Origin of the sequence: Streptomyces silvae (genome assembly GCF_016745505.1) — a bacterium.
GTDB lineage: Bacteria > Actinomycetota > Actinomycetes > Streptomycetales > Streptomycetaceae > Streptomyces > Streptomyces silvae.
Map to the genome: position 1 here is coordinate 1 of NZ_JAERUC010000078.1, position 56,621 is coordinate 56,621.

Annotated in this window: 51 protein-coding genes (1 of these 51 running past the window's edge); 28 read left to right on the forward strand and 23 right to left on the reverse strand. The window is 72.0% G+C overall.

Annotated features, from left to right (window positions below):
- Nucleotides 1–50 precede the first annotated feature (50 nt).
- The 4 genes from JKV81_RS10025 to JKV81_RS10040 are packed head-to-tail and all read right to left on the reverse strand — an operon-like array spanning nt 51 to nt 4,154.
- Nucleotides 51–1,523 carry a sialate:H+ symport family MFS transporter gene (locus tag JKV81_RS10025; RefSeq protein ID WP_202075434.1) on the reverse strand — a complete coding sequence of 491 codons (1,473 nt, stop codon included), beginning with the start codon at nt 1,521–1,523 and terminating at the stop codon, nt 51–53.
- A gap of 53 nt (nt 1,524–1,576) precedes the next feature.
- Nucleotides 1,577–2,257 (reverse strand): N-acetylmannosamine-6-phosphate 2-epimerase, encoded by a 681-nt coding sequence (locus tag JKV81_RS10030; RefSeq protein ID WP_202075435.1) that lies wholly within the window; start codon nt 2,255–2,257, stop codon nt 1,577–1,579.
- Nucleotides 2,254–3,198: an ROK family protein gene (locus JKV81_RS10035; protein ID WP_202075436.1), complete on the reverse strand. Its 945-nt coding sequence runs from the start codon at nt 3,196–3,198 to the stop codon at nt 2,254–2,256. The genes JKV81_RS10030 and JKV81_RS10035 overlap by 4 nt, the downstream gene beginning before the upstream one ends.
- Nucleotides 3,195–4,154: a dihydrodipicolinate synthase family protein gene (locus JKV81_RS10040; protein WP_129266200.1), complete on the reverse strand. Its 960-nt coding sequence runs from the start codon at nt 4,152–4,154 to the stop codon at nt 3,195–3,197. The genes JKV81_RS10035 and JKV81_RS10040 overlap by 4 nt, the downstream gene beginning before the upstream one ends.
- Nucleotides 4,155–4,316: 162 nt before the next feature.
- On the opposite strand from JKV81_RS10040, the gene JKV81_RS10045 reads away from it, so the two are divergent.
- Nucleotides 4,317–5,024, forward strand: coding sequence for a FadR/GntR family transcriptional regulator (locus JKV81_RS10045; protein WP_129266201.1), 708 nt, complete (start codon nt 4,317–4,319; stop codon nt 5,022–5,024).
- Between the two features lie 25 nt (nt 5,025–5,049).
- On the opposite strand, the gene JKV81_RS10050 is transcribed toward JKV81_RS10045, so the two are convergent.
- The 5 genes from JKV81_RS10050 to JKV81_RS10070 form a co-directional block, all read right to left on the reverse strand.
- Nucleotides 5,050–6,243 (reverse strand): FAD-dependent monooxygenase, encoded by a 1,194-nt coding sequence (locus JKV81_RS10050; RefSeq protein WP_307820513.1) that lies wholly within the window; start codon nt 6,241–6,243, stop codon nt 5,050–5,052.
- Nucleotides 6,244–6,403: 160 nt separating this feature from the next.
- On the reverse strand, nt 6,404–7,852 hold the full coding sequence (locus JKV81_RS10055) for a sialidase family protein (RefSeq protein WP_202075437.1): 1,449 nt from the start codon (nt 7,850–7,852) through the stop codon (nt 6,404–6,406).
- Between the two features lie 71 nt (nt 7,853–7,923).
- Nucleotides 7,924–9,216: a GDSL-type esterase/lipase family protein gene (locus JKV81_RS10060; protein WP_202075438.1), complete on the reverse strand. Its 1,293-nt coding sequence runs from the start codon at nt 9,214–9,216 to the stop codon at nt 7,924–7,926.
- Between the two features lie 15 nt (nt 9,217–9,231).
- Nucleotides 9,232–10,236, reverse strand: coding sequence for an acetylxylan esterase (locus JKV81_RS10065; protein WP_129266205.1), 1,005 nt, complete (start codon nt 10,234–10,236; stop codon nt 9,232–9,234).
- A 159-nt stretch (nt 10,237–10,395) separates the two neighbouring features.
- The gene (locus tag JKV81_RS10070) at nt 10,396–11,127 is read right to left on the reverse strand and encodes a FadR/GntR family transcriptional regulator (RefSeq protein ID WP_129266206.1); all 732 of its coding nucleotides are present in this window, start codon (nt 11,125–11,127) and stop codon (nt 10,396–10,398) included.
- Between the two features lie 169 nt (nt 11,128–11,296).
- Here JKV81_RS10070 and JKV81_RS10075 point away from each other — a divergent pair, with 169 nt between their 5' ends.
- The 5 genes from JKV81_RS10075 to JKV81_RS10095 all read left to right on the forward strand — a co-directional run bounded on the left by JKV81_RS10075 (nt 11,297) and on the right by JKV81_RS10095 (nt 17,822).
- A complete protein-coding gene (locus JKV81_RS10075; RefSeq protein ID WP_202075439.1) occupies nt 11,297–12,892 on the forward strand; it encodes an ABC transporter substrate-binding protein in 1,596 nt (531 codons plus the stop codon).
- Between the two features lie 71 nt (nt 12,893–12,963).
- Nucleotides 12,964–13,914: an ABC transporter permease gene (locus JKV81_RS10080; protein ID WP_129266208.1), complete on the forward strand. Its 951-nt coding sequence runs from the start codon at nt 12,964–12,966 to the stop codon at nt 13,912–13,914.
- A 1-nt stretch (nt 13,915) separates the two neighbouring features.
- Entirely contained in the window at nt 13,916–15,889 is a 1,974-nt protein-coding gene (locus JKV81_RS10085) for a dipeptide/oligopeptide/nickel ABC transporter permease/ATP-binding protein (RefSeq protein WP_202075440.1), read from the forward strand.
- Nucleotides 15,886–16,893 carry an oligopeptide/dipeptide ABC transporter ATP-binding protein gene (locus JKV81_RS10090; RefSeq protein WP_202075441.1) on the forward strand — a complete coding sequence of 336 codons (1,008 nt, stop codon included), beginning with the start codon at nt 15,886–15,888 and terminating at the stop codon, nt 16,891–16,893. Before JKV81_RS10085 ends, JKV81_RS10090 begins: the two co-directional genes overlap by 4 nt.
- A complete protein-coding gene (locus tag JKV81_RS10095) occupies nt 16,890–17,822 on the forward strand; it encodes a dihydrodipicolinate synthase family protein (protein WP_129266211.1) in 933 nt (310 codons plus the stop codon). Before JKV81_RS10090 ends, JKV81_RS10095 begins: the two co-directional genes overlap by 4 nt.
- Before the next feature lie 79 nt (nt 17,823–17,901).
- Here JKV81_RS10095 and JKV81_RS36675 read toward each other — a convergent pair whose 3' ends face one another.
- Nucleotides 17,902–18,651, reverse strand: a complete 750-nt coding sequence (locus tag JKV81_RS36675; protein ID WP_129266212.1) for a chaplin — start codon at nt 18,649–18,651, stop codon at nt 17,902–17,904.
- A 275-nt stretch (nt 18,652–18,926) separates the two neighbouring features.
- On the opposite strand from JKV81_RS36675, the gene JKV81_RS10105 reads away from it, so the two are divergent.
- From JKV81_RS10105 to JKV81_RS10130, 6 genes are all read left to right on the forward strand, one after another.
- The gene (locus JKV81_RS10105; protein ID WP_099174987.1) at nt 18,927–19,331 is read left to right on the forward strand and encodes a rodlin; all 405 of its coding nucleotides are present in this window, start codon (nt 18,927–18,929) and stop codon (nt 19,329–19,331) included.
- A 222-nt stretch (nt 19,332–19,553) separates the two neighbouring features.
- The gene (locus tag JKV81_RS10110; RefSeq protein WP_129266213.1) at nt 19,554–19,787 is read left to right on the forward strand and encodes a chaplin; all 234 of its coding nucleotides are present in this window, start codon (nt 19,554–19,556) and stop codon (nt 19,785–19,787) included.
- Nucleotides 19,788–19,965: 178 nt separating this feature from the next.
- On the forward strand, nt 19,966–20,268 hold the full coding sequence (locus JKV81_RS10115; RefSeq protein ID WP_129266214.1) for a hypothetical protein: 303 nt from the start codon (nt 19,966–19,968) through the stop codon (nt 20,266–20,268).
- A gap of 183 nt (nt 20,269–20,451) precedes the next feature.
- Nucleotides 20,452–20,862 (forward strand): rodlin, encoded by a 411-nt coding sequence (locus JKV81_RS10120; protein ID WP_129266215.1) that lies wholly within the window; start codon nt 20,452–20,454, stop codon nt 20,860–20,862.
- Between the two features lie 248 nt (nt 20,863–21,110).
- Nucleotides 21,111–21,344: a hypothetical protein gene (locus JKV81_RS10125; RefSeq protein WP_372444112.1), complete on the forward strand. Its 234-nt coding sequence runs from the start codon at nt 21,111–21,113 to the stop codon at nt 21,342–21,344.
- 117 nt (nt 21,345–21,461) lie between these two features.
- Nucleotides 21,462–21,866, forward strand: a complete 405-nt coding sequence (locus JKV81_RS10130; protein WP_129266216.1) for a rodlin — start codon at nt 21,462–21,464, stop codon at nt 21,864–21,866.
- A 128-nt stretch (nt 21,867–21,994) separates the two neighbouring features.
- Here JKV81_RS10130 and JKV81_RS10135 read toward each other — a convergent pair whose 3' ends face one another.
- Nucleotides 21,995–22,495, reverse strand: a complete 501-nt coding sequence (locus JKV81_RS10135; protein WP_129266217.1) for a DUF5949 family protein — start codon at nt 22,493–22,495, stop codon at nt 21,995–21,997.
- 320 nt (nt 22,496–22,815) lie between these two features.
- Here JKV81_RS10135 and rsgA point away from each other — a divergent pair, with 320 nt between their 5' ends.
- Nucleotides 22,816–23,979 carry a ribosome small subunit-dependent GTPase A gene (gene rsgA / locus JKV81_RS10140; protein WP_202075442.1) on the forward strand — a complete coding sequence of 388 codons (1,164 nt, stop codon included), beginning with the start codon at nt 22,816–22,818 and terminating at the stop codon, nt 23,977–23,979.
- A 68-nt stretch (nt 23,980–24,047) separates the two neighbouring features.
- On the opposite strand, the gene JKV81_RS10145 is transcribed toward rsgA, so the two are convergent.
- The gene (locus JKV81_RS10145) at nt 24,048–24,530 is read right to left on the reverse strand and encodes a DUF456 domain-containing protein (protein WP_129266219.1); all 483 of its coding nucleotides are present in this window, start codon (nt 24,528–24,530) and stop codon (nt 24,048–24,050) included.
- A 78-nt stretch (nt 24,531–24,608) separates the two neighbouring features.
- Entirely contained in the window at nt 24,609–25,595 is a 987-nt protein-coding gene (locus tag JKV81_RS10150) for a helix-turn-helix domain-containing protein (RefSeq protein ID WP_099174993.1), read from the reverse strand.
- Nucleotides 25,596–25,904: 309 nt separating this feature from the next.
- On the opposite strand from JKV81_RS10150, the gene JKV81_RS10155 reads away from it, so the two are divergent.
- From JKV81_RS10155 to JKV81_RS10185, 7 genes are all read left to right on the forward strand, one after another.
- Entirely contained in the window at nt 25,905–27,278 is a 1,374-nt protein-coding gene (locus tag JKV81_RS10155) for a protein phosphatase 2C domain-containing protein (protein ID WP_129266220.1), read from the forward strand.
- 61 nt (nt 27,279–27,339) lie between these two features.
- Entirely contained in the window at nt 27,340–29,082 is a 1,743-nt protein-coding gene (locus JKV81_RS10160; protein ID WP_129266221.1) for a pyruvate dehydrogenase, read from the forward strand.
- A gap of 113 nt (nt 29,083–29,195) precedes the next feature.
- Nucleotides 29,196–29,969 (forward strand): helix-turn-helix domain-containing protein, encoded by a 774-nt coding sequence (locus tag JKV81_RS10165; RefSeq protein WP_202075443.1) that lies wholly within the window; start codon nt 29,196–29,198, stop codon nt 29,967–29,969.
- A 244-nt stretch (nt 29,970–30,213) separates the two neighbouring features.
- Entirely contained in the window at nt 30,214–31,251 is a 1,038-nt protein-coding gene (locus JKV81_RS10170) for an iron-siderophore ABC transporter substrate-binding protein (protein ID WP_129266223.1), read from the forward strand.
- Nucleotides 31,248–32,291, forward strand: a complete 1,044-nt coding sequence (locus JKV81_RS10175; RefSeq protein WP_129266224.1) for a FecCD family ABC transporter permease — start codon at nt 31,248–31,250, stop codon at nt 32,289–32,291. The genes JKV81_RS10170 and JKV81_RS10175 overlap by 4 nt, the downstream gene beginning before the upstream one ends.
- A complete protein-coding gene (locus tag JKV81_RS10180) occupies nt 32,288–33,340 on the forward strand; it encodes a FecCD family ABC transporter permease (protein ID WP_129266225.1) in 1,053 nt (350 codons plus the stop codon). Before JKV81_RS10175 ends, JKV81_RS10180 begins: the two co-directional genes overlap by 4 nt.
- The gene (locus JKV81_RS10185) at nt 33,337–34,185 is read left to right on the forward strand and encodes an ABC transporter ATP-binding protein (protein ID WP_202075444.1); all 849 of its coding nucleotides are present in this window, start codon (nt 33,337–33,339) and stop codon (nt 34,183–34,185) included. Before JKV81_RS10180 ends, JKV81_RS10185 begins: the two co-directional genes overlap by 4 nt.
- On the opposite strand, the gene JKV81_RS10190 is transcribed toward JKV81_RS10185, so the two are convergent.
- Together JKV81_RS10190 and JKV81_RS10195 are read right to left on the reverse strand one after the other, a co-directional pair.
- Nucleotides 34,171–34,560, reverse strand: coding sequence for a barstar family protein (locus JKV81_RS10190; protein ID WP_202075445.1), 390 nt, complete (start codon nt 34,558–34,560; stop codon nt 34,171–34,173). The genes JKV81_RS10185 and JKV81_RS10190 overlap by 15 nt on opposite strands.
- 95 nt (nt 34,561–34,655) lie before the next feature.
- Entirely contained in the window at nt 34,656–35,054 is a 399-nt protein-coding gene (locus JKV81_RS10195) for a guanyl-specific ribonuclease (RefSeq protein ID WP_129266227.1), read from the reverse strand.
- Nucleotides 35,055–35,306: 252 nt separating this feature from the next.
- Between JKV81_RS10195 and JKV81_RS10200 the strand changes: the two genes are divergently transcribed.
- On the forward strand, nt 35,307–35,717 hold the full coding sequence (locus JKV81_RS10200) for an ATP-binding protein (protein WP_164992729.1): 411 nt from the start codon (nt 35,307–35,309) through the stop codon (nt 35,715–35,717).
- A gap of 3 nt (nt 35,718–35,720) precedes the next feature.
- Here JKV81_RS10200 and JKV81_RS10205 read toward each other — a convergent pair whose 3' ends face one another.
- Both JKV81_RS10205 and JKV81_RS10210 read right to left on the reverse strand, forming a co-directional pair.
- The gene (locus tag JKV81_RS10205) at nt 35,721–36,800 is read right to left on the reverse strand and encodes a DUF2637 domain-containing protein (RefSeq protein ID WP_099175003.1); all 1,080 of its coding nucleotides are present in this window, start codon (nt 36,798–36,800) and stop codon (nt 35,721–35,723) included.
- 204 nt (nt 36,801–37,004) lie between these two features.
- Entirely contained in the window at nt 37,005–37,853 is an 849-nt protein-coding gene (locus JKV81_RS10210) for a (2Fe-2S)-binding protein (RefSeq protein WP_202075446.1), read from the reverse strand.
- A 142-nt stretch (nt 37,854–37,995) separates the two neighbouring features.
- Here JKV81_RS10210 and JKV81_RS10215 point away from each other — a divergent pair, with 142 nt between their 5' ends.
- Nucleotides 37,996–38,742, forward strand: a complete 747-nt coding sequence (locus JKV81_RS10215) for a GntR family transcriptional regulator (RefSeq protein WP_129266229.1) — start codon at nt 37,996–37,998, stop codon at nt 38,740–38,742.
- Nucleotides 38,743–38,763: 21 nt separating this feature from the next.
- On the opposite strand, the gene JKV81_RS10220 is transcribed toward JKV81_RS10215, so the two are convergent.
- Entirely contained in the window at nt 38,764–39,549 is a 786-nt protein-coding gene (locus JKV81_RS10220; protein ID WP_124275467.1) for a hypothetical protein, read from the reverse strand.
- 194 nt (nt 39,550–39,743) lie between these two features.
- Complete coding sequence (locus tag JKV81_RS10225) at nt 39,744–41,459, reverse strand: PucR family transcriptional regulator ligand-binding domain-containing protein (protein WP_129266230.1); 1,716 nt, start codon at nt 41,457–41,459, stop codon at nt 39,744–39,746.
- Between the two features lie 270 nt (nt 41,460–41,729).
- On the opposite strand from JKV81_RS10225, the gene JKV81_RS10230 reads away from it, so the two are divergent.
- The 6 genes from JKV81_RS10230 (at nt 41,730) to JKV81_RS10255 (ending at nt 52,359) form a co-directional block, all read left to right on the forward strand.
- A complete protein-coding gene (locus JKV81_RS10230) occupies nt 41,730–42,620 on the forward strand; it encodes an FAD binding domain-containing protein (protein ID WP_129266231.1) in 891 nt (296 codons plus the stop codon).
- Between the two features lie 2 nt (nt 42,621–42,622).
- Nucleotides 42,623–43,219 carry a (2Fe-2S)-binding protein gene (locus JKV81_RS10235; protein ID WP_129266232.1) on the forward strand — a complete coding sequence of 199 codons (597 nt, stop codon included), beginning with the start codon at nt 42,623–42,625 and terminating at the stop codon, nt 43,217–43,219.
- Between the two features lie 2 nt (nt 43,220–43,221).
- A complete protein-coding gene (locus JKV81_RS10240; protein WP_129266233.1) occupies nt 43,222–45,639 on the forward strand; it encodes a xanthine dehydrogenase family protein molybdopterin-binding subunit in 2,418 nt (805 codons plus the stop codon).
- Nucleotides 45,640–45,854: 215 nt separating this feature from the next.
- On the forward strand, nt 45,855–47,312 hold the full coding sequence (locus JKV81_RS10245; RefSeq protein WP_124275472.1) for an NCS2 family permease: 1,458 nt from the start codon (nt 45,855–45,857) through the stop codon (nt 47,310–47,312).
- 43 nt (nt 47,313–47,355) lie between these two features.
- Entirely contained in the window at nt 47,356–48,495 is a 1,140-nt protein-coding gene (locus JKV81_RS10250; RefSeq protein ID WP_129266234.1) for an XdhC family protein, read from the forward strand.
- Nucleotides 48,496–48,702: 207 nt separating this feature from the next.
- A complete protein-coding gene (locus tag JKV81_RS10255) occupies nt 48,703–52,359 on the forward strand; it encodes a S8 family serine peptidase (protein WP_236056162.1) in 3,657 nt (1,218 codons plus the stop codon).
- A 108-nt stretch (nt 52,360–52,467) separates the two neighbouring features.
- Here JKV81_RS10255 and JKV81_RS10260 read toward each other — a convergent pair whose 3' ends face one another.
- From JKV81_RS10260 to JKV81_RS10275, 4 genes are all read right to left on the reverse strand, one after another.
- Nucleotides 52,468–53,301 carry a DUF3626 domain-containing protein gene (locus JKV81_RS10260; RefSeq protein ID WP_202075449.1) on the reverse strand — a complete coding sequence of 278 codons (834 nt, stop codon included), beginning with the start codon at nt 53,299–53,301 and terminating at the stop codon, nt 52,468–52,470.
- A gap of 383 nt (nt 53,302–53,684) precedes the next feature.
- Complete coding sequence (locus tag JKV81_RS10265) at nt 53,685–54,110, reverse strand: DUF3291 domain-containing protein (protein WP_129266237.1); 426 nt, start codon at nt 54,108–54,110, stop codon at nt 53,685–53,687.
- A gap of 162 nt (nt 54,111–54,272) precedes the next feature.
- The gene (locus JKV81_RS10270; protein WP_202075451.1) at nt 54,273–55,820 is read right to left on the reverse strand and encodes a peptidoglycan-binding protein; all 1,548 of its coding nucleotides are present in this window, start codon (nt 55,818–55,820) and stop codon (nt 54,273–54,275) included.
- Between the two features lie 226 nt (nt 55,821–56,046).
- On the reverse strand, nt 56,047–56,621 hold the 3' portion of the coding sequence (locus JKV81_RS10275; protein WP_202075453.1) for a nitroreductase family protein. 157 nt of this gene lie beyond the right edge of the window; only the last 575 of its 732 coding nucleotides appear in the window; its start codon lies beyond the right edge, outside the window — the gene reads right to left on this strand; the stop codon is at nt 56,047–56,049.

A 56,621-nucleotide genomic window follows, 5' to 3' on the forward strand; every position in this document is an offset into this window, starting at 1 on the left:
GGCGCCCGCCCGGGATCCCGGGCGGGCGCCTTCGCGTGCGGGCGGACGTGCTATCCGACGCGGTCCGCCATCTGCTCACCGGCCCGGCCCTCCGGCACGGCCAGGTGGTCCGCCCGCGCGTCCGGGTCCGTCAGCCGGTTCAGCCTGGCCGGTACGTCGAAGCCGACCAGCAGCACCACGATCACCGTGCCCGCGAAGGTCAGCACCGCCAGGGCCTGCCCCAGATCCATCCCGGACGCCAGATGCGCCCCGAGCACCGGGGCCACCGCCCCGCCGAGCGCGCCCACGTTGTACGTGAAGCCGAGCGCGGCCCCGCGGCTCGCCGTCGGGAAATGGCCGCCGATGTACCGCGGGAGCAGCCCGGAGATGCCGAAGCTGGTGGCCTGCAGCAGGAACAGCAGACAGCCGAGCAGCAGCAGGTTGTCCTTCACCGCGAACACCGGGTAGACGAAGGCCAGCGAGGCCAGCAGCGTCAGCGCGTACGCCTTCTTCGCACCGATCCGGTCGCCGAGGAAGCCCGCACCCCAGCAGCCCACCATGGTGCCGAAGCCCGCGAAGTACAGGACGTCGGTCACCTGGCCCGTCGTGTAGCCCAGGTCGGTCTTCAGATAGGTGGGCAGCAGCGCCTGGATGGGCCAGGAGTACAGGAACGCGAAGAACAGCGTCACGATCATCGAGACGTACAGCAGCCAGCCGCGCTTACCACCCAGCTGCACGGCGAGCGCCACCAGGGCGAGGCCCGCGACCACCGACAGCACCGGCACCAGGCCCTCGCCGCCCGGGGTGAACACCAGGAAGAGGGCGAGCGTGGCGGCCACGATCAGGACGGTGTTCGTCACGGCCAGCCGCGACGTCCGGAACAGCGGCCTGAAGGGGTTCGGCTTCGCGCCCTGGTCCGCGACGTCCGCCGTCCACTCCTCGGCCTCCGGCAGGGCCCGGCGCATCCACAGCGCCACCGCGATCGGGATCAGGCCCAGGTAGAACATCCAGCGCCAGCCCAGCGAGGGGACCACCCAGTCGTAGACCTGCGCGGCGAGGACCGAACCGACGGAGAAGCCGGAGATCAGGAAGCCGCTGGCCCGGCTGCGCAGCCGGGCGGGCCAGCTCTCCATGACGTACGTGGCGCTGGCGCCGTACTCACCGGCCATGCCCATGCCGATGGCGAGCCGGGCCGCGAAGAGGCTGTGGTAGTTCCAGGCGAACCCGCAGGCGAAGGTGCCCAGCGAGTAGAGCAGGATGCTCAGCACCATGGAGAGCTTGCGGCCGTACCGGTCGCCGATGGCGCCCAGGACCGCGCCGCCCAGCCACCGGGTGATGAAGGCACCGGAGACCAGGCTGGCGGCCTGCACCGTGCTCAGCCCGAAGTCGTCACTGATCTCGGTGAGGACGAGCGTGATCAGGACGAAGTCGAACCCGTCGAGGACGTAACCGATCCAGGCGGCGAAGAAGGACTTCCACTGCGTACCGCTCACCTCGCGGTACCAGGGGAGCGTGGGGGGTGTTTTCTGCACGGTGCGCTCCATGGTGCGGGACGGCGTCGCGTCGGCGGGGCGCCGTCCCGCTGGGTGAGGGCTGCTCAGGGCCGGGCGAGGCCGGCGACGAAGCGGGCGGTCAGGGCGGTGGGTGCGGTGATGGCCGTGCCGACCACGACGCTGTGGGCGCCGCGGGCGAGAGCCTCGGCAGCCTCCTCGGGGGTATTGATACGGCCTTCGGCGACCACCGGTACAGAGATCGCGGCCGAGAGAGATGTCACAAGGCCGAGGTCGGGGCCCGTCTGCTTCGGGGTCCCCGGCACATATCCGGACAGGGTGGTCGAGACGAAGTCCGCCCCCAGCTCGGCGGCGGCGATCCCCTCGGCGAGCGTGGAGACGTCCGCCATGACGAGGGCGCCCGCCGCGTGCACGGCGGTGACCAGCTCGGCGAACGTGGAGCCGTCGGGGCGCGGCCGGTCGGTGGCGTCGGCGGCGACGACGGCCGCGCCGGCCTCGACGATCGCCAGGGCGTGCCGGACGGTCGGGGTGATGTAGACCCCGGTGTCGCCGTCCTTCCACAGGCCGATGACCGGGAGGTCCACCGCCCCGGTGATCGCGGCGACGACCTCCGGCTCGTTGGCGCGGATCGCGGAACCGCCGCCGGCCACGGCCGAGAGGGCGAGGCGTACGAGGGTGGCGGTCTCGCGCATCGGGTCGCCGGGAGGCGCCTGGCAGGAGACGATCAGCCGGCCCTTCAGGGTGTCGGCCAAGTCCTGTGCGGTCATCGGAGAGCTCCCGGGTGATGGAGGGGAAGAGTGCTGGTCAGGGCCGCGGCGCCCAGTACGGCGGCGTCGTGGCCGAAGAGCGGGGGCTCGGGGAGGAGCCCGCGCAGCGGTGGCATCAGCTCGGCGGTGAAGGCGGCGGCCAGGGCGTCGCCGTACAGCGCGCCGATCCGCGGGACCCCGCCGCCGACGACGACCCGGTCGGGGCCGAGCGCGTTGGCGAGGCCGCCGAGGACCCGTCCGGCCGCCGCCGCCCCGGTGGTGATGGCGTGTACGGCGGCCTCCTCGCCCTCGGCGGCGCGGGCGACCACCGTTTCGAGCCGGTCCACCGGGGTGCCGGTGAGCCGTCCGTGGTGGGCGGTGATGCCGGGCCCGGAGGCGATGACCTCCAGGTGCCCGGTGGCCCCGCAGGTGCAGGGCAGTCCGGCCGCCTCCGCGCTGGGCAGGTGGCCGAGGTGGCCCGCGATCCCGGATGCGCCGTGCAGCATCCGGCCGTCGACGGCGAGCGCGCCGCCCACGCCCGTGCCGACGGCCGCGAACAGCAGCGAACCCTGGCCGGCCGGCAGCGCGGCCAGCTCCGGCCCCGCCGTGGCCCGTACGTCGTTGTCGCAGGCCACCGGGAGACCCGTACGGTCCGCGAGTCCGGCGCCGAGCGCGGTGCCGGCCCAGCCGCTGATGGAGTCGGTGGCGCTGGTGACCATGCCGCTGCGGGGGTCGACGACCCCGGCGGCCGCGATGCCGAGCGCCGTGGCCAGGCCGCCCGGGTCCACCTCGGCCGCCGCCGCGGCGAGCGCGTCGAGCACCGCCCCGGCGCCGTCACGGGCCGGGGTGGGCCGGGTGTGCCGGGCCAGCACCGTGCCGTCGGCGGCGAAGAGCGCGGCCGCGATCTTCGTGCCGCCGAGGTCGAGGCCGATCACCACGGCCCCGGTCGCCTGCCCGCTCATCGGACCGGCGGCAGACCGGCGGCGCGCAGCCGCTCACCGATCAGCGCGACGGACTCGTCGGACAGCTGGATCTGCGGGAAGACGGTGGCGCCGTCGTCGATGACGCCGAGCAGCCGCAGCGCGTGCTTGAAGGAGCCCAGCGCAGAGGAGCTGCGGCCCATGTCCTGCTCGGGGCCGACGTCGACCATGGCGAAGAGCTCGACGAGACGCTCCTGCTCCCGGGCGGCGAGGTCCCAGTCGCCGGCGCGCGCGGCGTCGTACAGCCGGACGTAACCGGCCGGGTCCACGTTGCCGATGCCGGGCACGACACCGTCGGCCCCGGCCAGCAGCGCCGCGTCCACGGTGAGTTCGGAACCGGTCAGCACGCTGAAGTGCGGCACCGGGCCGTCGGCGCGGCCCTCGCGCCCGCCGAGCTCCACGATCAGCCGGCGCAGCCCGCCCTCGTCGCCGCTGCTGTCCTTGAGGCCGGCGAGGGTGCCGTCCTCGGCGAGCTCGCGCACCAGGGCGGCGGAGAGCTTGGAGTGCACGGCGACCGGGATGTCGTAGGCGAAGAGCGGCAGATCGACGGCGGCGCGCAGCGCGCGGAAGTGCGCGGCGATCTCCTTCGGGTGCGTACGGGTGTAGAAGGGCGCGGTCGCCACGAGGGCGTCCGCGCCGAGCTCCGCCGCGGTCCGGGCGTGCTGCACGACCCGGGCGGTCGTCGTGTCGATGACCCCGGCGAGGACCGGGACCCGGCCCGCGGCGGCGGTGACGACGGTCCTCAGCGCGGTGGCGCGCTGGTCGTCGGTCAGGTAGGCGACCTCGCTGGTGGAACCGAGGGCGAAGAGTCCGTGCACGCCGCCGTCGACGAGGTGGCCGACGAGCCGGGTCAGGGAGGCGGTGTCGACCTCCCCGAGGCCGTCGAGCGGGGTGCAGACCGGCGGTACGACGCCGTGCAGCGGTGCGGTCAAGGACATGGTGTGGGGCTCCAGCTCGTTCGGAACGCGCCCGCCGCCCGGAGGGGAGACGAGCCCGAGACATGAGACGTAAGATGTCCTATGTCTGGACTCACCTTAAACAGATGCACCGGCGGCCGGTCAAGAGGTACCGGAGGCCGGCGACACCGCAGGAGGACCGTTGTGGCCCGCCCCACCATGGCTCAGGACATCGAACGAAGGATCAAGGAACTGATCCTCGAACGCAGGCTCGGACCGGGCGATCCGCTGCCCACGGAGGCCGAGCTGATGGAGCTGTTCGCGGCCGGACGCGTCTCGGTGCGCGAGGCGCTCAAAGCACTCCAGGCCATGAACGTCGTCGAGATCCGCCGGGGCTTCGGGACCTTCGTCGGCTCCCTCTCCCTGTCCCCCTTCGCCGAGGGGCTGGCCTTCCGGGCCGCCGTCCGGCACGGGCAGGGGGAGCCGGGCCTGCTGGAGCTGATGAAGGTGCGCGAGGCGCTGGAGACAGGACTGGTCGGCGCCGTCACCGCCGGGGTGCCCGCGGAGGACCTGGCCGTGCTGCGGGCCCTCGTCGGGACCATGGAGACCGAGGCCGCGCAGGGCGGCCGGGTGGCCCGCGCCACCGACCGCGCCTTCCACCTCGCGCTCTACGCCTCCCTCGACAACCACCTGCTCAGCGAGGTGCTGGACGCGTTCTGGGCGGCCATGGACCGGGTGCGCGAGGACGTCGACGACGGCCACCAGGACCCCGCCGTCACCTGCGCCCAGCACCACGAGATCGTCGAGGCGGTCGCGGCGGCCGACGGCGCCCGTGCGGTACGCGCGATGCGCACCCACTTCGACGGCATCCGCCACCGCCTGGAACCGCAGCGGGCCGGGGCGGGCGCCTGACCTCCGGGCCCGGCCGGCCGGCCGCTCAGCCGCCGCCCTCGTCCCCGTACAGATAGCTGGTCGTCCCCGCCAGCGTGGCCCGGCACCACTCCTCCACCCCGGCCTGGTCCAACGCGTCCCAGTCCGGGGTGCGTTCGACCTGCGCCCGGCCGATCCGGCGGCCCAGCTCCACCAGCCGCGCCCCCTCCGGGGTGCGCTCGCGCGCGTACCGCCCGAGCGCCTCGGCGGGTGACGCGGACGCCCGCAGCGACCGCTCCAGGCAGAGCGCGTCCTGGAGCGCCTTCACCGCCCCGCTCGCGGTGTGCGGGCGGGTCACCCCGGCCGCGTCCCCCGCCAGCAGGAACGGCGGGTCCGCCGCGACCGGCGCGTGCAGGTCGGTGACGGGGTGGCAGGTCATCGCGGTGTGCTCGCCCCGGGCCACGATCTCGGCCCACTCCGCGGGGAAGTGCTGCTCGGCGATCCGCCGTACGTACGCCACGTCGGGGGCGCCGGGGCCGCACGGCCGCGCGTAGACCGCGTACGCGAGCAGGTGGTCCCGCTCCCCGTCCCCCTCGGTGTCCCCGCGCGGGATCAGATAGAAGATGCCGTGCCCGCCCCGGAACCCGAGGGTGACCCAGGACTCCCGCAGCAGTTCCAGCGGCCGCCGGTGACCGGTGAGCGCGCTCATCGGCAGGGTGCCCCGCCACACCGCGTACCCGGCGGGGGAGGGGCGCAGGTCCGGGGCGAGGAGGCCCCGGGTGAGCGACCGGTGCCCGTCCGCGCCCACGACGACGTCGTACTCCTCGGCGCCGCCCTCCGTACGGACGACGGCGCGCCCTCCCTCCGCCCGTCCGACGGACACGACCGGGTGCCCCCGGTGGTACCGCACCGCGGGCGAGGAGCCCGCACTCCGCCGCAACGCCTGCCACAGCAGGCCCCAGTTGCAGGCGGTGACCGGGCCGGACTGCCGGGCGAACTCGCGGGCCGACCGGCTCCCCGCCGCCCGGGTCACCCACACCCGCGTGGCCACCGGAACCGTCGGCATCGCCGCGTCCAGATAGCCGACGGCGGTCAACTCCCCGTGCAGGGACGGCGGGAGCACGATCCCCAGGCCCCTGCCGCGCAGCTCACCGGCACTGCGCTCGTACACGGTGACCTCGGCGCCCGCCCGGGCGCCCGCCACCGCCATCGCGCAGCCCGCGATGCTGCCCCCGACCACACCCATACGTAAGCGCGTCACCGCCACACCGCCACCGCCCGTCCAGTCGCCCGGGGTTCCCCGCCGGATGCTGCCACCACCATCCTGGCAGCCCGGCGGCCTGGCGGGCGGTGGTGACGCGACGGCGTGAGCCCCTGACCGTCACGGGGACGGGCAGGGGCCCACCCCCGGCGACGTACGGTTACGGTGTGACGGTCACCGTCCGGCTGCCCGAGGCCTGCTTGCCGTCGGCCCTGTAGGTCGCGGTGAGCTTGACGTCCCCGGAGGCACCCGCCGGGATCGTCACCGGGACCTTGATGTTGGCGCCCTCACCCGGCCTCGTCGCCGGGAACGCCACCTGCTTCGTCGTCCAGCCGCCCGGCACCGTCAGGTCCAGCGTCCCCGCGCTGCGGGTCACGTCCATCCGGTTGACGACCCGGACCGTGACCTCGGTGGTGGTCCCCGCCTTCAGCGTGGCCGGCGGGGTGATGGTGATGTCCGCACAGGTGCCGCCGAGCCACTTCAGGTCGAAGGAGGAGTACGTGATGGCGTCGACGCCCCCGCGCTCGTACAGCAGCCCGAGCCGGCCGTCGGGCAGCCGCGTCAGCGTCGAGTACGCGGCGCTCCCGGCGTTGACGACCTTCCGGATCGGCCAGGTCTTCCCGTTGTCGCAGGACATCTTCACGGTGAGGTTGCTCCGCGAGGACGTGCTCTCGGTGTTGCTGAACAGCAGCCACGAGGACTGCGGGTCGGAGGCGGCGGCGTCCGGGGCGTAGCGGATGACCGAGCCGTTGTTCGCCGGGTCGGGCAGATTGGTGTCCTGGGTGAACGGTGTGTAGGTGACGCCGCCGTCCGTGGAGTAGGCGATCGTACGGTAGGGCGCGGAACGGTTGTTGAGCATGATGCGGCCGTCGTTCAGCTCGACCGTCTTGTTCTCGTCACCGCCCGGCCCGACCGGGGTGCCCGTCTTCCAGGTCGCCCCGTGGTCGTCGCTGTAGGCGCTGACCGCGTAGTTGGCCCCGTTGTTGCGGATCGCGTACTGCTGGATCAGCCGCCCCTTGTACGTGCCGTTGCGCAGCTGGATGCCCTGGCCGGAGGCGGCGAACATCCCGGCCCAGGCCGGGTTCTTGATCTGGCCGGTGATCCGGCGGTGGGTCCAGGTCAGCCCGTCGTCGTCGGAGTAGCTGTAGTCGGCCTGGAGGACGTCCGGGTCGCTCTCGTCGTTGCCGGTGGCCGAGCCGAAGAAGCCCTGGTTCACGGAGGCCGCGTAGAAGACGAAGATGCGGCCGGTGGTGGTGTCCGTGAGCAGGCTCGGGTCGCCGAAGCCCTTGGGGGCGGCCTCCTTGCGGACGACCTGCTGGGTCTGCCAGGTGGCGCCGCCGTCGGTGCTGCGGCGCAGCACGACGCCGAGGTTGCCGGGCAGGTCCCCGAGCGTGGGACGGGCGTCGTAGGCGGCGAGCAGGGTGCCCTTGACGGAGGTGGTCAGCGCGGGGATGCGGTAGTACGGGGATCCGACGCCCGCGGTGGCGATGTCCTGCGAGGTCAGTTCACCGGCGGCCGCCGCGACGGTGGGGGCGCCCTGGGCGGTGCCGGCCGCTGTGGCCACCATGACGGCGGCGGACAGCAGGGCGAGGGTGACTCTGCGCTGCATGAACGGTCTCTCTTCTCGTGAGGGGGAGAGCTGCGGAGATGGAGCGGGGCGCACGGCGTGAGGCCGGCGCGTCAGGGGACGGAAAGGGTGCACACCCGGCTGCCGCTGTCGAAGATCTGCAGATCCCTGATCATCTTCAGGGCGATCCGGTGGTGCCCCCGCTCGTTGGGGTGGAGTCCGTCGCTGAGCAGGGAGAGGGGGACCTGGCCGCCGTTGCCGGTCAGCCAGTCGTCGTAGTGGTCGACGAAGACCACGTTCTGCTGCGCGGCCACCTCGCCCATGACCCGGGCGTAGTCCGGGAGGGCCACCCGGCCGGGCCAGGTGGCCGGGTCGACCGGGTTCGGTGACTGGAGGACCGGCACCGGTGACCCGGGCAGCGCGCGCACCGAGCCGACCAGCGAGACGAGGTTGGCCCGGTACTTCTCCAGGCCGAGCCCCGCGGTCGCGATGTCGTTGGTCCCGATCATGATCGAGACGACCTTCGGCGAGAAGGCGGTGACCCGCTCGGCGAAGGAGGCGGTGAGCTCGGCGCTCGTGGCGCCGCTCACCCCCGAATCGATCACGAAGTCCCGGTTCTTGGGCTTGCCCAGCTCCCAGCGGACGCGTTCGGTCCAGTGCTCGGGGTAGCTGCGCCAGCCGTGGGTGTGCAGGGCGCCGTGGGTGATGCTGTCGCCGGTGAACAGCCAGGTGGCGGGGGTGTCGCTGTTGAGGATCGTGGAGATCCGGCCGTGGTCGGCCACCTCGGGGCGCGGACACTGCGCGACCAGCTCGCCCGCGTCGAGCACCCGGTCCCAGACCGCCGCCCGCTCGACGGTGCCGGTGAGGAACCACTCGCCGGACGGGTGGTCGCTGTCGCGGTTCGCGCCGAGCGTCAGCGCCGTCAGTCCGGAGACGCTGCCGAAGAAGGGACGGGCCTTCGTCTCGAACACCACCTGGCCGCCCGCGTGGAGGCGGGTGCCGGTGGAGTCGACGGTGACGGCGACGGTGTGCCGGCGCCCGTCGTCATAGCGTGTCCGGGTCATGACATTGACGAGGACGGCACCCCGCTGCCGTACGGAGAACTGCAGGGCTCCGCCACTGAGGTTCAGGGTGAGGTTGGAGGAGGGGACGGCCGGGTCGGAGGCGCTGATCAGCGTCATCGCCTCGTTGTGGCTGGTGGTGCGGAAGGTGACGAGGACCGTTCCCGTGGTGAGCGGGGCCAGGGCCCCCACCCGGGACGACAGATCGACACCTGAGGTGCCGTCGAGATCCACGGCCGTGGTGTGGTCCACCAGCGGGCCGGCCGAAGCGGCGGAGGCACGGCCGGCCAGCGGGCCGGCCAGGGCCGCCGCGCCGGCGGCGAGGAGTGCGGAGCGTCTGCGCACGGAGCTTTCCTCCGGTCAGGAGCGGTCGGCCTGCCCCGACGGCAGGCCGGCGAACAGGGAGCGCACCCAGGCCAGTTGTTCCGCCCGGTGGTGCTCGGCGCCGCCCTCGTGCCCGTTGAACTCGTAGACGCGTACGTCCTTGGGGCCCGCGTAACGGTGGTAGGCCGTGAAGCAGGTGGAGGGCGGGCAGATCTCGTCCATCATCGCGATGGAGAACAGCGCGGGAGCGGTCGCCCGGGTGGCGTGGTGCGCCCCGTCGAAGTACGCCAGGGTGCGGAACACCGACTCGGTGCGGTCGCGGTAGAGCTGCAGGTAGGCGGCGATCTCGGTGTACGGCGGCACCCCGGCGATCCGTGCCGCCCGGGGGATGTTGCACAGGAACGGCACGTCCGGCATCACCCCCGCCAGCCCCGGCACGAGCCCGGACACGGCCAGCGCGATGCCGCCGCCCTGGCTGAACCCGGTCACCACGATGCGCGCGGGGTCAACCTCCGGGTGCTCGCGCATCGCCTCCACGCAGCGGACCGCGTCGGTGAACACCCGCCGGTAGTAGTGGGTTTCGGGGCTCTCGACACCCCGGGTCACGAAGCCCGGCACCGCCCCGGCGGCCCCGGCGTCGGTGTCGGCCGTGACCCCGCCCGCCGCCGACCAGCCCTGGCCCCGGGTGTCCATGATCAGGTGTGCGTATCCGGCGCACGCCCACATCAGCTGCTCGTGCGGGAGCCCCCGGCCACGCCCGTAACCGAGGAACTCCACGACGCAGCCCAGCGGTTCGGTGGCTCCGGCCGGCATGTGCAGCCAGCCGCGCACCGGGCGCCCCCCGTACCCCGGGACGCTCACGTCGTACGTATGCACCTGGGCCAGCCCGGAGTCGATCCGCTTGTAGCGGGGCTTGTCCGGGACGCCGTCGAGAGGCGCCTCGCCCAGGGTGTCCGCCCAGAAGGTGTCGAAGCCGTCGGGCAGCGGGAGCTCGGGGCGGTAGGTGAGGCATTCCGCGAGCGGGAGATCGGCCGACGGCATGGCTGTGCCCTCCTGGGGGACGGGAAGCGACAGGACAGAAGACGTCAGATGTCCTGCTGGCATCCGGACCCTAGGGAGACTTGTGGCCGGGCGTCAAGAGCGCGGCCGTGGCCGGGCCCCCGCCCCGGAGGGCGGGGGCTCAGGAGCGGCCGCCCCCGGTCAGAGCTGGTCGTCCCCGCGCGACCTGGCCTCGGCGATCCGGCGCCTGACCGGCGCGTAGTGCTCGCCGAGGGCCTTCAGGAACGCGGTGACGTCGCCCGCCCGGGCCGCGTCCACGATGTTCTGGTGGGCGGCGATCGTCGCGGTCTCGTCGGCGTGCGTGAAGCCGTCGAGGTGCGGCGCGACGATCGTGTAGACGTCCCAGAAGGCCATCGAGAGCTGGCCGATCAGGGCGTTGCCGAGCGGGGCCACGAGCAGCGCGTGGAAGGTCCGGTCCGCCGCGACGAAGCCGTGGCCGTCGCCCGCACCGGTGGTGCGCATGGTGGCGACCAGGGCGTCCAGCGAGTCGAGCTGCTCGGCGCTGAGCGAGGAGATGATCCGGTCGGCCATGCCGCGCTCGAGGAGTTCGCGTACGTCGACGAGGTCGGCCATCACCTGGAAGTCGTCGTCGGGGGAGAGCAGGCCGCGGAAGGTGAGGCTCTCCACCAGCGCGGACAGGCTCAGCCGGCCGACGTACGTCCCGTGGCCGTGGCGCACCTCGACGATGTCGAGGGCGTCCAGGATCTTGACGGCCTCCCGGACGCTGGACCGGCTCGCGCCGAGCGCCTCGCACAGGGCCGGCTCCGTGGGAAGCGGGTCCCCGGGGCGCAGCCGCTCGTCGAGGATGTAGCGCTTGATGCCCTCGACGACTTCCTGCCTCAACAGGGTGCGACCGGGTCGCGTGCCGGACATATGTGAACTCCCCACCTCTTGACCCCTCTCGATTGTCAAGCTACGTTCCCACGCTATCAAGGCATCAGACATCTGACGTCTGATGCTCGGTGGTTCAGCGCAGTGCTGAGAACCGCCGAAACAGCTGTTCTCCACCCATTCCTCATCCTCAACGTCCCTTGGAGGACCCGTGCCCGAGCTGAGGCCAGCCGGCGTCGAGCGCCGCACCTTCCTGCGTTACACCAGCGCCATCGGGGCGGCCGCCGCCATCACGGCAGGCCTTTCGGCGTGCGGCGGGCCCTCCTCGACCGCCGACGGCGCGGCGGGCAAGAGCGACGGGAACGGCACCATCGAAGCCGGTCTGTCGTACCCCCTGTCGACCGGATTCGACCCGATGATCACGTCGGGTGCCACGCCGTACGCCGCCAACATGCACATCTTCGAGGGCCTGGTCGATCTCGACCCGGCCACCCTCGTGGCGCGTCCCGCGCTCGCCACGGAGATGCCCAAGAAGATCAATGCCACCACCTACCGCGCCACCCTGCGCGACGGCGCGACCTTCCACGACGGCTCCCCGGTCACCGCCGAGGACGTCGTCTTCAGCTTCGAACGCATCCTGGACGAGAAGAACGCGTCGCTGATGGCACAGTTCGTGCCCTTCATCGACACGATCACCGCCGTCGACACCAAGACGGTCGAGTTCAAGCTCAAGTACGCCTTCGCGCTCTTCCCCTCGCGCATCGCCGTCGCCCGGATCGTGCCCAAGAAGATCGTCGAGGCGGACGTGAAGGGATTCGACGCCAAGCCCGTCGGCTCGGGTCCGTACAAGTTCGTCGAGGCCACCCGCGAGGACAAGATCGTCTTCGAGAAGTTCGACGCGTACAACGGCTCCCACCCGGCCAAGGCCAAGAAGATGATCTGGCGCCTGATGTCGGACCAGTCGGCCCGCGTCAGCGCCATGGAGTCCGGCCGCGTCCAGGCCATCGAGGACGTCCCGTACATCGACGTCAAGCGGCTCTCCGCGACGACGAGGACCGAGTCCGTGCAGTCCTTCGGCCTCCTCTTCCTGATGTTCAACACCGCCGACAAGCGGTTCGCCGACAAGCGGGTCCGCCAGGCCCTGCACTACGCGCTGGACACCGAGAAGATCATCTCCACCGCCATGGTCGGCAACGCCGCGGCCGCGACCGGGTACGTCCCCTCGACGCACCCCGATTACCACAAGGCCGCCACCGTCTACACCCACGACGTGGCCAAGGCGAAGAAGCTGCTGGCCGACGCGGGCGTGGGCAAGCTCAAGTTCACCGTCCTGACCACCGACACCGGCTGGGTCAAGGACATCGCCCCGCTCCTCAAGGAGAGCTGGGCCGCGGCCGGTATCGAGGCCACCCTCAACATCGCCCAGTCCCCGGCCCAGTACGCCAAGGTCGACAGCGGCGACTTCGAGGTCCTCGTCGCCCCCGGCGACCCCTCGGTCTTCGGCAACGACGCCGACCTCCTGCTGCGCTGGTTCTACTACGGCTTCTGGCCGGAGAAGCGCTACGGCTGGGCGAAGACCGCCGAGTACAAGAAGGTCAAGCAGCTCCTCGACAAGGCCGCCCAGGCCGCCGACGAGGCCGCCCGCAAGCAGCTGTGGGGCCAGATCACCGACGTCGTCGCCGACGAGGCCGCGCTCTACCCGATCCTCCACCGCAAGCTGCCCACCGCGTGGAGCGAGAAGGCCCTGCCCGGCTTCAAGCCGCTGCCCACCACGGGCCTGTCCTTCGTGGACGTCGGCCGCGCCTGACGCCCACCGGTCCGGGCCGCCCTCCCCGGCGGCCCGGACCCGCCGTCCGCCCAATCGCAAGGAACCCGACGATGGTTGCTTTTCTCCGGCTCGCGCTGCGACGCGTCGCGATGATGCCGGTGATGATCCTCGGCATCGCGCTGCTGGTCTTCGTGGTGCTGCAGTTCTCGCCGGCCGACCCGGCCTTCAATGCGCTCGGTGAGAGCGCCACCCCCGAGGCCCGCGAGGCCTTCGCCGAGGCCAACGGGCTCAACGACCCGCTGCCCGTGCGGTACTTCGACTTCCTCGGCCAGCTCCTCCACTTCGACCTCGGGATGACCGTCCCGCCGAGCCAGCCCGTGATCGACCGGATCACCGCGGCCTTCCCGCTCACCCTCCAGCTCACCTTCCTCGGGCTGGCCCTCGCGATCGTCCTCGCCGTCGTCGGCGGAGTGCTCGGCGCCATGTACCGGGACCGCTGGCCCGACCAGCTCTTCCGGATCCTGTCCATGGCCGGGGTCGCCATCCCCTCGTTCTGGCTCGGTGTCCTGCTCATCCAGCAGTTCGCGCTGAACACCCGGATCTTCCCGACCGGCGGATACACCAACCCGGCCGACTCGTTCGGCGGCTGGCTCACCACCATGGCCCTGCCGGCCGTCTCGCTCGCCGTGCCCGTCGCCGCGTCGCTCGCCCGCCTCGTCCGCACCTCGATGGTCGCCGAACTCGACCGCGACTACGTCCGCACCGCCCAGGGCAACGGCCTCCCGGTCCTCCTGGTGATCCGCTCGGTGCTGCGCAACGCGCTCGTCACCCCGCTCACCGTGCTCGGCGTCAAGGTCGGCTACCTGCTCAGCGGAGCCGTCGTCATCGAGGCGATCTTCGACCTGCCGGGCATGGGCAAGCTCATCCTCGAAGGTGTCACCGGCGGCGACGTAGCCCTGGTCCAGGGCACCGTACTGACCATCGCCATCGCCTTCCTGGTGGTCAACGTCATCGTCGACCTGCTCTACCTGCTGGTCAACCCGCGCATCAGGACGGTGTGACATGTTCGCCACGGGCCGTCTGGCCAAGAAGCTCTCCCGACCCGGCGTCGCCTTCCGCGCCCTCCCGGTCACCTCACGCGTCGCCCTCGGCGTCCTGATCGTCGTCGTCCTCGGCGCCGTACTCGCCCCCCTGCTCACCCAGGACCCGCTGACCACGGGCACCCCCGTACAGGCACCCGGCGGCGACCACTGGTTCGGCACCGACCGCGCGGGACGCGACGTCTTCGCCCGCGTCGTGCACGGATCGCGCTACTCGCTGGTGATCGGCCTCGGCGCGACCGCCGTCGCCCTGGTCGCCGGAGCCCTCCTCGGATCGCTCGCCGCGACCTCGCGCAAGCTCGGCGACGAGTCGGTCATGCGCACCCTCGACGTCGTCATGTCGTTCCCGCCGATCGCCCTCGCGGCCGTCCTGGTCGCCGTCTTCGGCACCAGCATCCCGGTGATCATCTTCACCATCGCCTTCGTCTACACCCCCTCGCTCGCCCGCGTCGTACGCGCCAACGTCCTCGCCCAGTACGGAGAGGACTACGTCGCCGCCGAGAAGGTCATCGGCGCCCGGCGCGGCTACATCGTGCTCCGCCACGTCGCCGTCAACTGCATGGCCCCGGTCATGGTGTTCGCGACCGTCATGGTCGCCGAGGCCATCATCTTCGAGGCCAGCCTCTCCTTCATCGGAGCGGGCGTGCAGGACCCCGACCCCAGCTGGGGCAGCGTCCTCGCCTACGGACGGCAGATCCTCCTGGCCGGCGGCTGGTGGGCCACCTTCTTCCCCGGCCTGGCCCTCCTGATCACCGTCCTCGCGCTCAACATCCTCTCCGAGGGCCTCACCGACGCCTCCGCGGCACCGAAGAGCGCCCGCGCCCACGCCGGGCCCGCCGCCACCACGGCAACGGACCCGGTCGAGGCCGCCTCCACCGTCGACATCGACGCGGCCCTCGGCAAGCTCGCACGGCACATCGAGTCCACCGAGCCCACCATCACCCCGGTACGCGAGGACGCCGACGAACTCCTCGTCGTACGCGACCTCGCCATCCGCTTCCCGGACCGCTACGGCGACATCCCCGTCGTCGACAAGCTGAACTTCACCGTCCACGAGGGCGAGACCCTCGGCCTGGTCGGCGAGTCCGGCTGCGGGAAGTCCATCACCAGCCTCGCCGTCATGGGCCTCCTCGCCCGCAACGCCGAGGTCAGCGGCGAGATCCTCTACCGCGGCCGGGACCTGCTGAAGCTCCCGCCCAAGGAGCGCCGCGCCCTGATGGGCCCGGAGATCGCGATGGTCTACCAGGACGCGCTCTCCTCCCTCAACCCCTCCGTGCTCGTCGGCACCCAGCTGAAGCAGCTGACCTCGCGCGGCGGTACGAAGACCCCGGCCGAACTCCTCGAACTCGTCGGCCTCTCGCCGGAGCGCACCCTGCGCAGCTATCCGCACGAGCTCTCCGGCGGCCAGCGCCAGCGCGTCCTCATCGCCATGGCCCTCTCCCGCAGTCCCCGCCTGCTGATCGCGGACGAGCCGACCACCGCCCTGGACGTCACCGTCCAGGCCCAGGTCGTCGAACTCCTCATCCGGCTGCGCGACGAGCTCGGCTTCGCCATGGTGCTGGTCTCGCACGACCTCGCCCTGGTCGGCGACCTCTCGCACCGGGTCGCCGTCATGTACGCCGGCCGGCTCGCCGAGGTCGGCGACACCCGCTCCGTCCTGACCGACCCCGCCCACCACTACAGCCGCGGCCTCCTCGGCTCCGTCGTCTCCCTGGAGGCGGGCGCCCGACGGCTCCACCAGATCCGCGGCGTCGTCCCCGCGCCGCAGGGCTTCGGCGAGGGATGCCGCTTCGCCGGGCGCTGCGGCGCGGCGACCGAACTCTGCCGCACCACCACCCCCGTACTCAGCGGGCGCGGCACCACGAAGGACCACGGCTTCGCCTGCCACCACCCGGCCGAGGCCGCCGCGAAGAAGCTGGAAGGGAGCGCCCTGTGATCAGGCTCGACGGCGTTCACGTACGCCACAAGGCACGCAGCGGAGGCCTCTTCAGCCGCGACGCCGTGCACGCGCTCACCGACGCCACCCTGGAGGTCAAGCGCGGCGAGATCGTGGGCCTGGTCGGCGAGTCCGGCTGCGGAAAGTCCACCATGGCCCGCGTGCTGACCGGGCTCCAGAAGCCCACCGAGGGCGAGGTCCTCTTCCACGGGCGCGACCTGTGGGAGATGACGGGCGCCGAGCGGCGCAACGACTTCGGCTCGGCCGTCGGCGTCGTCTTCCAGGACCCCTCCACCGCGCTCAACCCGCGCCTCACGGTCCGCCAGATCCTGCGCGACCCGCTGGACGTGCACCGGCGCGGCACCCGCGAGGCCCGTGAGGCCCGCGTCGAGGAGCTGCTCGACCTGGTCGGACTCCCCGGCCACACCCTCGCCGCGCTGCCCGGCCAGCTCTCCGGCGGCCAGCGCCAGCGCGTCGCCATCGCCCGGGCCCTGGCCCTGGAGCCGGAGCTGATCGTCGCGGACGAACCGACCTCCGCGCTCGACGTCTCCGTACGCGCCCAGGTGCTGAACCTCCTCGTCGACCTGCGCGACCGCCTGGGCCTCGGCATGGTGTTCATCTCGCACGACATCCAGACCGTGCGCTACCTCGCCGACCGCATCGCCGTCCTCTACCTCGGCCGCATCGTCGAGGAGGGCCGGGCCGCAGACGTGGCCGGTGCCCCCAGGCACCCGTACACCGAGGCGCTGCTCTCCGCGACGCCCAGCCTGCTGGAGACGACGGACCGCATCGTGCTCACCGGCCCGGTGCCCTCCGCGACCAACCCGCCGCCCGGCTGCCCGTTCAGCACCCGCTGTTGGAAGGCGGACGCCGAGTGCTCCTCGGTCTTCCCGGCCGAGACCTTCGGTCCCGGCGAACACCGCTGGCACTGCGTCCACCCCCAGACCTCCGCGTCCCCCGCCGGGGACCGGACGCCCGTACCGCCCGCAAGGAGCACCGCATGACCGCCACCACCACCTACTCCGGAGTGATCCCTCCCGTCGTCACGCCGCTCACCGCGGACGGCGAGCTGGACAGGGCGTCCCTGGAGCGGGTCGTCGGCCACCTGCTCGACGGGGGTGTCAGCGGACTCTTCGCCCTCGGCAGCTCCGGCGAGACCGCCTATCTGACGCCCGCACAGCAGGACGAGGTCATCAAGGTGATCACCTCGGCCTCCGCGGGACAGGTGCCGGTCCTCGTCGGCGCCATCGAGACCACCACCAACCGGGCCATCGAGCGGGCCCGCGCAGCGGCCGGCCTCGGCGCCGACGCGGTCGTGGCCACCGCCCCCTTCTACACGCGCACCCACGCCACCGAGATCGACCGCCACTTCCGCGACATCGCCGCGGCCGTGGACGTCCCGCTGCTCGCCTACGACGTGCCGGTCTGCGTCCACAGCAAGCTGGACCCGGAGCTGCTGCTACCGCTCGCCGCGGACGGGGTGCTGGCCGGTGTGAAGGACTCCAGCGGGGACGACGGTTCGTTCCGCCGGCTGGCCATCGCGGCACGGGAGCTCCCCGGCTTCTCGGTCCTGACGGGCCATGAGCTGGTCGTCGACGCGATGATGCTGAGCGGCGCCGACGGCTCCGTACCCGGCCTGGGCAATGTGGACCCGCACGGCTACGTACGCCTGCACGAGGCCGCCGTGCGCGGTGACTGGGCCGCCGCCAGGGCCGAACAGGACCGGCTCGTCGGCCTGTTCGACATCGTCACGGCCGCCGCACCCGGCACCGCCTCGGCGACGGCGGCCGGCCTGGGCGCCTTCAAGACGGCCCTGATGCTGCGCGGTGTCATCGCGACCAACGTGATGAGCCCGCCGATGCGCCGCCTGGACGAGGGCGAGACGGCCGCGATCGCGGCGTACCTGGACCGGGCGGGCCTCTCCCGCGCCTGACGCACCGGCCCGGAACAGACGGAAGGGGCCGCCCGGCAGCGCAGTCGCTGCCGGGCGGCCCCTTCCGTGCGTTGCCGGACTAGTTGCGGCGGGTGCGGCGCATGAGCACCGCGCCACCCAGCAGCAGCGCCGCGCTCGCGCCGGCGGCCATCCCGATGTCACCCGCACCGGTCTGCGCCAGCTGCGTGTCGGGCGTGTTCGGGCCGGGGTTGGCCGGGGGCTCGGAGACCGGCGGCTCGACCGGCGGCTTCGAGGTGGGCGGCACGACGGTCGGGGGCTCGACGGTCGGCGGCTCCACCACCGGGGGCTCGACCGGCGGGTGGTGGTGGCCGCTCTCGTTGACGCAGGTGTTGCCGCCCGCCGGGTTCAGCAGGCCGACCACATTGACGCTGTTGCCACAGGCGTTGACCGGGACGTGGACCGGGGCCTGGACCAGGTTGCCGGACAGGACACCGGGCGAACCGACGGCCTTGCCGTCGGCGCTCGCGCCGCCGCCGTGCCCACCGCCGTGCCCGCCGCCGTACGCGTCGTCGCCGTGCCCGTCACCGTACGCATCGTCGTGCTCGTCACCGTGCTGGTCGCCCGAGCTGACGTTCGCACAGGTGTTGCCGAAGGCCGGGTTCAGCAGGGCGATCACATTCACGGTGTTGCCGCAGAGGTTGACCGGAACATGCACCGGAACCTGCACGGCGTTGCCCGAGCCGACACCGGGGGAGTTCGCGGCGACACCGTCGGCCGAGGCGTCGGCGTGGGCGTAGCCGCCCGCAGCGGTCAGGATGCCCGACGCCGCCGCCATGACGATCATGCTTTTATTCAGAACCTGTCGCATTACATGCCCTTCTCCGGGAAATTCGCGTGGGCGGTGACCCTGATGGCGTTCATTCCATCGACGCGGACGAATCCATAACGACGCGGGGGTTGCGGGGGAAACTTGGAGATCGGTGGAAATTGTGTAACCACCCGAAAGGGTCACGTACGGGTGTTCGTCCAGCAGCGGAGTTCTGGCATTCGGGTGAACGAGGGCGAACGGGGGGAACCAAACGCCCGGCGCCGAGTTGATCAGGGTGCTCCGCTGCGGGGCACTCGGTACGAGAAGGGTTCATCGTGATCAAGAAGGTTCTGGCTACGGGCGCCGTCGCCGCCTCCATCCTCGGTCTCTCGGCGACCAGCGCCATGGCGATCGGTGACGACACGGGCACGACGTCGATCAACGGCAACGGTGCCGAGTCGGAGTACGGCAACAGCGCGACCAAGGGTGACCAGAGCCCGCAGCTCAGCCTCGTCCAGGGTTCGCTGAACAAGCCCTGCGTCGCCCTGCCGGTCAAGGCCAACGTCGGCGCGCTCGCCGGCCTTCTGGCCGCGGTCGCGGTCCAGGACGTCAACGTCCTGTCCAACCCGCAGAACCAGCAGTGCGCGGACAACTCCACGCAGGCCAAGGGTGACGAGCCGCTGTCGCACATCCTGTCGGACATTCCGGTTCTCTCCGGCAACGGCGCCGGCAACAGCTGACCGGGCCACAACGACCGGTCCGGGCCGCCGACACTCCTCCATCGTGCGGCCCGGGCCTGCAGCATTCGGGCGGTTTTCCGGGAAACGGCTCCCATAGCGTTTCGATGTCGCCCGTCAATCGTTACGGATTACAGCTCCGGAGTCACGAGTGCATTCGCAAGAAGTGCTCGTACGGCGCGAAAGACGTGTCCGTCCAGGACTCCGCTGCAGAAAGGGATGAAAGTGAAGTACACCAAGGTTGCCGCCGTCGCCGCCGGAACCCTCATGGCTCTGGGTGCCGCTGCTCCGGCCATGGCCGACGCCGGCGCCGGTGCCGTCGCCGCCGGCTCCCCGGGCGTCCTGTCCGGCAACGTCGTGCAGGTTCCGATCCACATCCCGGTCAACGTCTGCGGTAACACCGTCAACGTGATCGGTCTGCTGAACCCGGCGTTCGGCAACGCCTGCATCAACGACTGATCTTCGTGGACCGAGCCGACGGCTCGTCATGAGAAGGCCCTGGGACGCCTATGGCGCTCCAGGGCCTTCCTGCTGTCCTTCGGAGAAAAGCCGACGCGTGCAGTTTCCCCGTGCGCGGCTTGATCGTTGTCCCGGTCAAAGGCGGTGGAACGCCGCCCGAAGAAGGGATTTCGGAAAAGTGAAGTACGCGAAGACCGTCGCCGTTGTCGCAGGTTCCGTGGCCGCTCTCGGGGCGGCTGCTCCCGCCTTCGCCGCCACCACCCCAACGGCGCCCAGGCTCAGCCTCACCACCGGTGTCAACGAGCTGACGTCCACCGCTCCGCAGATCCCCGACCAGGTGGTGAACCCCGTGGTGGACGCGGTCGGACAGACCGCCGAAGCGGTGCACGAGGACGGCACGGTCACCAGGTCGGCCGAGACGGTGACGGGTGTGGCGGGGGAGGCTGGCGCACTCCTCGGCGGGCTGCCGCTCGGCCGCTGATCCGCCTCGCGGCGCCCGGCCGCCCTTTCTCCGCGCCGTTGTCGCCGTGCCGTCTCCCATGAATTATGTGACGGTCCTGACGGTGAAATCGTTCGAGTGAAATGGCGCAACCGAATGTCCCGGGCGGAGTTGAACAGAATGCTCCGGACAGGCGGGCAACAGAAATACCAGAAGGGCACGTTCATGATGAAGAAGATTCTGGCGTCGGCGGCAGTCGCTGCCTCCGTCGCCGGTGTTTCCGCCGCCGCGGCCCCCTCGGCCATGGCGATCGGCAACGACAACGGCACCACCACGGTCAACGGCAACGGCGCCGACCAGTACTACGGCAACAGCAGCACGCACGGCGACATGAGCCCGCAGATCGGCCTCATCCAGGGCTCGTTCAACAAGCCCTGCATCGCGCTGCCGGCGAAGGCCAACGTCGGCTCGCTCCTCGGGCTCGTCCCGGTCTCGGTCCAGGACATCAACGTCCTGTCCTCCCCGCAGAACCAGCAGTGCACCGAGAACTCCACCCAGGCCAAGGGTGACGAGGCCCTGTCGCACATTCTGGACGACATCCCGATCCTCTCGGGCAACGGCGCGGGCAACAACTGACACCCCGCCACCCCGGCTCTCCCTGCGTCCGACCAGGCCAGGGCGCACCGTTACCCGCCTCGTCGTAGTTCGTGAACCGCGTGGGGCCGTTCCGTCCGTGCCGCAGCCGGCCTCCAGGCCGGCCGCCCGGCGGGAACGGCCCCACGCGCATGTCCGCACCCTCCGGTCTGCACGTCGGGTAGCCCGATAGTGCGGGAATTGGGCCGGTTGCCGTACGGGCGGCCCACGGAGCCCGGGGGGACGGGTAGATGCGCCTCATGGACCCGTACGACAGTCATCACGCGCCCGGCCACGACCGGTTGCCCGAGAGTTCCACGCCCATCTACGACCGGCTGCTCGCCGAATGGCGGGACGCGGCGCGGCGCGAGGCCGGGCCGGGCCCGGTGGAGGCGTCGTCCGGACCGCGGGGGAGCCGCGGCTCCGCGCGAGGCCGGAAGGGCGCGTTCGTCCCCGCCGCCCGTGCGGAGGAGGGGCGCGGGTAACGGCCGCGTCGACCTGAACGGAAGATCCAACCCTTTCGGGTGGTGAACCGGAACTAAACGCTCCGCTTGCGGTTAACAGTACGTTCCACAACGGGACGCTCCGAAAGGTGAAGCGTAATGAAGAAGATGACCGCCGCCGCCGCTGTGGCTGTGTCCCTGATCGGTCTCTCCGCCGCCGCGGCCCCGGCCATGGCGATCGGTGACGACCACGGCACCACCACGGTCAACGGCAACGGCGCCGAGGCCGAGTACGGCAACAGCGCGACCAAGGGCGACCAGAGCCCGCAGCTCAGCCTCGTCCAGGGCTCGCTGAACAAGCCCTGCATCGCCCTGCCGGTCAAGGCGAACGTGGGCTCGCTGATCGGTGCCATTCCGATCGCGGTCCAGGACATCAACGTCCTGTCCAACCCGCAGAACCAGCAGTGCGCCGACAACTCCACCCAGGCCAAGGGTGACGAGCCGCTGTCGCACATCCTGAACGACATCCCGGTGCTCTCGGGCAACGGCGTCGGCAACAACTGACACCACCGAGCGCGGGCGGTCCGGGGCGTATCGCCTGAGGGCCGCCCGCCTTCGGCTGTGTGGCGCACATGACGGTGCCCACCACCCCACGGGGGGTGGTGGGCACCGTCATGTGCGCGGGGCGCGGATCAGCCCAGGCTGCGTACGGGCATGAGGCAGTGGGCGGAGGTGCGGATGGTCTCGGGGTCGCCCACGAAGGCCCGCAGCTGGTCCTCGCCGACCGGCTGCCCGGGGACGGCCACGGGCCACGGGCGCGTGGCGAACATCCCGTGCACGGTGCCCTCCGACCGGGCCGCCGCCAGCCACTCGCGCGGCACGGTGTACTGCGCGGTGAAGTGAGGCAGCGTCAGGACGGCCTGCCCGGCCTGGACGAGCAGCTTCACCGGGAGGTTCGGCTGCTCCGAGGCGTCCAGCGTCTCGCCTCCCACCCGCAGACCGCTGCGCTCCAGAGCGGTGTGCATGGCCCTCTCGCCGGCCTCAGGACCGCCCGGGGCGTCGCCGAGCGTGTAGGTGAGCAGGAAGGCGGTCTCACGCCCCGTGCCGGGGTTCGGCCCGCTCCAGCCGATCAGGATCTGGGTGCCCAACTGGGCAGGGGAGAAAGGGGCGGTGGGGGATGTGGGTGAGGTCATGACCGGCACCCTAACGGCCGGAGACCGGTCCTTGTGCACCCGTATCACCTGATCGGGGAAGATCGATCTCAACTCGGTCCAATCCGGCGCGGAATGCTCCGGCACCGGGAAAACCCGTTGACGGCCCGTGGAGCCCCCGGGCTAGGGTGTGCGCAGTTCGAGGAAACAGGAGGTGAGGACATTGATGACTGTCGTAGCGGTGGGCGCTGCCCACGACCCGGAGTACATCGTTCCCACCCCTGCGGCCACCGGCTGACCTTGACCTTCTTCCTCCGCGCCTGAACGCGCGGTGCCGGGGCCGCCCTTGTGAAGGGTTTCCCTTGTCTTTCTCCCTTTCCCAGGCTTCCACCCCGTCGCACCCGCTGGCCCCGTACGGCTGGGACGACGCGTGGGCCGACACCTTCGCCCCGTACGCCGAGCAGGGACTCCTGCCGGGACGCGTGGTGCGGGTGGACCGCGGCCGGTGCGATGTGGTCACCCCGGACGGCACCCTCCAGGCGGACACCGCCTTCGTGGTGCCCCGTGACCCGATGCGGATCGTCTGCACCGGCGACTGGGTGGCCGTCGACCCGGACGGCGACCCGCGGTTCGTCCGTACGCTCCTTCCCCGCCGCACCGCCTTCGTACGCTCGACGTCCTCGCAGCGCTCCGAGGGGCAGGTGCTCGCCACCAACATCGACCACATCGTCATCTGCGTCTCGCTGGCCGTCGAGCTGGACCTCGGGCGGCTGGAACGGTTCCTGGCACTGGCCATGTCCAGCACCGACGGAGCCGCGCTGCTCGGCGACGGGGCCGGGCCCACCGGTCACGGGGCGGCCGAGGCGCATCCGCTCGTGCTGCTGACCAAGGCCGACCTCGTCCCGGACGTCATCACGCTGTCCCACCTCGTCGAGGATGTCGAACGCATCGCCCCCGGGGTGCAGGTGCTCCCCGTCAGTTCCGCCACGGGGGAGGGCGTCGACGTGTTCCGGGCGGTCGTCGGCGGCGGTACGAGCGTGCTGCTCGGCACCTCCGGCGCCGGAAAGTCCACTCTCGCCAACACGCTGCTCGGGGAGGACGTGATGGATGTGCGGGCGGCGCGGGACGTGGACGGCAAGGGCCGTCACACCACGACCACGCGCAACCTCCTGGTGCTGCCGGAGGGCGGTGTCCTCATCGACACCCCCGGGCTGCGGGGGGTCGGCCTCTGGGACGCGGAGGCCGGCGTCGGCCAGGTCTTCTCGGAGATCGAGGACCTGGCCCGGCGGTGCCGCTTCCACGACTGCGCCCACGTCGCCGAGCCGGGCTGCGCCGTCCTCGGCGCCGTCGAGGACGGCTCGCTGCCCGAGCGGCGTCTCGACAGCTACCGCAAGCTGCTCCGCGAGAACCACCGCATCGCGGCGAAGACGGACGCACGGCTGCGCTCGGAGAATCTGCGCGAGTGGAAGCGCAGGGGAGCGGAGGGCAAGGCGGCCATGGAGATGAAGCGGGGCAGGCTGCGCTGACGGAGCGGCCGGGGCGGCGGGGGTGAGCGGAGCGGCCGGGGTGGCCGGGCGGTCACCCCGGCCGTCGTTCAGCCCCAGATGACGGCGCCCAGCCAGGCCCCCACCACCAGGAGACAGCAGAAGAGCTCCGCGAGCACCGAGTACCCCGTCGCCCGCATCACCGACCTGAGCGAGGTCCAGCCCGCCGACCGGCTGCCCAGGCGCAGCCGTTCGGCACCGTAGACCGCACCCACGTATCCGAGGATCCCGCCCACCACCGGGACCACGAAGAAGCCGACGATCGCCGCGATCCCGCCGGCCATCAGCGTCCTGCGCGGCGCCCCCGACTCCCGGGGGCGCCGCGCGGGCAGCAGTGCCTTCAGCGCCTGGTTGAACAGCAGCAGGCAGGTCGCGCCGATCAGCACGCCCCAGGCGACCGGGGTCGGGTCCGTCAGTGCCCACCACAGCACAGCGGCCCAGACGATCGCCTGCCCGGGCACGCCCGGCACCAGGACGCCGACCAGGCCGAGCAGCATCACCGCCCCGACGGCAACGAGCTGCCACACACTCATTCGACCAGCGTGCAGGAGGACGCCGGGTCCCGCCCGTCAGCGCGGCCCCGGGAGCGGCCGAAGGTGCGGACCGGGCGGTCAGCGCGGGGCGCGGGCCACCCAGCCGCGTTCGTACGCGTGCCAGCCGAGCTGGAGCCGGGTGGTGACCCCGGTCAGCTCCATGAGCCCCTTCACCCGCCGCTGCACCGTCCGCAGCCCCAGGTCCAGCTGCTTCGCCACGCTCGCGTCCGTCAGACCGGCCAGCAGCAGCGACAGGATCTCCAGATCGGTCGCGTCCGCGCCCGGGCCGTTCTCCTCGCTGATCCCGCCCGTGCCGAGCCGCAAGGGCATCGCGTCCCGCCAGACGGCCTCGAAGAGGCCCATCAGGGACTCCAGCAGTCCGCTGGCGTGGATCACCAGCGCGGCGGGCTCGGCCCCCCGGCCGGTCAGCGGCACCATGGCCAGCGCGGCGTCGGCGACCACCAGCTTCGTCGGCACCCGGTCCACCACCCGGCACTGCTCGTCGCGGCTCAGGGCCGCCGACAGCTCCACGATCCCGGACGGCAGCGACAGCACGTCGCGCTCGACGACCACGCGGTAGGACACGCCCCGCATCGCCGCCCGTTCCTCGGACTCGTTCTCCATCCCGGTGACCGCGATCGGCTTCCCGGTGACCAGCGCGCAGACCTCGGAGGTGGCGCCCAGCTGCAGTTGATGGAACCGGTGCGCCACGGCGCTCGCGCCCGTCACCACCTCGACCAGGTCGTGCACCGCGGGTTCGGCGGCCTCCGCCCGGTACTCCTCGGCGAGCAGCGCGGACGCCAGCTCGGCCTGTTCGAGCTCATGGCGCTGCTGGGTCAGCAGGGCGCCCAGCGCGACCCCGGGCGGCGCGGCGACCCAGCGGTCCGCCCGTGACGAGGACTGGGCCACGAGCCCCTGCTGTTCCAGCCGGCGCAGCGCGCGCTCGGTGTCCGCCTCCGGAAGGGCCAGCCGGCGTGCGAGGTCGGAGAGCTCCGCGGCGCCGGCCGCGACCAGCGCCCGGTAAGCGGCTTCCTGTCTCTCGTCGAGTCCTATCGCTGACAGCATCCTCGGCCCTCCCCGGATCGGTGCTCGCGCAAGCCTGTGCCCGTCGGGCGGGGTGTGCGGTGGCGGAAAAGAGCCACGGCGTAAACCCGCCGGGCCCATCATGCCCCGTAGCACCTGTCTCTCTGACAATCTGGCGCCACCGCAGCAACAGCCGCCCCATGGGTGGCGGGCTGATCGCAGAGACCGGCCCGCCGGACGACCTTCCCGTGGGGGGTGGGGACGTCCGGCGGGTCACCTCGTGGTGCCACTTCCGGGCCACTTTTGCCGATGACCCGGTTTCGTTCGGCGCGAGCGGTCGACAATACGGTCATGAGCCAGCAGGGGGAGAAGCCGGCCGCCCACGAGGACGACTGGTGGCGCGCGCTGTACGACGAGACCGCTCCGGACACCGGGCCGAGCGGCGCGGCCGACAGCCTCGACGACCGCTTCGACTCGGCGTCGGACGCCGTGGGCGGACCGGAGGCGGAGCCGGTGGACCACCCGGTCACGGTGGTGCCGCTGCCCGACCCGCGCCTGCCGGAGGCGGACCACGTCCCGGGGGAGGGCCCGCAGCCACCGAAGGGCTCCGCGCCCGCGCCCCCCGTGGCGGTGCCCCCGCCCCCGCCCACCGTCGCGGTGGGCCGCGCACCCTGGGAGGCACCCGCCGGGCCGGCCGGGCCGCGGACCTTCGCCGTACGGGCGCCCGCCGCACCCCTGGTCCCCGAGCCACCGCAAGCGCCGGAACCGCCGGTACGCCCCGAGGTCGGCCACATCGGCGACCGCCCGCCCACCTACGACGCCGAGCCCGTCGCACTCCCCGCCTCCGGCCCGGACGACCTCGACGCCCTCGTCCCCGACACGGTCCTCGACGGAGCCAGGTACGGGACGTACACCCTGCGCGCCGCCTCCGTGCGCGGGGACTCGGCGCGCTTCCGCGGTGAGCCCCGCCGCGACGCCCTGCTCACCGCCCGCTTCGGCACCGGCGACGACGCCCTGGTCCTGGTCGCGGTGGCCGGCGGCGCCCGCGGGGCGGAGCAGGCCCACCGCGCCGCGGCCGACGCATGTCGCTGGATCGGCGGATCGGTCGCCCGCAGCCATGCCCGGCTCTCCGACGACATACGGCAGGGCCGCAGGGGGGACCTCAAGTCGGGGCTGCACCGCCTCACCGACCGCACCTACGGCAAGCTGCGCGCCCGCGCCGCCGAGCTCGGCCTCGAACCGTCCGCGTACACCGCCGGCCTGCGCTGTCTGCTGCTGTCCGCCGACCCGGAGTGCCGCACCCGGGTCTTCTTCGGCACCGGGCCGGGCGGCCTCTTCCGCCTCCGCGACGGGGCCTGGCAGGACCTCGATCCCGAGCTCCCCGCGACCGGCGGGGCGGTGCGCGAACAGGGCCCCGGCGGGGACCGGCTGACGATGGACCTCCAGATCACCACGCCCCCCTCCCCGTACGCCGAGGACCCGCCGCCACCGCCCGCGGAGCCCTTCCGCTTCCGGGCGTCCGTCGCCCGCCCCGGGGACACGCTGCTGCTCTGCGGGAACGGCCTGGCGGAACCGATGCGCGGTGAGCCGGCGCTCGCCGAGGAGCTCGCGCGGCGCTGGGGGGCCGACGGCCCGCCCGGGCTGCCCGCCTATCTCGCCGACACCCAGCTGAGGACCAAGGGGTACGCCGACGACCGTACGAGCGCCGCGGTCTGGGAGGCGTAACCGCGCACGCCGTGGGTTGATGGGAGTTACGGACAGCCGGAGGCAGAGAGGGTGCGCACCCATGGCCAAGCAGAACGTGTCGGAACAGTTCGTCGACATCCTCGTACGGGCGGGGGTCAAGCGGCTGTACGGCGTCGTCGGCGACAGCCTCAACCCCGTGGTCGACGCCGTCCGGCGCAACCCCTCCGTCGAGTGGGTCCAGGTCAGGCACGAGGAGACCGCCGCGTTCGCGGCCGGTGCCGAGGCGCAGATCACCGGCACCCTGGCCGCCTGCGCCGGGTCCTGCGGGCCGGGCAACCTCCACCTCATCAACGGCCTCTACGACGCCCACCGCTCCATGGCCCCGGTGCTCGCGCTCGCCTCGCACATCCCGTCGAGCGAGATCGGCCTCGCCTACTTCCAGGCGACCCATCCTGAGCTGCTCTTCCAGGAGTGCAGCCACTACAACGAGATGATCTCCAACCCGCAGCAGATGCCACGGCTGCTCCAGACGGCGATCCAGCACGCCATCGGCCGCGGCGGCGTCAGCGTCGTGACCATGCCCGGCGACATCGCCTCGCAGCCGGCCCCGGAGAAGTCGATCGAACACGCCCTGGTCACCTCGCGGCCCTCCGTGAAGCCCGGTGACGAGGAGATCGACAAGCTCTGCGCGATGATCGACAAGGCCAAACGGGTGACGCTGTTCTGCGGGAGCGGGACGGCGGGCGCGCACGCCGAGGTCATGGAGTTCGCCGAGCGGGTGAAGGCCCCGGTCGGACACGCGCTGCGCGGCAAGGAGTGGATCCAGTACGACAACCCGTACGACGTGGGCATGAGCGGGCTGCTCGGCTACGGCGCCGCGTACGAGGCCACCAACGAGTGCGATCTGCTGATCCTGCTGGGCACCGACTTCCCGTACAACGCGTTCCTCCCGGACGATGTGAAGATCGTCCAGGTCGATGTGCGCCCCGAGCACCTGGGGCGGCGGTCCAAGCTCGATCTGGCCGTCTGGGGCGACGTACGCGAGACGCTGCGCGCCCTCACGCCGCGCGTGAAGGTCAAGACCGACCGCAAGTTCCTCGACCGGATGCTGAAGAAGCACGCCGACGCGCTGGAGGGCGTGGTCAAGGCGTACACCCGCAAGGTCGAGAAGCACATCCCGATCCATCCCGAGTACGTCGCGTCGGTCCTTGACGAACTCGCCGACGACGATGCCGTGTTCACCGTCGACACCGGCATGTGCAATGTGTGGGCGGCCCGCTATCTCACACCCAACGGCAAGCGCAGGGTCATCGGTTCGTTCAGCCACGGCTCGATGGCGAACGCGCTGCCGCAGGCCATCGGGGCCCAGTTCACCGACCGGAACCGGCAGGTCGTGTCGATGTCCGGCGACGGCGGATTCACCATGCTGATGGGCGACTTCCTCACGCTCGTCCAGTACAACCTGCCGGTGAAGGTCGTCCTGTTCAACAACTCCTCGCTCGGCATGGTCGAGCTGGAGATGCTGGTCGGGGGGCTGCCCTCGTTCGGTACGACCAACAAGAACCCCGACTTCGCGGCCGTCGCGCGGGCCTGTGGCGCCTACGGGGTGCGGGTCGAGAAGCCCAAGCAGCTGGAGAGCGCCCTCAAGGACGCCTTCAAGCACAAGGGCCCCGCCCTCGTCGACGTGGTCACCGACCCGAACGCCCTCTCCATCCCGCCGAAGATCAGCGCCGACATGGTCACGGGCTTCGCGCTCTCCGCCAGCAAGATCGTCCTGGACGGCGGGGTCGGCAGGATGCTCCAGATGGCCCGCTCCAACCTGCGCAACGTCCCGCGGCCCTGACCGGAGCCGTGGCCGGAGCCGCCCGGCGGCCTCGGTACTGTTGAGGGCATGCGACCGACCCCCTCCGCCGGCGACGGCCCGGTGCCGGCCACCGGCGGACCGGGGGCCGCGCCGTGACCAGGGAGACCCGCACCGTGCCGGAGCAGGACCCGGGGGCGGTGCGGGCGCCGTTCGTCATCCACGGCTACGAAGAGACCGTCGCGCACGACACCAGCTGGAACGCCCACGCCCACCCCTGGGACGAACTGCTCTGGAACGAGCGGGGCGCCTCCATCGCTGTGGTGGGCGCACGGGCGTGGACGATCACCCCGACCCTGGGCCTGTGGATGCCGGCGGAGACCTTGCACTCCGGCTCCGCGGTCGCCGGGACCTGGTTCCGCGCGACCTTCTTCGGCCGTGCCACCACGCCCTCGCTCTCGGACGTCCCCGTGGCCGTCGAGATCACCCCGCTGCTCCGCCTGCTGCTGGAACGGCTCGGCGACGCCGGCCTGGACCCCGGTTCCCGGGCCGCGACGGAGGCGATGGTGCTGGACGTCCTCACCCCGTCCCCCCGGGAGCTGCTGGTCCAGGTCCCGACGTCGCCGCTGCTCCGCCCGATCGCCGACGCGGTGCGCGAGAACCCGGGTGACCAGCGCACGCTGTCCCGGTGGGCCGCCGAGCTGGGCGTCAGCACCCGCACCGTCACCCGCGCCTTCAACGCCGAGACCGGCACCAGCTTCGCGCGCTGGGTCGCCGGGGTCCGGGCGCAGCACGCGGTCGAACTCCTCACCCGGGGCTGGGAGGTGGAGGCCGTCGCGGAGGAGGTCGGCTACCGCTCGGCGAGCGCGTTCGGCGCGGCCTTCCGCCGTACGACGGGGCTGACACCGGGGTCCTTCCGGCCCCGCTGAGCGTGCTCCCCGCGACGCTGCCGGCCGGTCCCGCGTACTCCTGATGTCCCGATCGCTACAAGCTCTGTCTGAAATGGTTGATTGCGACAACCTGGTGGGTTTCATAAGGTCAAAGGGAAGCCAAGCCTTACCTAAGTGTCTTGAGTGAGTGTCTGCCCCGCGCGAGTGCCTTGAGCGTTTCCGGCGCACCGCCCACGCGGAGTGCGAGGCGGCACCGCCCATCCTGGAACTGGAGTACGGATCCATGCGTCCACACCCCCTTCGCGCAGTCGCCGTCGCGGCTGCCCTGCTGGTGGGCCTCACGGCCTGCGGCGGGGAGTCCGAGTCCGACAAGGGCACGAGCGGCAAGGCCGGTTCGGGGGCTTTCCCGATGACGATCGAGCACGCGCTCGGCACGACCACGATCCCGTCCGAACCCAAGCGCGTCGCCACGGTGAACTGGGCCAACCACGAGGTGCCGCTCGCCCTCGGCGTCGTCCCCGTCGGCATGGCCGCCGCGAACTTCGGTGACGACGACGGCGACGGAGTCCTGCCCTGGGTCGCCGACAAGCTGAAGGAGCTGGACGCCAAGACCCCGGTCCTGTTCGACGAGACCGACGGCATCGACTTCGAGGCCGTGGCCGACACGGAGCCGGACGTCATCCTCGCCTCGTACTCCGGGCTGACGAAGCAGGACTACGCGACGCTCAGCGACATCGCCCCCGTGGTGGCGTACCCGGAGGCCGCGTGGGCCACCCCGTGGCGCGAGATCATCCAGATGAACAGCAAGGCGATCGGCCGCGCCGACGAGGGCGAGAAGCTCATCGACGAGGTCGAGGGCGACATCAGGGAGACGGTTGCCAAGTACCCGCAGCTGAAGGGGAAGTCGGCGATGTTCATGACGCACGTCGACCCCAACGACGTGAGCGAGGTCGGCTTCTACACGAGCCACGACACCCGCACCCTGTTCTTCGAGGACCTCGGCCTGAAGATCCCCGGCAGCATCGCCGACGCGTCCAAGGGCACCGACAAGTTCGCGCTGACCAAGAGCGCGGAGCAGATCGACGCCTTCGACGACGTCGACATCATCACCGGTTACGGCGACGACAAGGGCGAACTGCTCAGGACGCTCCGGAAGGACCCGCTGCTCTCCAAGATCCCTGCCGTGGAGCGCGGTTCGGTCTACCTGCTGCCGGGCAGCGCCCCGCTGGCCACCGCCGCGAACCCCACGCCGCTGTCGATCTCCTGGGTGCTGGAGGACTACGTGGCCGAGCTCGCCAAGGCCGCGGACAAGGTCAAGTGACGACGCTCGACACACGGCACACACCGGACGCCGCCGTGGTGCGGCGTCCGGCGGGTGTCCGGATCCTCTGGCTGCTGCTCACCCTGCTCGTGCTGGCCGCGGTGACCGTGTTCTCGGTCGCCGTCGGCTCGCGCACCGTCGCCTGGTCCGACGTCTGGAGCGCGCTCGGCGGCGCGGACGGCACGCTGGAACAGGCGGCTGTCACCAAGCGGATCCCGCGCACCCTGCTCGCCGTGGTGATCGGCGCGGCCCTCGGGCTGGCCGGCGGAGTCATGCAGGGGGTGACGCGCAACCCGCTGGCCGACCCGGGCATCCTCGGCGTCAACATGGGCGCGTCGCTGGCCGTGGTCACCGGGGTCGCCTTCTTCGGGCTCACCTCGCCGACCGGGTACGTCTGGGTCGCGATGGCCGGCGCGGGCCTCTCCGCCGTGTTCGTGTACACCGTCGGCTCCCTGGGGCGGGGCGGTGCCACGCCCCTCAAGCTCGCCCTCGCGGGCGCCGCGACCTCCGCGGCCTTCGCCTCGCTGGTGACCGCGGTCGTGCTGCCCCGCAACGACATCTCCGGGTCGTTCCGGCTCTGGCAGATCGGCGGTGTCGGCGGTGCCTCCTACGAACGCATCGGCCATGTGCTGCCGTTCCTCGGCGTCGGCATGCTGATCTGCCTGTTCTCCGCACGGGCGCTGAACTCGCTCGCCCTCGGCGACGAACTCGCCGCCGGGCTCGGCGAACGGGTCGCGGTCGCCCGTGCCACGGCGGCGGTCGGCGCCGTCGTCCTGTGCGGCGCCGCGACGGCGGCCGCGGGACCGATCGGCTTCGTCGGACTCGTCGTCCCGCACGCCTGCCGCCTGATGGCCGGCGTCGACCACCGGTGGCTGCTGCCGTTCTCCGCGGTGACCGGCGCCGCGCTCCTGACCGCGGCCGACGTCGTCGGACGGATCGTGGCCCGGCCCTCGGAGGTCGACGTGGGCATCGTGACGGCGCTGATCGGCGCCCCGTTCTTCATCTGGACCGTCCGCCGTCAGAAAGTGCGTGCCCTGTGAGCGCCCCCGCCGTCACCCGGCCCTCCGTCCTCCACGAGGTCACCCGAGGACGCGTCAGGAACGCCTCCCGCCGGCGCCTCGTCGCGCTGGCCCTGGCCGTGCTCGTCGTCGCCGCGTTCGCCGTGACGCTGATGGCCGGCCAGACCTTCTACCCGCCCCGCGACGTGGTCAGGGTGATCTTCGGGGAGCAGGTGCCCGGGGCGTCGTTCACCGTCGGACGGCTGAGGCTGCCGCGCGCGGTGCTCGCCGTCACGGCCGGATTCAGCTTCGGCATGGCCGGTGTCACCTTCCAGACGATGCTGCGCAACCCGCTCGCCAGCCCCGACGTCATCGGCATCAGCTCGGGGGCGAGCGCCGCCGCGGCCATCGCGATCGTCACCCTCTCGCTCGGCGAGACCCAGGTGTCGGTCCTCGCGATCGTCGCCGCCCTCGTCGTCGCCCTGCTCGTCTACACCCTGGCCTTCCGCGACGGGGTCGTCGGCACCCGCCTGATCCTGATCGGCATCGGGATCTCCGCGATGCTCGACAGCATCACCTCGTACGTCCTGTCCCGCGCCGCCGAGTGGGACCTCCAGGAGGCCACCCGCTGGCTGACGGGCAGTCTGAACGGCGTCGGCTGGGACCAGACCGTGCCCGCGGTGATCGCGCTCGCCGTGCTGACCCCCGTCCTGCTGTCGCAGGGACGCAACCTGTCCGCCCTGCGCCTCGGCGACGACACCGCCTCGGCCCTCGGGGTCCGCGTCGAGCGCACCCGGATCACGGTCATCGTGGCCGCCGTCGGCCTGATCGCCTTCGCCACGGCCGCCGCCGGACCCATCGCCTTCGTGGCGTTCCTGTCCGGCCCGATCGCGGCCCGGATCGTCGGGGCGGGGGGCTCCCTCCTGGTGCCCGCCGGACTGGTCGGCTCGCTCCTGGTCCTGGTCGCCGACTTCGCCGGCCAGTTCGCCTTCGACACCCGCTACCCGGTCGGCGTCGTCACCGGGGTGCTCGGAGCGCCGTACCTCGTCCACCTGATTGTCCGCACCCATCGGGCTGGAGGCTCGATATGACCACGTCCCACTCCCTCACGGCCGAGCGGCTGACGCTCGGCTACAGCGACCGCGTGGTCGTCGAGTCCCTCGACCTGACGGTGCCGCCCGGCAAGGTCACGGTCGTCGTCGGGGCCAACGCCTGCGGCAAGTCGACGCTGCTGCGCTCGATGTCCCGGCTGCTCGCTCCCCGGAAGGGACAGGTGCTCCTGGACGGCAGGCAGGTGCACCGGATGCCCGCCAAGGAACTCGCCCGCACCCTGGGGCTGCTGCCGCAGTCACCCATCGCCCCCGAGGGCATCACGGTCCTCGACCTGGTGGGCCGGGGCCGCCACCCCCACCAGGGCGTCTTCAGCCGGTGGAGCGAGAGGGACGACGCCGCCGTGGCGTCCGCCCTGGAGACCACGCAGACCGCGGAACTCGCCGACCGCGCGGTGGACGAGCTCTCCGGCGGCCAGCGCCAGCGGGTCTGGATCGCCATGGCGCTGGCGCAGCAGACCGATCTGCTGCTGCTCGACGAGCCCATAACGTTCCTCGACGCCAGCCATCAGATCGAGGTGCTCGACCTGCTGACCGACCTCAACCGGACACGGGGGACGACCGTCGTGATGGTCCTGCACGACCTCAACCTGGCGGCCCGGTACGCGGATCACCTCATCGCCCTCGCGGCGGGGCGCATCCACGCGGCGGGGACCCCCGCCGAGGTGCTGACGGAGGAGACGGTCGAGACGGTGTTCGGCCTCCGGAGCCGCATCATCGAGGACCCGGTCTCCGGAAAGCCCCTGATGCTTCCCATCGGCCGCCACCACGTACGCGAGGAGGCCGGCGTGGGCTTCCCTCAGCGGGAGGACTCACATCAGGCGTAGGGTCCCGGGCCCGGTCCGCTCCGTGATGATCTCGACGAGGACGTCGAAGAGCGTCGGACCGCGGCCCGCCCGGGCCTCGGCCAGCTCCTCCTTGACGCGCGCCCTGTTGCTGTGGTGCACCCGGGGGAGCCGCGCTTCCAGCCGGCGGGCGGTCTCCTCGTGGCCCAGCGCGCGGGCCGAACGGGCGTGGTCGTGCCACTCGATGACGAAGTCGCCGTCCTCCGGTGTGCCGAAGCCACCTCCGAGGCAGTCCGCGAAGGCGTCGAGATTACGGCCGAAACGGCCGCCGGGGCCGTTCACCGCCTCCCCGACCACATCCCAGAAGCTGTCCAGGCCGGTGATCCGGGAGCCGTCGATCACATAGGTCACGGTCATGCGTGGAGCGTACAAGCGCGTGCCCTCCCGCCTCGGCCCGATGGCCCGCGCCGCAGGTGGGGGACTACGGCGCGGACCGGACCGGGGTGTGCGGCTCAGCAGTCGTGGTCGACCAGGTCGAAGGACTCGTAGTGGTCCGCGGTGTAGTAGTCCTCCTCGGCTTCCTCGCCCGTCACGATCCGACGGGCCCCGCGGTCCGAGGAGCCGGGCGTGATGACCGTGTACTCGTGGTAGTAGCCCGTGCTCTGGCTGGGCAGCAGGGCCTCGCGGTTCTGGAAGACGGTGCCGTCCTGCTCGTACGGGAACGGGCCGCCCGCGTCGATCAGGTCGAGCGTGTCATGGGCCTGGGAGGGCAGCGCGGAGTAGCAGATGCTGCCGACCGCCGCGGCTTGGGGAGCCGTCGCCGCCGATGCGGTGACCGGCCCGCCGACGAAGAGGACGGACAGGAGGGCGGCGATGCCGCCGAGCGTGGTGATCCGTGGGGGGATTCGCATGCCCACCATGATGACGCGCGTAGAACCCCATCCGTCAACGCCAACACGAGTGAATTTTTGGGAAGTTAACCGTGAGTACGAAAACGTAACCCCGCAGCCGTCCGCCCGGCGCCGCGTGACCTCCCGTTCATATGTTGACGCCTCAGGACGCGTGACGGCGGCCCTGTGGGGCATGCATCCCGTGACGGTGTTCGAGACATGACGTCACGAAACGGAATGCGAGGAGGCCGATCCGAAGTGCGTGCGGGGGACATGACGATGCGACAGGAGAGCCCGCCCATGCGGCTGTACCGCAGACTCGGGCACACCGACCTCTCGGCCGTGGGGGAGACACGTGCCGCGCTCAGGGAATTCCTGCGCTACCGCAGGCGGCCCGAGGAGACCGAGGTCGCGGAGCTGCTGCTCAGCGAGCTGGTGACGAACGCCCTCATCCACACGAGGAACGGCGCCGTGGTCACGGTCACCTCGGCACCCGCGAGGCTGCGGGTCGAGGTGCGCGACTTCGTGACGGGGCAGGAGCCCGCGCCGTACGTACCGAACGCCGACGACGGTACGCACGGAAGGGGGCTTCTCCTCGTCCAGAGCCTGGCGGACTCCTGGGGAGTCATGACACAGGCGCTGGGCAAGGTGGTCTGGTTCGAGCTGAACGCCGGGACGGCCTGACGCTCAGCCGAACTGCTGCTCCAGGTCCTTCAGTTTCTGCTCCAGCGAGTCGAGCCGGGGCAGGGCCTGGGTGTCGTCCTCGGCCGTGAGGTCGACGGTCGCGGGTTCACCGGCGGGGGGCGGCACCGAAGCGCTCCTGGGAGGCGTGCCGTTCACTGCCTGGAGGGAAGGCCGGGGGCGGAGAGGCAGCTGTCCCGGTTCCGTCTGGGGAGGTTCCACGGCCGGGGGGCCTCCCGGTGCCGGGACGAGGGCCTGGACGTCCACCTGACGGCCCGAACGGCCGCCGCGCCCCCAGACCCGGTTCTGCCGGTTCAGTGCCTTGATGTGGGCCCGGTCCAGCTTGGCCTGGTCCCTGCGGCGGTGCCGGCTCTGCTCCTTCTCCTGACGGTCCTCGCGGACGTCGTCCACCGCCTCGTCCAGGGTGCGTACGCCTTCGAGGAGCATCAGCGACCAGGCGCCGAAGGTCTCCCTGGGGGCGCGCAGCCACCGTACGATCCGGATCTGCGGCAACGGGCGGGGCACCAGGCCCTGTTCACGCAGGGCCGCCCGGCGGGTCTGCTTCAGCGCGCGGTCGAACAGTACCGCCGCCGAGAGCGACATCCCCGCGAAGAAGTGCGGGGCGCCCGCGTGGTCCATCCCGCGCGGTGCGTGCACCCAGTTGAACCAGGCGGCGGCACCGGCGAACGTCCACACCAGCAGCCGGGAGCCCAGCGCGGCGTCGCCGTGGCTGGCCTCGCGGACCGCGAGCACGGAACAGAACATCGCGGCCCCGTCGAGCCCGAACGGAACGAGGTATTCCCAGCCTCCGGAGAGGTTGAGATTCTGCCGGCCGAAGCCGACGAGCCCGTGGAAGGAGAGGGCGGCGGCGACGGCGGCGCAGCAGAACAGCAGGACGTACGAGGCGGTCGCGTAGAGCGCCTCCTTGCGCCTGCGGCGTTCCTCGCTGCGTTCCCAGCTGTCGTCGGCCGTGGCCTTTTCGGCGGCGCGCTTGCCGCGCGCGACCACCGTCACCGCCGCCAGCACTCCCACGAGCAGTACGGCGCCCGGAAGCAACCAGTCAAGCGAGATGTCGGTCAATCTCATGCGCGGTCCCTTGTGTCACGTAGGACGTTTCGGGCGCCATTCTGGCGGAAACAACGTCTCTCCCCGCCGCTTTCGGGACTAGCGGACGCCATTGGGTTCGCGCGTCCTCCCTATGGGTGGAAATCAACCGAACGCCCGCGCGGATAAGCCGAGTTGAGTTCGAATGCCAGTCGCTCGCCCGGGTGGCGCGGGCTGTCGCGAGGTTCAGGCGGCGGGGGTGAGCTTCCGGACACGGTCGGCGTCACAGGTGCGCGGGCAGGTCACGCAGGTGTCCTCGGGCCGCAGGGTGTAGAAGAGGCAGCAGCTCGCCCGGTCACGCGTCGGGAGCGATTCGCCGTCGGGGCCGGTCAGTTCACGGAAGCCGGCCGTGCCCACGTACGGCTTGGTGGTGCCCGGCAGCAGCAGCTCCAGCTCCTTCATCGCGCGGCTCTCCTCGCCGAGGAGGTGGGCGATGTACCAGAGGCCCTCGACGATCTCGTCGGTCGCCATGCCCCACAGTGCCCGCTTCCCGCGCCGCATACGTGGCCGGAAGCCGTCCAGTACCGGTTCGAGGTGCTGCGCCACGGAGTCGAGGACCTCGGTCCGCAGCGCCTGCTCGTCGGCCACGACCCGGGCGCCGGGGAGGCCGGCCGCGGGGTCGTCGGGCAGACAGGCGAACTCGCTGACGCGCAGGGTCAGATGGCCCAGGCCCCGGTGGAACGAGACGTCGGCGACGGGGATCCGGGGCACCCGCCGGTGCGTGAACCACGGCAGGGTCACCAGCAGGCAGGCGGGCCAGGCGTAACGGTGGAGCCCGAAGCTCGCCACCACGTCGGGCCGGGCCCTGGTGCCGTAGTCCCGCAGCACCTGTGCCTCGTCCCAGGCCAGGAAGTCGTCCAGCGCCGTGCCGCCCGCCGCGAGCTCGGCCGCGCCGACCCATCCGCTGCCCGAGGGCGCCGCGGCGTCGTCCGCGAGGACCTCGGCGCGCAGCCCGGGGAAGACCTCGGCCAGGCGGGTGTACGCCGCCGTCAGGGGGGACGGGGCGGTGGCGGCGAGCAGGGCGGGCACGGTCATGGAGGGACCACCGAATCACGATCTCTTGCAGGTAAGCCTTACCTTACCCGAAGTGATCGGTGTTTGAACTGAGGCCCGCTCCGCCTATCGTGCACAGGGGCCGGGCGCGCGCGAGTCGGCCCGCCAGTGCGAGGAGGTTCGGGTGGAGCAGGGCAGAGCGCGGGAGAGCGCGCGGCCGTACGCGTCCGCGGGGACCCCGCAGGACGTCCGGGTGCCCGAGCAGGCACGCGGCGAACACACCCACAGCGAGCCGCCCCCGCCCCGTACGGTCCAGCGGCACTCGGTGCGCGGGCAGATCCTGGACGCCCTGCGCGCCGCGCTGGTCGACGGGGAGCTGGCCCCCGGGGAGGTCTACTCGGCCCCCGCGCTCGGCGCCCGCTTCGGGGTGTCCGCGACCCCGGTGCGCGAGGCGATGCAGCAGCTGGCCGTGGAGGGCGCCGTCGAGGTCGTGCCGAACCGCGGCTTCCGGGTCAGCGAGCGGGGCCCCCGCGAGCTGGCCGAGCTCGCCGAGGTGCGCGCCCTGATCGAGGTTCCCGTCATGCTGCGGCTCGCCCGCGCGGTCCCGGCGGCCGGCTGGTGCGCGCTGCGCCCGCTGGCCGACGCCACGGTCGCGGCGGCGGCCGTGGGCGACCGGGCGGCGTACGCCGAGAGCGACCGCGCCTTCCACGGCGCGGTCCTCGCGCTGTCGGGCAACCAGCAACTGGTGGCGGTCGCCGACGAGCTCCACCGCCGGTCCCAGTGGCCGCTGGTCAACAGCCCCGCCGGCCGCCGGGCCGACCTGCTCGCCGACGCCTCGGAACACACCGCGCTGCTGGACGCGCTCATCGCCCGGGACCTGACGGTGGTCCAGTCCCTCGTACGCGAACACTTCAACGGCGCGGACGTCTGAGACCCCGGGCCCGCCGGGGGCTCAGTTCGCCTCGACGGTCTCCGGGGCCGGGGGTTCCAGCCGGGGCGCCAGCCAGGTCGGCACGCCGCCCAGCAGCCGGAACAGCCGGCCCGCCTCGGCGCGCAGCCGGGCGGCCGCCTCGGGCTCCGGTTCGGCGTCCGCGAGCGAGATGAGCGCCGGGGCCGTGCCCACGAGATAGCCGAGCTCCTCCCTTATCCGCAGCGACTCCGCGAAGCCGTGCCGCGCCTCCGCCAGCTCGCCCTCGCCCAGGGCGAGCGAGGCGAGGTGCCGCCAGGTGAAGGAGAGCAGGAGCTCGTCACCCCGGGCCGTGGCACCGGCGTGCGCCCTGCGGTACGCCGCGCGGGCGGACTGGGGCGAGTCGGCGATGTTCTGGGCGATCAGGCCCCGGCGGAAGTCCAGCAGGGGACGGCCGGGGGCCGCGGGGGAGAGCAGCGCCGCGGCCCTGCTGAGCGCCACGCTGGCCTCGTCGGCCCGGTCGCGCGCCCCGAGCAGCGTCGAGGCGTAGGCGAGATAACCGCGCTCGCAGGCGGCGGCCCCGCGCTCGGAGTCGTCCTGGGCGAGCGCCTCGGCGGTGCGCAGCGCGTCCTCGGCGTCGGTCCAGCCCGCGCCCGTGTAGAGGCACCGCTCGGTCAGCAGCGAGGTCCGCTGGAGAGCGGCCGCGGGGTCGGTGGCCGCCCGGGGTTCGAGCAGTGCGGCCGCGTCCGTCCAGCAGGCCCGTGAGCGCAGCCGCCATACCGCGGTCTGGAGCGGCGGATCGTCATCTGCGGTCGTTCCGGAACCAGACATGGCGGTATGCGCCACATTGCCCTCCCCGAGCGCGCCATCGAGCTGTGGAGGCCGGTCGGCGAGCGCCGGGACCGGCCAGGGTCTGCGCGCATCTCAGCACGGAATGGCACGCCGGGCCAAGGGGTGGGATCAATGTCAGGTGAAAGATTTCACAATCATCTGAAGCCCGGGAGGGCGGTGAGGGGCCCGGGAAGTCAGCTCATACGCAGGGCGAGGAAGAAATCGAGCTTGTCCTCCAGGCGTGAGAGGTCACGTCCCGTCAACTGCTCGATACGTCCGACGCGATAGCGCAGCGTGTTGACGTGCAGGTGCAGCCGGGCCGCGCAGCGGGTCCAGGAACCGTCGCAGTCCAGGAAGGCCTCCAGCGTCTCGATCAGCTCCGCGCGGTGCCGCCGGTCGTAGTCGCGCAGGGGGTCCAGGAGCCGGGCCGTGAAGGCGCGCCGGACGTCGTCCGGGACGAAGGGCAGCAGCAGGACGTGCGAGGCGAGCTCGTGGTGGCCGGCCGCGCAGACCGGGCCGGGCCGGGCCGCGGCGACCCGGCGGGCGTGCCGGGCCTCCTCCAGCGCGCCGCGCAGCCCCTCCGCGGAGTGGACGGCTGCGCTGACACCCAGTGTCAGGCGGCCGTCGTCCGCGAGACCGGCGGAGAGCGGCGTACGGACGCTGTCGAGCAGGGCGTCCGCGTGCAGCGCGGAGTCCCGCGGCTCCGCGGCGCCGGATTCCCCGGGCGCCTCCGCCTCGTCGGGGCCCTGCGCGGGAAGCGCGGTCAGCGGTACGAGGGCGATGGCCTCCTCGCCCGTGTGCGCCACGGCGATCCGGTCGGCCGAGTCGGGGCCCGCCACCGCCGGGTCGACCAGGATCTCCTCCAGCAGGGCCTGGGCGGCCTGGCCGCCCGAGAGGTCCGCGCCCTCGGCCGACCACTCGACCCGGGCCACCACGACCTGCCAGTGCGGCGCCGTGCCGACACCCGGCAGCAGGACCGGGGCGGCCACCCGCAGCCTGGCCGCGATCTCGGCCGGCGCCGCGCCCGTCTGGACCAGTTCGAGGACCTCCTGGGCGAGCCTGCGGCGCACCGCGCGGGCCGCGTCGCGGCGGTCGCGTTCCACGGCGATCAGCTGGGTGACGCCCTGGAGCAGATCCAGCCGTGCGGCCGGCCAGTCACCGGCGTCCGCAGCCACGGCCAGCAGCCACTCCGAGAGCACGGACTCGCGCACATCGCGGGACGGGGCGGGCAGCGCCCCGCGCCCGGTGTTCCGGATCGGGAACAGCGAATAGGCCGTACCGTCCACCTCCGCCCGGTGCGGTCCCGGGCGTCCGGTGCGGGTCGCCGCGAGATGGCGGCCCGCCAGCTCCGCGCCGGTGCGCGCGGACAGGGGCTCGCCCGCCCCGGCGATCTGCCGGCCCGTGGGGGACAGGACCCAGGCGCGCAGATCCAGGTCGGAGGTGAGCAGGTCGAGGACCACCTCGGGGCCGCCGCCGGCCGGGCCCGAGGTCATGAGCCTGCGGTGGCGGTCGACGACGGCGGCCAGGTCACCGGCCCGCTCGCCGGAAACCTGGCGCACCACGTGCTCGGTGATCGTTGCGAACGCCACCGTCTCGTCGACCGCGAAGAGCGGCAGCCGGTGCCGCAGACACGCCTCGACCAGATCGTCGGGGACGGCCCCCAGCTCCGCCTCGCCCGCGGCCAGACCGGCCACGCCCGCGCTCGCCAGGATCCGTACGAACGGCTCCGTGTCCGACGCGTCCCGGCGCCACGCCAGACCCGTGAGGACCAGCTCACCGCCCGAGAGATAGCGGCTGGGGTCGCGCAGGTCGGTCGTCATGACGCCCCGGACCGAACGGTCCAGCTCGTCCTCGCCGCCGAGCAGCCGGAGGCCCAGCGCCTCGGTGTCCAGCAGTGCGCGCAGCCGCATCGTCGATTGCCGCCGATCTCTTCGTGGGTGCGGGGGAGGGCGGAGGTCACCTGTGAATTGCGGTGAGGTTACCGGTACCCGCCATTCGTTCGAATCTACAAGACACGGACGGGGACCAGCCAATTCCTTCATGGTTTCGGTGACTGCACCGGGTGGAGCATGGCTTGTGTACTGGGTCACACACTGCGTGAACACCACATGAACGACCCGTCCAGGGCCGGCCGTCCCCAGCCCAGCCGAACGACCCGATCGAGAAGAAGAGAGCCACTCATGGACTTCCTTCGCCCCGCCAGCTGGGAGGAAGCGCTCGCAGCCAAGGCCGAGCACCCGACGGCTGTGCCCATCGCGGGAGGCACCGACGTGATGGTCGAGATCAACTTCGACCACCGGCGGCCCGAGTACCTCATGGACCTCAACCGCATCGGTGAGCTGTCCGAGTGGCAGGTGGGACCCGACGCCGTGCGCCTCGGCGCCTCCGTGCCGTACAGCGCCGTCATGGAGCACCTGCGGGCCGAGCTGCCCGGTCTCGCCCTCGCCTCGCACACCGTCGCCTCGCCGCAGATCCGCAACCGCGGCGGCGTCGGGGGCAACCTGGGCACCGCCTCGCCCGCCGGGGACGCCCACCCCGCGCTGCTCGCCGCGGGCGCCGAGGTCGAAGCCGCGTCCGTACGGGGGACGCGGATGATCCCGATCGACGACTTCTACACGGGCGTCAAGCGCAACGCCCTCGCCCCGGACGAGCTGATCCGGGCCGTGCACATCAAGAAGGCCGACGGCCCCCAGCAGTACTCCAAGGTCGGCACCCGCAACGCGATGGTCATCGCCGTCTGCGCCTTCGGCCTCGCCCTCCACCCGGAGACCCGCACCGTGCGCACCGGCATCGGCTCCGCCGCCCCGACCCCGGTCCGGGCCAGGGAGGCCGAGGAGTTCCTGAACGCCGCGCTGGAGGAGGGCGGCTTCTGGGAGAGCGGAAAGATCATCACGCCGTCCGTGGCCAAGCAGTTCGCCCAGCTCGCCGCCGGGGCCTGCAACCCCATCGACGACGTACGGGGCACGGCCGCCTACCGCAGGCACGCCGTCGGCATCATGGCCCGCCGCACGCTGGGCTGGACCTGGGAGCAGTACCGCGGAGCGGGACGCACCCTCGAAGGAGCTGCTTGATCATGCGAGTCAATTTCACCGTCAACGGCCGGAAGCAGGAAGCCGACGACGTCTGGGAGGGCGAGTCCCTGCTGTACGTCCTGCGCGAGCGCATGGGCCTCCCCGGCTCCAAGAACGCCTGCGAACAGGGCGAGTGCGGCTCCTGCACGGTCCGCCTCGACGGCGTCCCGGTCTGTTCCTGTCTCGTCGCCGCCGGCCAGGCGGAGGGCCGCGAGGTCGTCACCGTCGAGGGCCTGGCGGACTACGCCCGGCACCGCGACGACGCCCACCCCGGCACCGGCTGCGCCGCCGGCACCTGCGGCACCTCGCTCGACGCCGCCCAGCGGTGGCAGGCCAGGCCCACCGACGGGCAGAGCGCCGAGGCCGCCGAACTCTCCCCGGTCCAGCAGGCGTTCATCGACGCGGGCGCCGTGCAGTGCGGCTTCTGCACCCCCGGCCTGCTGGTCGCCGCCGACGAACTGCTGGAGACACAGCCCTCCCCGTCCGACCAGGACATCCGCGAGGCCCTCTCCGGCAACCTCTGCCGCTGCACCGGTTACGAGAAGATCCTCGACGCGGTCCGCCTCGCGGCCGCCCGTCAGGAAGAGACGGTCCGATAGCCATGGCGCTGCACCCACGAGCCGCGTCCGTACCGGCCGGCACCCCCACCAAGATCACCCAGGGCTCCCAGACCCGGGGCGGCATCGGCGAGTCCACCCTGCGACCCGACGGCACCCTCAAGGTCACCGGCGAGTTCGCGTACTCCTCGGACATGTGGCACGAGGACATGCTGTGGGGCCACACGCTCCGCTCCACCGTCGCCCACGCCGAGATCCGCTCCATCGACATCGGCGAGGCCCTCGCCACCCCCGGTGTGTACGCCGTCCTGACCTACGACGACCTGCCCGCCGAGATGAAGAACTACGGGCTGGAGATCCAGGACACCCCCGTCCTCGCGCACGGCAAGGTCCGCCACCACGGCGAACCGGTGGCGCTCGTCGCCGCCGACCACCCCGAGACCGCGCGCCGCGCCGCGGCGAAGATCCGCATCGACTACGCCGAACTCCCGCTCGTCACCGACGAGGAGTCCGCGACCGCCCCCGACGCGATCCTGGTCCACGAGGGCCGCACCGACCACCACATCGGCCACGTCCCGCACCCCAACATCGTCCACCGCCAGCCCATCGTCCGCGGCGACGCGGACGCGGCCGCCGCGCGGGCCGACGTGATCGTCACCGGGGACTACGTCTTCGGGATGCAGGACCAGGCCTTCCTCGGCCCCGAGTCCGGCCTCGCCGTGCCCTCCGAGGACGGCGGCGTCGAGCTGTACGTCGCCACCCAGTGGCTGCACTCCGACCTCCGCCAGATCGCCCCCGTCCTCGGCCTCCCCGAGGACAAGGTCCGCATGACGCTCTCCGGCGTCGGCGGCGCCTTCGGCGGGCGCGAGGACCTGTCGATGCAGATCCACGCCTGCCTGCTCGCGCTGCGCACCGGCAAGCCCGTCAAGATGGTCTACAACCGCTTCGAGTCCTTCTTCGGGCACGTCCACCGGCACCCCGCGAAGCTCCACTACGAGCACGGGGCCACCAAGGACGGCAAGCTCACCCACATGAAGTGCCGCATCGTGCTGGACGGCGGCGCCTACGCCTCCGCGTCCCCGGCCGTCGTCGGCAACGCCTCCTCGCTCGCGGTGGGACCGTACGTCGTCGAGGACGTCGACATCGAGGCGATCGCGCTCTACTCCAACAACCCGCCCTGCGGCGCCATGCGCGGCTTCGGCGCGGTCCAGGCCTGCTTCGCCTACGAGGCGCAGATGGACAAGCTGGCCGCCGCCCTGGACATGGACCCGGTGGAGCTGCGGCAGCTCAACGCCATGGAGCAGGGCACCCTGCTCCCCACCGGCCAGCCCGTCGACTCACCCGCACCCGTGGCCGAACTGCTGCGCCGCGTCAAGGCCCGGCCCCTGCCGCCCGAGCAGCAGTGGCTCTCGGCCGACGCCGAGGGCAGCTCCGTCGACGTACGCGCGCTGCCCGGCGGGCTGTCCAACACCACCCACGGCGAGGGCGTGGTGCGCGGCGTCGGGTACGCCGTCGGCCTGAAGAACGTCGGCTTCTCCGAAGGGTTCGACGACTACTCCACCGCCCGGGTGCGGATGGAGGTCATCAACGGCGAACCCGTGGCCACCGTGCACACCGCGATGGCCGAGGTCGGGCAGGGCGGGGTCACCGTCCACGCCCAGATCGCCCGTACGGAACTGGGCGTCAACCAGGTCACCATCCATCCGGCGGACACCCAGGTCGGCTCCGCCGGCTCCACCTCCGCCTCCCGGCAGACGTACGTCACCGGGGGCGCCGTGAAGAACTCCTGCGAGGCCGTCCGGGAGCAGGTCCTGGAGATCGGCCGCCGCAAGTTCGGCACCTACCACCCCGCCTGGGCCACCGCCGAACTCCTCCTGGAGGGTGGCAAGGTCGTCACCGACGGCGGCGAGGTGCTCGCCCCCCTGGCCGACGTGCTGGAGGGCGAGGCGGTCGACGTCGAGCTGGAGTGGCGCCACCGGCCCACCGAGGCCTTCGACCTGCGCACCGGCCAGGGCAACGGCCACGTCCAGTACTCCTTCGCCGCGCACCGCGCGGTCGTCGAGGTCGACACCGAGCTCGGCCTGGTCAAGGTCATCGAGCTGGCGTGCGCCCAGGACGTCGGCAAGGCCCTGAACCCGCTGTCGGTCGTGGGCCAGATCCAGGGCGGCACCACCCAGGGGCTGGGTGTCGCCGTCATGGAGGAGATCATCGTCGACCCGAAGACGGCGAAGGTGCGCAACCCGTCCTTCACCGACTACCTGATCCCCACCATCCTCGACACGCCGACCATCCCGGTCGACGTGCTCGAACTCGCCGACGACCACGCCCCGTACGGGCTGCGCGGCATCGGCGAGGCCCCCACCCTGTCGTCCACCCCGGCCGTCCTCGCGGCGATCCGGAACGCGACGGGCCTGGAGCTCAACAGGACACCGGTGCGCCCCGAGCACATCACCGGTACCTGACGGGCCCCCGAGAACCCTCCGGGCGGTGCGTGCCTGCCGTGAACGTCACACTTCCCCGCGCCCCGCACCGCCCGGAGCCATCGCACAACCGCTCCATCTGCACGAAGAGTTCGCCTCGGGCCGTCCCCCGGGTCGTGCGCCTCGCAGTCATCCCAAATCCCGCAATCTCCAGAGCTCCACGCGGGTGCCCCTGTGAACCTTGGGAGTCAGGCAACATGACCCAGCAGTCCGTGGAACCCAGGACGAGCGCGGAGGACGCGGGCCCCGGCTCGCGCGTCCCCGCCGGACGGTCCTGGCTCGACCGGTACTTCCACATATCCGAACGAGGATCGACCGTCGCACGCGAAGTGCGCGGCGGCGTCACGACCTTCATGGCCATGGCGTACATCCTCCTGCTCAACCCGCTCATCCTCGGCGGCAAGGACGTCGACGGCCAGCTGCTCGGCCAGCCGGGCCTGATCACCGCCACCGCGCTCGCGGCGGCGGCCACCACCCTGCTGATGGGCTTCATCGGCAAGGTGCCCCTCGCGCTCGCCGCGGGACTGAGCGTCTCCGGTGTGCTCGCCTCGCAGGTCGCACCGGCCATGACCTGGCCGCAGGCCATGGGCATGTGTGTGATCTACGGGCTGGTGATCTGCCTCCTGGTGGTCACCGGACTCCGCGAGATGATCATGAACGCCATCCCGCTCGCGCTGAAGCACGGCATCACCATCGGGATCGGCCTCTTCATCGCCCTCATCGGCCTCTTCAAGGCCGGCTTCGTCCACAAGGGGACGGCGACGCCCCTGTCGCTGGGCCCGGCGGGTGAGCTGGCAGGCTGGCCGGTGCTCATCTTCGCCGTGACCCTGCTCCTGATCTTCATGCTCCAGGCGCGCAACGTGCCCGGCGCGATCCTGATCGGCATCGTGGTCGGCACCCTGGCCGCGATCGTCGTCAACGCCGTCGGCGACATCGACCCCAAGGCGTGGAGCAGCGGCCCGCCCGAGCTGAGCGGCAGCGCGGTCTCCTCGCCGGACTTCTCGCTCTTCGGGAACGTCGAGTTCGGCGGCTGGGGCGACGTCGGCGTGATGACGGTCGGCATGATCGTGTTCACGCTCGTGCTGGCCGGCTTCTTCGACGCGATGGCCACCATCATCGGCGTCGGTACGGAGGCCAAGCTCGCGGACGACAAGGGCCGGATGCCGGGCCTGTCGAAGGCCTTGTTCATCGACGGCGCGGGCGGTGCGATCGGCGGTGTCGCCGGGGGCTCCGGACAGACCGTGTTCGTCGAGTCGGCGACCGGGGTCGGCGAGGGCGCCCGCACCGGGCTCGCCTCCGTCGTCACCGGGCTTTTCTTCGCCGCCTGCCTCTTCTTCACCCCGCTCACGGCGATCGTGCCCGCCGAGGTGGCCTCCGCCGCCCTGGTCGTCATCGGCGCCATGATGATGCAGAACGCCCGGCACGTGGACTGGAGCGACCGCTCCGTGGCCGTCCCGGTCTTCCTCACCGTGGTCCTGATGCCCTTCACGTACACCATCACCACCGGTGTCGCCGCGGGCGTCATCTCGTACTCCGCCATCAAGCTCGCCCAGGGCAGGGCCCGCGAGGTCGGCGTCTTCATGTGGGTCCTGACGCTGGTCTTCCTCGTGTACTTCGCCCTGCACCCCATCGAGAGCTGGCTGGGCGTCAGCTGACGTCACGCCGCCCCTTCGCACCCGAGTCAGAAGGAGACACGCCATGCTGGACATCGCCGAGGAGCTCCACCGGTGGGTCGGGCAGGGACGCGTGTTCGCCGTGGCCACCGTGGTGGCCGTCGGCGGCAGCGCGCCCCGGCAGCCGGGCGCCGCCCTCGCCGTGGACAGCGAGGGAACGGCCGTCGGATCGGTCTCCGGCGGATGTGTGGAGGGCGCGGTCTACGAGCTGTGCCGGCAGGCGATCGAGGACGGCACCCCCGTGCGCGAGCGCTTCGGCTACAGCGACGACGACGCCTTCGCGGTCGGCCTGACCTGCGGCGGCGTCATCGACATCCTGGTGACACCGGTGCGCGCGGACGACCCCGCGCGCCCGGTGTTCGCCGCCGCGTTCGCCGCGGCGGCCGAGGGCCGGGCGGCGGCGGTCGCCCGCGTCACCGAAGGGCCGGACGCCCTGCTCGGCCGCCCCCTGCTGGTCCACCCCGACGGGACGTACGACGGCGGGCTCGGCGGACACCCCGAGCTGGACCGCACCGTCGCCGCCGAGGCGCGCGCCATGCTCGACGCCGGCCGTACGGGGGAGGTCGTCGTCGGCGCCGAGGGGTCCCGCTGCGGCAGCCCCGTCACCCTGCTCGTCGAGTCGAGCGTCCCGCCGCCCCGCATGATCGTCTTCGGCGCCATCGACTTCGCCGCCGCCCTCGTACGGGCCGGGCGCTTCCTGGGCTACCGCGTCACGGTCTGCGACGCCCGCCCCGTCTTCGCCACCGCGGCCCGCTTCCCGGACGCCGACGAGATCGTCGTCGACTGGCCGCACCGTTATCTCGCCGCCACCGAGGTGGACGCGCGCACCGTGCTCTGCGTCCTCACGCACGACGCCAAGTTCGATGTGCCCCTGCTGGAGCTGGCGTTGCGGCTGCCGGTCGCCTACGTCGGCGCGATGGGCTCGCGCCGCACCCATCTGGAGCGGAACGAACGGCTGCGGGAGGCCGGTGTCACCGAGCGCCAACTGGCCGCCCTGCACTCGCCGATCGGGCTGGACCTCGGCGCCCGTACGCCCGAGGAGACGGCCCTGTCGATCGCGGCGGAGATCGTCGCCGAGCGGCGCGGCGGCAGCGGGCTGCCGCTGAAGGGCGCCCACACCCCGATCCACCACGAGAACGCCACACAACTGGCCTCCGTGGCCTGATCCGTACCACCTCCGGCTGATCACATCGGGCGGGTTGCCGCCACGGCGGCTTCACGCCAGGGGCGAAGCCGTCCGCGGCCCCGGATTTACCGGTAGATCAGCTGCATGACATTTTCCCTCTCCTCCGTTTCCGGCCGGGTGAGACCCGCTCGCACGGGACGCAGGGCTCTGCTCATAGCGACTTCGGTCGCGCTCGTGAGCGGCGTCATGCTCCCCGCGGCGGGTTCCGCGACCGCCGCTCCGAAGCCGTCGGTCACCGAGGACCGCCGAGGCCCCGAGGCACCCCGCGACTACGACATCACGCTGATCACCGGCGACGTCGTCCACTTCACGGACGGCGCCGGCAACCAGGACACCGTCACCGTCGACCGCCCCGACGGCGCGGAGGGCGGCGTGCACGTGCAGCAGGCCGGGGACGACATCTTCGTCATCCCCGACGAGGCGAGCACCCTCATCGCCGCGGGGAAGCTCGACCGCCGGCTGTTCGACATCTCGACGCTGGTGGAGATGGGGTACGACGACGCCCGCTCCGGCTCCATCCCGCTGATCGCCACCTACCCGGCGGGCACGGCACGTTCGCTGCCCGCCGCCCCGCGCGGCAGCGAGCGGGTCCGCCGGCTGGAGTCGGTGAACGGCGCGGCCCTGAAGACCGACAAGGACACCGCCCGCGCGTTCTGGAGCACCATCTCCCGTACGGAAAAGAGCCGTTCGCTGGACGCGGGTATCGCCAGGCTCTGGCTCGACGGCAAGGCCGAGGCGTCCCTCAAGGACTCCGTGCCGCAGGTCAACGCCCCGCAGGCATGGGCCGAGGGCTACGACGGCAAGGGCACCACGGTCGCCGTCCTGGACACAGGCATCGACGCGACGCACCCGGACGTCAAGGACCGGATCACGCAGACGAAGAGCTTCATACCCGGTGAGGAGGTCGTCGACAGGAACGGCCACGGCACGCACGTCGCCTCGACGATCGCGGGCTCGGGCGCGGCGTCCGACGGCGCCAACAAGGGGGTCGCCCCCGCCGCCGACCTGATCGTCGGCAAGGTGCTCAGCGACGAGGGCTCGGGCGCCGACTCCGGCATCATCGAGGCCATGGAGTGGGCGAAGGCCGAAGGCGCCGACGTCGTCTCCATGAGCCTCGGCTCCAGCGTGCCGGACGACGGCACCGACCCGATGTCCCAGGCCGTCGACGCGCTCTCCGCCGACGGCGGCCCGCTCTTCGTGATCGCCGCGGGCAACGCCTACGGCGCGGGCACGATCGGCTCGCCCGGCTCGGCGGCCACGGCACTGACCGTCGCCGCCGTCGACAAGAGTGACAACCGCGCCGACTTCTCCTCGATGGGCCCGCTCGTCCGCTCCTACGGCCTGAAGCCGGACCTGTCCGCCCCGGGCGTCGACATCAACGCCGCCGCCTCCCAGTCGGTGCCCGGCACCGAGGGCATGTACCGGTCGATGTCGGGTACGTCGATGGCCACCCCGCACGTCGCGGGCGCCGCCGCCATCCTGAAGCAGCGTCACCCCGACTGGTCCGGCCAGCGCATCAAGGACGCGCTGATGAGCTCCTCGAAGGCGCTGCCCGACCACTCCCCGTACGAGCAGGGCACCGGGCGTCTCGACGTGAAGGCGGCGGTCGACACGACGATCGAGGCCACCGGCTCCGTCGAGGTCGCCTCGTACGACTGGCCGCACTCCGCGTCCGACCCGGTCGCCGAGCGTACGATCACCTACCGCAACACCGGGGCGAGGGACGTCACCCTGAGCCTGGCCACCGACACGGACTCGAAGGCGTACACGCTCTCCGCGTCCACCCTGACCGTGCCGGCCGGCTCCGAGGCCGAGGTGGTGCTGTCGCTGGACCCGTCCCAGGTCCCGAACGCCACCCAGTTCTCCGGGCAGGTCGTCGCCGTGGACGAGACGGGCGCGACCGTCGCGCACACCGGCTTCGCCCTGAACAAGGAGCAGGAGCTCTACGACCTGACGCTCCGCCTGCGTGACCGGTCCGGCCAGCCGATGGACGGCATCGTCGTCATCGCCGAGCTCGGCGACCCCAACCTGGGTCTCGTCGCCGTCCCCGGCGACACCACCCTGCGGCTGCCCCCGGGCAACTACACCGCCTGGACCTCCGCCGACATCGACGGCGACCGCGCGGACTCCAAGGCCGTCGCCTTCCTCGCGGCCCCCGAGACCGTCCTGGACAAGGCCACCACGGTCACCCTGGACGCCTCGAAGGCCCGCAAGGTCAGCGTGCGCACGCCCAAGGAGAGCGAGACCCGGCAGCTCCGCTACGACATGGCACGCACGGCCCCGGACGGCACCGTCCAGCGCGACGCGTTCCAGATCCCGCTGACCTACGACCAGCTGTGGGCGAGCCCCACGAAGAAGGTCACCCAGGGCAGCTTCAGCTTCCTCACCCGCTGGCGCCAGGGCGAGGAGCTCATCGACCTGACGGCCGACGGCCACGACGTGCCGGTCACCGTGCAGAGCGGCTCCGCCCTCGCCGAGGACAGCGAGCAGAAGCTCACCGCCGTCTACGCGGGCAACGGCGCGACGGCCGACTACAAGGGCCGCGGCGTCAAGGGCAAGGCCGTCGTCGTCACCCGCAGCGACGCCGTCCCGCCCGCCGACCGGCTGGCCAACGCACTCGCGGCGGGCGCGAAGGCCCTCTTCGTCGTCAACGACGGCCGCGGGGTGACGATGGAGAGCTACGCGCCGTACGGCGAGCAGACCACCATCCCGGTCGCCTCGGTGCAGAAGCTCGCGGGACAGACCCTGATCAAGGCGGCGCAGCGCGGCAAGAAGCTCTCCGTCGACCAGAAGAAGTACGCCTCGTACGTCTACGACCTGGTGGACCGGCACGACGGCACCATCCCGGACCGCTCGCTGGCCTTCGCCCCGGCGGCCCGTCAGCTCGCCAAGGTCGAGAACACCTTCTACGGCCACAAGGCGGCGCTCGGCGGCGGATACCGCTACGACATCCCGGAGTACGGGCCGGGCCTCGGCTTCGAGGAGTACGAGAAGTTCCCCGGCACCCGCACCGAGTGGGTCAACCCGCTGCCCGGTGACTCCTTCTGGTACGAGAACCACTCCGTGCTGAACGCCGACGCCACCGACACCGCCGCCGAGATGCGCAGCGGTGAGCTGGACTACACGGCGGGCCGCACCTACCGCGCCGAGTGGTTCGCGCCGGTCACCCGCCCGCGCCTCGGCACGGCGTACTGGGGGCCGTTCCGCACCGCGTACGACGACCTGCAGTTCAACATCACCCCGTGGACGGACTCCGGCGCCGGACACTCCGGTTCCATGCCCATGGACGAGTACGACACGACCTCGTACGCCTTCTACCAGGGGGACACCCTGATCAGGAAGGACGCTGGACGCGCCGGATACGTGGGGGACCTGTCCGCCGACACGCTGCCGTACCGGCTGGTCATCGACTCCGTCCGGGACGCGGACACGTGGAAGACCTCCACGCGCACGCACAGCTCGTGGGAGTTCGAGTCGGGGGCGCTCGACGAGGGCGGCCCGGGCCGGGAGGACATCCCGATGCTCCAGCTGGACTTCGACGTCGACACCGACCTCGCGGGCGACGTCAAGGCCGGCCGCTGGACCGAGATCGGCCTGTCCTCCGGTACGCAGGAGTGGCTGGACGGTGCGGTGAAGGCGAAGAAGGCCTCGATGTCGGTCAGTTACGACGACGGGAAGACCTGGAGCGCCGTGGAGCTGCGCAAGGCGGCGGAGGGCTCCTGGACCGCCCGGTTCAGGACGCCCGGCAAGGGAGCCACGTCCGTCTCGCTCAAGGCGCACGCCGAGGGCCCCGGCGGTCTCGCCGTCGACCAGGAGATCATCAGGGCCTTCGGCCTGAAGTGACCTGCCCGGCGGTCCGTATGGCCTGCTGCTGAGGGGCTTTGACGAGGAGGTCCCGCATCCCGCGTGGGGTGCGGGACCTCCGCGTCGTACGGCCGGAAGCCGGCCCGCTCACCGTCCGAAGCGCGCCAGGCAGTGCCAGACCCGCTTGAGGTCCTGTGGATCGTGCCGGCCGGTCAGGGCCGCCTCCCCGATGATCCGGGCGTCGAGGAACCCGCCGACCGCGAGGGCGGCGCCCAGCTCGACGTACTCCGGGCCCCGGTACTCCGGATGGCGCCTCAACTCCTCGGTGGAGAGCCGGTATCCGTCGTGCCACTCCACCGGGCAGGGCAGCGCGCCGGCCGCCTTCTCGACCTCCGTGCCCTGGAAGCACGGGTCGAGGACGAGGGCCTCCACATGGCGGTCGAGCCGGACGGGGCCGTGCACCTGGGCCTCGATGTAGTCGTCCAGGGCGTCCCGCGCGTCGGCCTCGGCGAGTGCGATGAGCCGGTGCCCGGCCGCAGCCACCCCGAAGTCCGTCGGCTCCAGGAAGCTGTCCGGATAGCAGAACGTGGCGTGGGGCAGGGCCTCCGCGCTCAGCCTGAAGTGCGCGGAGCCGAAGCGCGGGGCCGCGCCGTAGGGCGAGCGGCGGAAGTCCAGCGCGCCGTAGACCGGCCGCTCATGGGCGCCCGCCCCGTCGTAGGCGCCGCCGAAGATCCGGCTCTCCCAGCGCCACCGGTCGCCGCCCGGGTGCGCGGTGAGGCCGCCGTTGCTGGTGCCCGTGACGAACTGCGAGACGTACACGCCGTCCCGCGCCAGCCGTTCCAGGACCGTGAGACCCCCGCTGACGCGGTCGGGGTGGAAGTTCAGCGTCACGCGCAGGGACGGGTCCAGGGGCGGCCCGGTCGACAGCGAGGCGACATGGCTGAGGGCCCGCGCCCGGGCGGGGGAGAGGTCGGCGCTCATCGGCCCATTCTGCCCGAGCGCCGACCGTGTCAGCAGGCGGTCCACTCACCTCCTGTCGGCGAGCGGGCCGAGGCGGTCCGCTCACCCCTAGCGGCGGCGGGCCGCCTTCTCACGCGCCTTGCGCCGGGCGACGGTGTACCTCGACCAGTCACCCCGGTGCCGGTCGCACCGGGACGCCCCCTTCATCGCCAGCCGCTGACAGCGCGTGCCCTTCTGCGTGAGTGCTCCGCATGCCGACTGCGTACGAGCCATGTCCGACCGCCCTCCGGGTCCCGTCGGCCGGGTGCCGACAGCGCCCAGACTCGCCCGGACGCGTGCCGCACGGGAAGGCGCACCCGCACCCCGCGGGTGCGCACCGGAGCGCACGGGCGGCCGGGGCGGTGTCAGGCCGCCGCGCTTCCCTGCCCGTCGGCGTCCGTCGCGCGCTGCTCCTCGATACGCCGCTTCGCCTCGTCCCAGGTGATCGGGAGCTGCCCGACCGGCGCCTCCCAGAAGGTGAACGTCGAGGTGCGCATCGTGGGCCTGAGGGCGGTCATGATGCCGCGGTGCGGCTCCGTCCCGGCGAAGGCGTAGATCGCCTCGCGGCTCTCCCAGGCCGAGAGGGTGTAGAACACCCGCTTCCCCGGCTGGGCGACGAGCGAGGCGCCGAAGGCCCCCGGCGCGGACCGCACCTGCTTCCACGCGGCCATCGACTTGATGAAGAAGCGCGGGACGTCGCGCAGCGAACGGACCTCGAAGCGCGAGGCCATGACCACGGTCGTGCCTTCGGACGGCGGCGGCTGGGGGGTGACCCACGGCAGAGTCGGCATCGCGCTACTCACCTTCGATATAGATAGTGGTGCTGTCTGCTCTCCATGTTAGAGAGTGCCACTCCCCAACGCCAGTGGAATGCGCCGGACAGTCGAAAGCGCCCCGTGCCCCCGCCGTCGGCGGTGGGAGCACGGGGCGCCCGGGTGCGGCGCGGCGGAGGCTCAGAGCCCGGCCTGCAGGGCTTTCCAGGTGTCGGGTCCCACACTGCCGTCGGCCGACAGGCCCCGCGCGCTCTGGTAGTCGCGTACGGCCTTGTCCGTGTTCGCGCCGAAGGCCCCGTCGACGGTGACGGTTCTGCCGAGCGCCGCGGTCAGCGCCCGCTGGAGCCGCTTCACCGGCTCGCCCGACGCGCCGGTGGTCAGCGTCGGCGTGGTGCCCGCGGAGAGCAGCGCCGTCCAGGTCCTCGGGCCGACCGCGCCGTCGGAGTCGAGGCCGCGGGCGGTCTGGAACGCCCGTACGGCGCTCTCCGTGCGGGTCCCGAAGACGCCGTCCTCGGTGCCGGCGTCGTAACCCTGCTGGTTCAGCAGGGTCTGGGCGGCCTTCACCTGGGTCCCCGTCGAGCCGCTCTTCTGGGTGGCGTACGACCCGAAGCTCAGCCCGTCGGCGCCGCTGCCGGTGCCGCTGCCCACGAGCTGCATGTAGTAGGTCCAGTTCCAGTTGGCGCCCGGGTCGGTGTGGTCGTTGCCGGGGGCCTCGCTGTGCCCGATGATGTGCGACCGGTCCTTGGGGATGCCGTACCGGTCGCACAGGTACGCCGTCAGCGCGGCCGAGGAGCGGTACATGGGGTCGGTGAACCACGACGGGTCGTCGATGAACCCCTCGTGCTCGATGCCGAGTGACGAGGCGTTGGCGCTTTTGGCGTGGTACGCGGTGTCCTTGTCGCGCACCATCTGGGTGATCTGGCCGTCGGAGGAGCGGACCACGTAGTGGGAGCTGACCTTCGACGTCGCGTTCTGGAACCAGCTGATGGTCCCGGCGTACGAGCCCTGCGTGACGTGGATGACCACCTTGTCCACCGTCGCCGTGCGGCCCGTCGCGAAGTTGGCGGAGTTGGCGGCCACCCAGAGCGCCGAGGGGTAGTCCTCGCTCTTGGCGGTGATGTCGGCCTTCGCCAGGGGGCCCTTCTCGGGGGAGACGGGGCGGGAGGTGACGGTGACCTGTTCGCCGCCGGCGACGGTGGCCCGCAGCCCCTGGGCGAGGAAGGTGTAGACGGTGTCCGCGTAGAGGGCGGCGACGGCTCCCTCGGTCCCGCTGTAGCGGGCCACGGCCGGGTACCAGGCGTCGATGTCCGCCCGCTCGGCCGGGTCCAGGCCGAGGGCGTCGGCGTGGTCCCGCAGGACGGCCGCGCCGCCCAGGATGTTGGCCTCGGTGTCCTTGCGCAGATCGGCCGTGGACTCACCCGTCAGCTCGGCGGCCTTCTCCAGGGAGTGGTTGACGGGGTTGCTCACGAGGTGCATCACGCCGAAGCCGTTGTCCTGGCTGGGGCGCCCGGCGTGACCGTCCAGGTGCGTCTCGCCGTAGCCCACGGCGGCGAGCAGGTCGCGCGGTACGCCGTACTTCTCGGCGGCCTGCTCGAACGCCTGGTTCATCGGGTCCGCCCCGGCGGGTACGGCGCCGGCCGGGTGGCCCGTGGCGACGAGCGCGGTGACGGTGAGAGAGGCCAGAACGGCTGCGCGACCTCGGGTGTGGTCGGCGGGACGTCGGGGCATACCTGCTCCAGGTCTGTGGGGGAGAGGACGGCCGCCGGGCAGGTGGGGAGGGCCGGGGGCCGCTGAGTCCGCACAGGCTATCGATCGCCCCAGGGCATGACAATGTCGCCTCCGTGTGTCCAAAACCCTTTCACTCCAATGGAGTTGAGGTGACGACGGAGGTCCGTCCGACGGTCCGCCCGAGGGGCCGTCACCCCCACGAGGGGGTGACGGCGCACGGGTGCGTCTACCAGCGGTCGCGGTGGACCACATCGGCCACCGGACGGCGGCGGACCGGACCGAAGTTGCCCTGCGGCCACCCCACCGGGATGGCGGCGAAGGTGTGGGTGTCCGACGGGATCCCGAGGGCCTTCTTCCACTCCTGCTCCAGCATCAGGTGCCAGATGGTGAGGTTGGCCGCGAGCCCCAGCGCCCGCGCCGCGAGCAGGACGTTCTGGACGCCCGGATAGACGCAGGAGCCCTCCGCGAGCGCCTGGAAGCGCGTCTGCGTGTTCGTCATGTGCTCCAGCCCGGCCGGGCCGAGCGACTCGGCGTAGATCCCCAGGCCCTCCTCGTCGAACCGGGGCTCGGGGAACTTGTAGCAGGGGATGATCAGCGCCGGGGTCTCGGCGAAGTGGTCGCGCTGGTACTCGATGGCCGCCACCATCCGCCCGTACGCGGCCTCGTCCATGCCCTCCGGCGCGTGCTTGCCGGTCGTTGCGAGGTAGGCGTCCACACACCGCTTCCAGAGCGGCGCCAGCTCGGCCATCACCGCGCGGTCGGTGACGACCACGTACTCGTAACACTGCATGTTGCCGCCGC

Excerpts from the sequence above, each read along its gene's own strand:
- JKV81_RS10025 (WP_202075434.1), bottom strand. The coding sequence starts at position 1,523 with ATGGAGCGCACCGTGCAGAAAACACCCCCCACGCTCCCCTGGTACCGC.
- JKV81_RS10030 (WP_202075435.1), bottom strand. The coding sequence starts at position 2,257 with ATGACCGCACAGGACTTGGCCGACACCCTGAAGGGCCGGCTGATCGTC.
- JKV81_RS10035 (WP_202075436.1), bottom strand. The coding sequence starts at position 3,198 with ATGAGCGGGCAGGCGACCGGGGCCGTGGTGATCGGCCTCGACCTCGGC.
- JKV81_RS10040 (WP_129266200.1), bottom strand. The coding sequence starts at position 4,154 with ATGTCCTTGACCGCACCGCTGCACGGCGTCGTACCGCCGGTCTGCACC.
- JKV81_RS10055 (WP_202075437.1), bottom strand. The coding sequence starts at position 7,852 with ATGCAGCGCAGAGTCACCCTCGCCCTGCTGTCCGCCGCCGTCATGGTG.
- JKV81_RS10065 (WP_129266205.1), bottom strand. The coding sequence starts at position 10,236 with ATGCCGTCGGCCGATCTCCCGCTCGCGGAATGCCTCACCTACCGCCCC.
- JKV81_RS10070 (WP_129266206.1), bottom strand. The coding sequence starts at position 11,127 with ATGTCCGGCACGCGACCCGGTCGCACCCTGTTGAGGCAGGAAGTCGTC.
- JKV81_RS10080 (WP_129266208.1), top strand. The coding sequence starts at position 12,964 with ATGGTTGCTTTTCTCCGGCTCGCGCTGCGACGCGTCGCGATGATGCCG.
- JKV81_RS10085 (WP_202075440.1), top strand. The coding sequence starts at position 13,916 with ATGTTCGCCACGGGCCGTCTGGCCAAGAAGCTCTCCCGACCCGGCGTC.
- JKV81_RS10095 (WP_129266211.1), top strand. The coding sequence starts at position 16,890 with ATGACCGCCACCACCACCTACTCCGGAGTGATCCCTCCCGTCGTCACG.
- JKV81_RS36675 (WP_129266212.1), bottom strand. The coding sequence starts at position 18,651 with ATGCGACAGGTTCTGAATAAAAGCATGATCGTCATGGCGGCGGCGTCG.
- JKV81_RS10120 (WP_129266215.1), top strand. The coding sequence starts at position 20,452 with ATGATGAAGAAGATTCTGGCGTCGGCGGCAGTCGCTGCCTCCGTCGCC.
- JKV81_RS10125 (WP_372444112.1), top strand. The coding sequence starts at position 21,111 with ATGCGCCTCATGGACCCGTACGACAGTCATCACGCGCCCGGCCACGAC.
- JKV81_RS10130 (WP_129266216.1), top strand. The coding sequence starts at position 21,462 with ATGAAGAAGATGACCGCCGCCGCCGCTGTGGCTGTGTCCCTGATCGGT.
- JKV81_RS10135 (WP_129266217.1), bottom strand. The coding sequence starts at position 22,495 with ATGACCTCACCCACATCCCCCACCGCCCCTTTCTCCCCTGCCCAGTTG.
- JKV81_RS10145 (WP_129266219.1), bottom strand. The coding sequence starts at position 24,530 with ATGAGTGTGTGGCAGCTCGTTGCCGTCGGGGCGGTGATGCTGCTCGGC.
- JKV81_RS10150 (WP_099174993.1), bottom strand. The coding sequence starts at position 25,595 with ATGCTGTCAGCGATAGGACTCGACGAGAGACAGGAAGCCGCTTACCGG.
- JKV81_RS10155 (WP_129266220.1), top strand. The coding sequence starts at position 25,905 with ATGAGCCAGCAGGGGGAGAAGCCGGCCGCCCACGAGGACGACTGGTGG.
- JKV81_RS10160 (WP_129266221.1), top strand. The coding sequence starts at position 27,340 with ATGGCCAAGCAGAACGTGTCGGAACAGTTCGTCGACATCCTCGTACGG.
- JKV81_RS10170 (WP_129266223.1), top strand. The coding sequence starts at position 30,214 with ATGCGTCCACACCCCCTTCGCGCAGTCGCCGTCGCGGCTGCCCTGCTG.
- JKV81_RS10185 (WP_202075444.1), top strand. The coding sequence starts at position 33,337 with ATGACCACGTCCCACTCCCTCACGGCCGAGCGGCTGACGCTCGGCTAC.
- JKV81_RS10190 (WP_202075445.1), bottom strand. The coding sequence starts at position 34,560 with ATGACCGTGACCTATGTGATCGACGGCTCCCGGATCACCGGCCTGGAC.
- JKV81_RS10195 (WP_129266227.1), bottom strand. The coding sequence starts at position 35,054 with ATGCGAATCCCCCCACGGATCACCACGCTCGGCGGCATCGCCGCCCTC.
- JKV81_RS10200 (WP_164992729.1), top strand. The coding sequence starts at position 35,307 with ATGACGATGCGACAGGAGAGCCCGCCCATGCGGCTGTACCGCAGACTC.
- JKV81_RS10205 (WP_099175003.1), bottom strand. The coding sequence starts at position 36,800 with ATGAGATTGACCGACATCTCGCTTGACTGGTTGCTTCCGGGCGCCGTA.
- JKV81_RS10210 (WP_202075446.1), bottom strand. The coding sequence starts at position 37,853 with ATGACCGTGCCCGCCCTGCTCGCCGCCACCGCCCCGTCCCCCCTGACG.
- JKV81_RS10220 (WP_124275467.1), bottom strand. The coding sequence starts at position 39,549 with ATGTCTGGTTCCGGAACGACCGCAGATGACGATCCGCCGCTCCAGACC.
- JKV81_RS10225 (WP_129266230.1), bottom strand. The coding sequence starts at position 41,459 with ATGCGGCTGCGCGCACTGCTGGACACCGAGGCGCTGGGCCTCCGGCTG.
- JKV81_RS10230 (WP_129266231.1), top strand. The coding sequence starts at position 41,730 with ATGGACTTCCTTCGCCCCGCCAGCTGGGAGGAAGCGCTCGCAGCCAAG.
- JKV81_RS10235 (WP_129266232.1), top strand. The coding sequence starts at position 42,623 with ATGCGAGTCAATTTCACCGTCAACGGCCGGAAGCAGGAAGCCGACGAC.
- JKV81_RS10240 (WP_129266233.1), top strand. The coding sequence starts at position 43,222 with ATGGCGCTGCACCCACGAGCCGCGTCCGTACCGGCCGGCACCCCCACC.
- JKV81_RS10245 (WP_124275472.1), top strand. The coding sequence starts at position 45,855 with ATGACCCAGCAGTCCGTGGAACCCAGGACGAGCGCGGAGGACGCGGGC.
- JKV81_RS10250 (WP_129266234.1), top strand. The coding sequence starts at position 47,356 with ATGCTGGACATCGCCGAGGAGCTCCACCGGTGGGTCGGGCAGGGACGC.
- JKV81_RS10255 (WP_236056162.1), top strand. The coding sequence starts at position 48,703 with ATGCTCCCCGCGGCGGGTTCCGCGACCGCCGCTCCGAAGCCGTCGGTC.
- JKV81_RS10260 (WP_202075449.1), bottom strand. The coding sequence starts at position 53,301 with ATGAGCGCCGACCTCTCCCCCGCCCGGGCGCGGGCCCTCAGCCATGTC.
- JKV81_RS10265 (WP_129266237.1), bottom strand. The coding sequence starts at position 54,110 with ATGCCGACTCTGCCGTGGGTCACCCCCCAGCCGCCGCCGTCCGAAGGC.
- JKV81_RS10270 (WP_202075451.1), bottom strand. The coding sequence starts at position 55,820 with ATGCCCCGACGTCCCGCCGACCACACCCGAGGTCGCGCAGCCGTTCTG.